General features: G+C 69.6%; 35 protein-coding genes and 1 pseudogene. 19 read left to right on the plus strand and 17 right to left on the minus strand.

Annotated elements, in window-relative coordinates; translation table 11 throughout:
• The 10 genes from A5712_RS09355 to A5712_RS09400 form a co-directional block, all read left to right on the plus strand.
• Window positions 1-1533: carbamoyltransferase C-terminal domain-containing protein (locus A5712_RS09355; protein ID WP_068103808.1), on the plus strand; the 1533-nt coding region annotated here is incomplete at its 5' end.
• Window positions 1530-3068 (plus strand): HAD-IIIA family hydrolase, encoded by a 1539-nt coding sequence (locus A5712_RS09360; RefSeq protein ID WP_082973367.1) that lies wholly within the window; start codon window positions 1530-1532, stop codon window positions 3066-3068. The genes A5712_RS09355 and A5712_RS09360, both read left to right, overlap by 4 nt.
• Window positions 3065-4096, plus strand: a complete 1032-nt coding sequence (locus A5712_RS31310; RefSeq protein WP_231982078.1) for a glycosyltransferase family 9 protein — start codon at window positions 3065-3067, stop codon at window positions 4094-4096. The genes A5712_RS09360 and A5712_RS31310 overlap by 4 nt, the downstream gene beginning before the upstream one ends.
• Window positions 4093-4662, plus strand: coding sequence for an SIS domain-containing protein (locus A5712_RS31315; protein ID WP_068103810.1), 570 nt, complete (start codon window positions 4093-4095; stop codon window positions 4660-4662). Before A5712_RS31310 ends, A5712_RS31315 begins: the two co-directional genes overlap by 4 nt.
• Window positions 4659-6071 carry a PfkB family carbohydrate kinase gene (locus tag A5712_RS31320; RefSeq protein ID WP_068103812.1) on the plus strand — a complete coding sequence of 471 codons (1413 nt, stop codon included), beginning with the start codon at window positions 4659-4661 and terminating at the stop codon, window positions 6069-6071. Before A5712_RS31315 ends, A5712_RS31320 begins: the two co-directional genes overlap by 4 nt.
• Before the next feature lie 11 nt (window positions 6072-6082).
• Window positions 6083-6787, plus strand: a complete 705-nt coding sequence (locus A5712_RS09380; RefSeq protein WP_068103814.1) for an SDR family oxidoreductase — start codon at window positions 6083-6085, stop codon at window positions 6785-6787.
• Window positions 6757-7755, plus strand: a complete 999-nt coding sequence (locus A5712_RS09385; RefSeq protein WP_369830379.1) for a glycosyltransferase family 9 protein — start codon at window positions 6757-6759, stop codon at window positions 7753-7755. The genes A5712_RS09380 and A5712_RS09385 overlap by 31 nt, the downstream gene beginning before the upstream one ends.
• Window positions 7752-9056, plus strand: a complete 1305-nt coding sequence (locus tag A5712_RS09390) for a UDP-glucose/GDP-mannose dehydrogenase family protein (RefSeq protein WP_068103816.1) — start codon at window positions 7752-7754, stop codon at window positions 9054-9056. Before A5712_RS09385 ends, A5712_RS09390 begins: the two co-directional genes overlap by 4 nt.
• A 232-nt stretch (window positions 9057-9288) precedes the next feature.
• A complete protein-coding gene (locus tag A5712_RS09395) occupies window positions 9289-11082 on the plus strand; it encodes a thiamine pyrophosphate-requiring protein (protein ID WP_068103818.1) in 1794 nt (597 codons plus the stop codon).
• 15 nt (window positions 11083-11097) lie between these two features.
• Window positions 11098-13989 carry an FAD-binding and (Fe-S)-binding domain-containing protein gene (locus A5712_RS09400; protein ID WP_068103820.1) on the plus strand — a complete coding sequence of 964 codons (2892 nt, stop codon included), beginning with the start codon at window positions 11098-11100 and terminating at the stop codon, window positions 13987-13989.
• An 18-nt stretch (window positions 13990-14007) separates the two neighbouring features.
• On the opposite strand, the gene A5712_RS09405 is transcribed toward A5712_RS09400, so the two are convergent.
• Together A5712_RS09405 and A5712_RS09410 are read right to left on the minus strand one after the other, a co-directional pair.
• A complete protein-coding gene (locus A5712_RS09405; protein ID WP_068103822.1) occupies window positions 14008-14661 on the minus strand; it encodes a UdgX family uracil-DNA binding protein in 654 nt (217 codons plus the stop codon).
• Window positions 14662-14675: 14 nt separating this feature from the next.
• Window positions 14676-15236: a hemerythrin domain-containing protein gene (locus A5712_RS09410; protein WP_068103823.1), complete on the minus strand. Its 561-nt coding sequence runs from the start codon at window positions 15234-15236 to the stop codon at window positions 14676-14678.
• Between the two features lie 145 nt (window positions 15237-15381).
• On the opposite strand from A5712_RS09410, the gene A5712_RS09415 reads away from it, so the two are divergent.
• Together A5712_RS09415 and A5712_RS09420 are read left to right on the plus strand one after the other, a co-directional pair.
• Window positions 15382-16437: a hypothetical protein gene (locus A5712_RS09415; RefSeq protein ID WP_068103825.1), complete on the plus strand. Its 1056-nt coding sequence runs from the start codon at window positions 15382-15384 to the stop codon at window positions 16435-16437.
• Between the two features lie 16 nt (window positions 16438-16453).
• Window positions 16454-16825, plus strand: a complete 372-nt coding sequence (locus A5712_RS09420) for a hypothetical protein (protein WP_068103827.1) — start codon at window positions 16454-16456, stop codon at window positions 16823-16825.
• On the opposite strand, the gene A5712_RS09425 is transcribed toward A5712_RS09420, so the two are convergent.
• The 3 genes from A5712_RS09425 to A5712_RS09435 are packed head-to-tail and all read right to left on the minus strand — an operon-like array spanning window position 16770 to window position 19092.
• A complete protein-coding gene (locus A5712_RS09425) occupies window positions 16770-17084 on the minus strand; it encodes a hypothetical protein (RefSeq protein WP_068103829.1) in 315 nt (104 codons plus the stop codon). The genes A5712_RS09420 and A5712_RS09425 overlap by 56 nt on opposite strands.
• 2 nt (window positions 17085-17086) lie before the next feature.
• Window positions 17087-18577, minus strand: coding sequence for a molybdopterin-dependent oxidoreductase (locus tag A5712_RS09430; protein ID WP_068103830.1), 1491 nt, complete (start codon window positions 18575-18577; stop codon window positions 17087-17089).
• 8 nt (window positions 18578-18585) lie between these two features.
• On the minus strand, window positions 18586-19092 hold the full coding sequence (locus A5712_RS09435) for an oxidoreductase (protein ID WP_231982080.1): 507 nt from the start codon (window positions 19090-19092) through the stop codon (window positions 18586-18588).
• A 177-nt stretch (window positions 19093-19269) separates the two neighbouring features.
• Here A5712_RS09435 and A5712_RS09440 point away from each other — a divergent pair, with 177 nt between their 5' ends.
• Both A5712_RS09440 and A5712_RS09445 read left to right on the plus strand, forming a co-directional pair.
• Window positions 19270-20208 (plus strand): sensor domain-containing protein, encoded by a 939-nt coding sequence (locus A5712_RS09440; RefSeq protein ID WP_068103865.1) that lies wholly within the window; start codon window positions 19270-19272, stop codon window positions 20206-20208.
• Window positions 20209-20229: 21 nt separating this feature from the next.
• Window positions 20230-21198 (plus strand): aldo/keto reductase, encoded by a 969-nt coding sequence (locus A5712_RS09445; protein WP_068103832.1) that lies wholly within the window; start codon window positions 20230-20232, stop codon window positions 21196-21198.
• Here A5712_RS09445 and A5712_RS09450 read toward each other — a convergent pair.
• The 5 genes from A5712_RS09450 to A5712_RS09470 all read right to left on the minus strand — a co-directional run bounded on the left by A5712_RS09450 (window position 21195) and on the right by A5712_RS09470 (window position 26786).
• Window positions 21195-21962: an SDR family oxidoreductase gene (locus A5712_RS09450; protein ID WP_082973369.1), complete on the minus strand. Its 768-nt coding sequence runs from the start codon at window positions 21960-21962 to the stop codon at window positions 21195-21197. The genes A5712_RS09445 and A5712_RS09450 overlap by 4 nt on opposite strands.
• A 104-nt stretch (window positions 21963-22066) precedes the next feature.
• Window positions 22067-24217: a glycogen debranching protein GlgX gene (gene glgX / locus A5712_RS09455; protein ID WP_068103836.1), complete on the minus strand. Its 2151-nt coding sequence runs from the start codon at window positions 24215-24217 to the stop codon at window positions 22067-22069.
• A 69-nt stretch (window positions 24218-24286) separates the two neighbouring features.
• Window positions 24287-25468 (minus strand): zinc-dependent alcohol dehydrogenase, encoded by a 1182-nt coding sequence (locus A5712_RS09460; protein WP_068103867.1) that lies wholly within the window; start codon window positions 25466-25468, stop codon window positions 24287-24289.
• Window positions 25469-25516: 48 nt separating this feature from the next.
• On the minus strand, window positions 25517-26236 hold the full coding sequence (locus A5712_RS09465; protein WP_068103838.1) for a GAF and ANTAR domain-containing protein: 720 nt from the start codon (window positions 26234-26236) through the stop codon (window positions 25517-25519).
• A 172-nt stretch (window positions 26237-26408) separates the two neighbouring features.
• Window positions 26409-26786: a helix-turn-helix transcriptional regulator gene (locus A5712_RS09470; RefSeq protein WP_068103840.1), complete on the minus strand. Its 378-nt coding sequence runs from the start codon at window positions 26784-26786 to the stop codon at window positions 26409-26411.
• 155 nt (window positions 26787-26941) lie between these two features.
• On the opposite strand from A5712_RS09470, the gene A5712_RS09475 reads away from it, so the two are divergent.
• Both A5712_RS09475 and A5712_RS09480 read left to right on the plus strand, forming a co-directional pair.
• Window positions 26942-27391, plus strand: a complete 450-nt coding sequence (locus tag A5712_RS09475) for an Hsp20/alpha crystallin family protein (RefSeq protein WP_068103869.1) — start codon at window positions 26942-26944, stop codon at window positions 27389-27391.
• A 75-nt stretch (window positions 27392-27466) separates the two neighbouring features.
• On the plus strand, window positions 27467-28150 hold the full coding sequence (locus tag A5712_RS09480; RefSeq protein WP_068103842.1) for a PAS and ANTAR domain-containing protein: 684 nt from the start codon (window positions 27467-27469) through the stop codon (window positions 28148-28150).
• On the opposite strand, the gene A5712_RS09485 is transcribed toward A5712_RS09480, so the two are convergent.
• Window positions 28140-29519 (minus strand): wax ester/triacylglycerol synthase family O-acyltransferase, encoded by a 1380-nt coding sequence (locus A5712_RS09485; RefSeq protein WP_068103844.1) that lies wholly within the window; start codon window positions 29517-29519, stop codon window positions 28140-28142. The two genes, A5712_RS09480 and A5712_RS09485, sit on opposite strands and share 11 nt — an antisense overlap.
• A 108-nt stretch (window positions 29520-29627) precedes the next feature.
• Here A5712_RS09485 and ppsA point away from each other — a divergent pair, with 108 nt between their 5' ends.
• Window positions 29628-32024: a phosphoenolpyruvate synthase gene (gene ppsA / locus A5712_RS09490; RefSeq protein ID WP_068103846.1), complete on the plus strand. Its 2397-nt coding sequence runs from the start codon at window positions 29628-29630 to the stop codon at window positions 32022-32024.
• Window positions 32025-32218: 194 nt separating this feature from the next.
• Here the strand turns inward: ppsA and A5712_RS09495 are convergent, their stop codons facing one another.
• The 5 genes from A5712_RS09495 to A5712_RS09515 all read right to left on the minus strand — a co-directional run bounded on the left by A5712_RS09495 (window position 32219) and on the right by A5712_RS09515 (window position 37715).
• The gene (locus A5712_RS09495) at window positions 32219-33109 is read right to left on the minus strand and encodes a 3-oxoacyl-[acyl-carrier-protein] synthase III C-terminal domain-containing protein (RefSeq protein WP_068103848.1); all 891 of its coding nucleotides are present in this window, start codon (window positions 33107-33109) and stop codon (window positions 32219-32221) included.
• Window positions 33093-34196 (minus strand): 3-oxoacyl-ACP synthase III family protein, encoded by a 1104-nt coding sequence (locus A5712_RS09500; RefSeq protein WP_068103871.1) that lies wholly within the window; start codon window positions 34194-34196, stop codon window positions 33093-33095. Before A5712_RS09500 ends, A5712_RS09495 begins: the two co-directional genes overlap by 17 nt.
• A gap of 15 nt (window positions 34197-34211) precedes the next feature.
• The gene (locus A5712_RS09505; RefSeq protein ID WP_068103850.1) at window positions 34212-35216 is read right to left on the minus strand and encodes an NAD(P)H nitroreductase; all 1005 of its coding nucleotides are present in this window, start codon (window positions 35214-35216) and stop codon (window positions 34212-34214) included.
• A gap of 109 nt (window positions 35217-35325) precedes the next feature.
• A complete protein-coding gene (locus A5712_RS09510) occupies window positions 35326-36789 on the minus strand; it encodes a bifunctional aminoglycoside phosphotransferase/ATP-binding protein (protein WP_231982082.1) in 1464 nt (487 codons plus the stop codon).
• 38 nt (window positions 36790-36827) lie between these two features.
• Window positions 36828-37715: a universal stress protein gene (locus A5712_RS09515; protein ID WP_068103873.1), complete on the minus strand. Its 888-nt coding sequence runs from the start codon at window positions 37713-37715 to the stop codon at window positions 36828-36830.
• A 132-nt stretch (window positions 37716-37847) separates the two neighbouring features.
• Here A5712_RS09515 and otsB point away from each other — a divergent pair, with 132 nt between their 5' ends.
• Window positions 37848-41519, plus strand: coding sequence for a trehalose-phosphatase (otsB, locus tag A5712_RS09520; RefSeq protein ID WP_068103853.1), 3672 nt, complete (start codon window positions 37848-37850; stop codon window positions 41517-41519).
• A gap of 105 nt (window positions 41520-41624) precedes the next feature.
• Window positions 41625-42431: a universal stress protein gene (locus tag A5712_RS09525; protein ID WP_068103856.1), complete on the plus strand. Its 807-nt coding sequence runs from the start codon at window positions 41625-41627 to the stop codon at window positions 42429-42431.
• Window positions 42432-42449: 18 nt separating this feature from the next.
• Here the strand turns inward: A5712_RS09525 and A5712_RS09530 are convergent.
• Window positions 42450-42796: pseudogene (locus A5712_RS09530) on the minus strand (hypothetical protein); the annotation flags it as partial.

Consider the following 42796-nt stretch of genomic DNA (forward strand, 5'->3'; position numbering starts at 1 on the left):
CACGGCAAGCAGGCCGTCCCGTTCGCCACCTGGGAGCTGCCGACCTCGGCCATCCGCTGGTGCCTCGAGGCCGGCGGCCTGGCGCCGGAGGAGATCGACGCCATCGGATACTCCTACGACCCGGCCCTGATGCACGAGCAGCCGATCGATCCCGCCGGGCTCGACCGGGACTGGGAGCACCTGCGCACCATGTATGCCGAACGGGCGCCGCGCTTCCTGGCGACCGCGGTGCCCGGGCTCAACCCCGCCGCGGTCTGCCACATCCGCCATCACGTCGCCCACGCGGCCTCGACCGCGCTGGCCTCGCCCCACCCGGACACGGCGGTGCTGGTGGTCGACGGGCGCGGCGAACGCACCTCGATGCTCGCCGGGGTCTACCGCGACCACAAGCTCGACGTCCTGGCCTCCCAGGCGCTGCCGCACTCGCTGGGGTTGCTTTACGAAAGCCTCACGGAACACCTGGGTTTCGCGCGTTCCAGCGACGAATACAAGGTGATGGCGATGGCCTCCTACGGCAGCCCGCGGTTCGCCGACGCCCTGCGCGAGCGGGTGTACGCCTGCGCCGACGGCGGGTTTCGCACCGAGCCGATCGACTGGGAACGGCTTGCGCCCGCACGCCGGCCCCATGAACCCGCACTCGATCCCGTGCACGCCGACCTGGCCTGCAGCGTGCAGCGCGTCGTCGAGGACGTGCTGCTCGGCCTGGTGGCCTGGCTGCGCGACCGCACCGACGGCGACGCGCTGTGCCTGGCCGGCGGGGTGGCGCTGAATTGCGTTGCCAACACCCGCATCCACGCGGAGTCGGGCTTCGAGCGCGTCTGGGTTCAGCCGGCCGCCGGCGATTCCGGCACGGCGCTGGGAGCGGCGCTCAGCCTGGCCGCCGCGTTCGGCGAGCCAATCGCCCCGATGCCCACGGCGCAGCTGGGCCGCGGGTGGTCCGACGAGCAGATCCGGGCGACGCTCGACGACGCGGCCGTCGCCTACCGGCGCCCCACCGATCTGGCCGCGGCGATCGGCGACGCGCTGGCCGACAACCGGTTGGTGGGATGGTTCCAGGGGCGCGCCGAATTCGGGCCGCGGGCGCTCGGCGGCCGCTCGCTGCTGGCCGATCCGCGGCACGCCGCCAACCTGGAGCGCCTCAACGCAGTCAAGGGCCGCGAGCAATTCCGGCCGGTCGCCCCGATGGTGCTCGCCGAGCGCGCCGGCGAAATCTTCTCTCGCGGGCCACTTCCCAGCCCCTACATGCTGTTCGTGCACGACGTCGCCGCCGACTGGCGAGAGCGCATCCCCGCGGTCACCCACGTCGACGGCACCGCGCGCATTCAAACCGTCGATGCGGAGGCGAACCCGCGCCTGCACGCGACGATCAGCCGCTTCGCCGAGCGCACCGGGGTCCCGGTGGTGGTCAACACCAGCTTCAACACCGCCGGGCGCCCGATGGTCGACACCCCGCGCGACGCGCTCGAGGTCTTCGGCAGTTCGCCCATCGACGTGCTGGCCGTCGGCCCCTACCTGGTCTGGCGGCAGCGATGACGGCCGCCCAGCCGGACTCCGCCATCGACTACGCCATCGACTCCGCCGTCGACTATGCCATCGTGGTGCCGACGGTGGGTCGGGAATCCTTGCGCCGCTTGCTGGTTGCGCTGCAGCGCGGCACCGGTCCGGCACCCGCCGAGGTGGTGCTGGTCGACGACCGGCCCGGCGCGGCCACCGACCCTCCCGTCCCCGCCGGCCTGCCGGTGCGGGTGTTGCGCAGCGGCGGGCGCGGCCCGGCGGCCGCCCGCAACACCGGGTGGCGCGCCACCGGCGCGCGCTGGGTGTGCTTCCTCGACGACGACGTGCTCCCGGATTCGCGGTGGACCTCGGCGCTGGCCGCCGACCTGCGAGCCGCCGAGGCGGCCGGCGCGGCCGGCTCGCAGGCGGTGATCGAGGTGCCGGCACCGGCCTCGCGGCCGCCCACCGACGACGAGCGCCGAACCCTCCGGCTGGCCCAGGCGCGGTGGATCACCGCCGACATGGCGTTCCGCCGCGACATGCTGGTCGCGGTCGGCGGGTTCGACGAGCGGTTCCCGCGCGCCTACCGCGAGGACTCGGACCTGGCGCTGCGGATCACCGAGGCCGGCGGACGGATCGTGCGCGGCGAGCGTCGCTGCACCCATCCGGTCGCCCGGAGCACCTGGCGGTCGAGCGTGCGCGCGCAGGTCGGCAACCGAGACAACGCCCTGATGCGCCGCAAGCACGGAAGGTCCTGGCGGGCCAAGATCGGCGAGGGACCGGGCCGGATGCCGGCGCACCTCGCCACCACCGCGGCCGGTGGCGTCGCGGTCGCCGCCGCCCTCACGCGCCGCGGCAGACTTGCCGGTGCGGCGGCAGCGTTGTGGCTGGCGCTCACTGCCGAATTCGCGGCGCGGCGGTGGCGCGACGGACCGCGGTCTGCCGCTGAGGCGCTTCGGCTTTCGGCCACCAGCGCCGCGATACCGCCGGCCGCGGTCGCGCACCGGCTGGCCGGCGAATGGGAGTTTCGCCGGGCCCGGCGCGACCCGCCGCTGGCGGTGCTGCTCGACCGCGACGACACCCTGATCGTCGACGAGCCCTACCTCAACGACCCGGCGGGCGTGCGGCCCACCCATGGCGCCGGCCGCGCCCTGGCTCGCCTGCGCCGGCGGGGCCTGCTGCTGGCGGTCGTGACGAACCAGTCCGGCGTGGCGCGCGGCCTGATCAGCCCGGAGCAGCTCACCGCCGTCAACACTCGGGTCGACGAGGTCCTCGGCCCGTTCGACGCCTGGCAGGTGTGCGTGCACGGGGAGGCCGACGGGTGCCGGTGCCGCAAACCCGAACCGGGGATGGTCCTGGCGGCGGCCGAGGCGCTGGGGGTGCCGCCCGAGCGGTGCGTGCTGATCGGCGACACCGGGGGCGATGTCCAGGCCGCGCTGGCCGCCGACGCGGCGGCCGTGCTGGTGCCCACCGCGCGCACGCTGCCCGCCGAAATCCAGCACGCCCGCGCCCACGCCCGGGTCGCCGAAACCCTTTGCCAAGCGGCTTCTTTGGTCTTGCGGGAGTGCCGGTGAACACCGCGTCGAACACCGCCTCCAACACCGCAGTGGTGGCCCGCCTGGACAGTGCCGGCGACGTGCTGATCACCGGCCCGGCGGTCCGCGCCGTGGCCAACTCCCACGACCGAGTGGTGATGCTGGCCGGACCGCGCGGCCGCGACGCCGCCGAACTGCTCGTCGGAGTCGACGAGATCGTCGAATGGCAGGCGCCCTGGGTGGATTTCGACTCCCCCGAATTGACCGCCGACCACGTCGGCGCGCTGATCAAGCAGCTGCGCGACATCGCCCCCGGCCGGGTCTACATCTTCACGTCGTTTCACCAGTCGCCGCTGCCGCTGGCGCTGTTGTGCCGAATGGCGTCGGTGCCGTGGGTGGGCGCGATCTGCACCGACTACCCCGGCACCCTGCTGGATCTGCGGCACCACGTGCCCGACGGAATCCCCGAGCCGCGACGGGCGCTGTCCCTCGCTGAGGCGGCCGGCTGCCGGTTGCCCGCCGGCGACGACGGCGCACTGCGGATCCGCGCTTGCGGCCCGCCGCCGGGCCGGATCCCGCCTGGCCCGTTCGTGGTGTTCCACCCGGGCGCCGCGGTGCCGGCGCGGCGGCCGAGCCAGGCGCGCAGCGCGGCCATGGTGGCCGCGCTGGCCGGCGCCGGTTACCGCGTCGTGGTCACCGGCGGCGCGGACGAGGCCGAGCTGACCGCCGTCGTCGCCGGCCATGTCGCGATCGACCTCGGCGGCCGGACCACCCTCGCCGAACTCGCGGCGGTGTTCGCCGCGGCGGATGTCGTCGTCGTCCCCAACACCGGGCCCGCGCACCTGGCCGCGGCGGTCGGGGCGCCGGTGGTGTCGCTGTTCGCGCCCGTGGTGCCGGTCGCGCAATGGCGCCCCTTCGGGCGCCGGGTCCGGGTGCTGGGCGATCAGTTCGCGCCGTGTCGGGCCACCCGCGCCCGGGTCTGTCCGGTGCCGGGCCACCCGTGCCTGGACCACATCAGCGACGCCGAACTGCTCGACGCGGTATTGCAAGAGGGAGGTAGGCGATGATCGAGGTGCACTTCGATGCGCTGCGCGAGGCGGTGGGCCGCACCAGCTCCGAGGCGGACCGGCTGCGCAGGTGGGGCCGGCAGCTGGCGTGGGTGCTGACGAATGGGGGCCGACTGCTCGCCTGCGGCAACGGCGGCAGCGCGGCGGAGGCGCAGCACCTCACCGCCGAAATCGTCGGCCGCTTTCGCGAGGAGCGAATGCCGCTGTCCGCCATCGCATTACACGCCGACACGTCGGCGATGACCGCGATTGTCAACGACTACGGCACCGAAGAGATGTTCGCGCGCGGCGTGCGGGCGCACGGCCGGCCCGGCGACGTGCTGGTGTCCCTGTCCACCAGTGGGACCAGCCGAAACGTGCTGTCCGCGACGAAGACGGCGCAGGGCATCGGGATGGTGACGTGGGCGCTGACCGGGCCGGAGCCCAACGTGCTGGCCGCGATGTGCGACGAGGCGATCTGCGTCGACGCCCCGACCACGGCCACCGTGCAGGAGATCCACTTGATGCTGATTCACGGATTGTGCATGGCCCTCGACGACGTGCTGCTGGGGGAGGCGGCTTCATGACGGCCAAACCGCTTGTCGTCATTGGTGACTCGATACTCGACATCGACGTGCTGGGCTCGGCGACCCGGCTCAGCCCCGAGGCCCCGGTGCCGGTGGTCGACGCCGAACGGCTCGTACGACGGCCGGGGGGTGCCGGGCTGGCGGCCCTGCTCGCGGCCAGGACCGAGACCGGCGTGGCGTTGATCACCGGCATCGCCCCCGACGACGCCGGCCGGCAGCTGCGCGGGCTGCTCGCGGCCGCCGGCGTCAAAGTGCTTGCGCTGCCGATGACCGGAACGACCGTGACCAAGACGAGGATTCGGGCGCGGGGTCAGTCGATGCTTCGGCTGGATCGGGGCGACGCCGCCCCCCTGAACCGGCCGCTGCCCGTCGAGGTGAGGGAGGCCCTCGCGGGAGCCCGAGCGATCTGCGTCGCCGACTACGGCGCGGGCGTGACCGCGCTGCCCGCCGTGCGCGAGGCGCTGTCCGGTGTGGCGTCCCGCGTGCCCGTGGTCTGGGATCCGCATCCGCGGGGCGCGCCGCCGGTGCCGGGATGCGCGCTGGTGACCCCGAACGACGAAGAGGCGCACCAGTTTTGCGGCGACAGCGGGGGCGATGCGGGAGAAGTGCTGCTGGACAAGTGGGACGCCGCCGCGGTGTGCATCACCCGCGGCGCCCAGGGCGCGCGCGTGCACGGTCGCCAGCGGCGGGCCCAGCACGCCGGCGTGCCCGAGCGAGCCTCCCAGGCGGCCAGGGGCGCGGCCGACGTCTGCGGGGCCGGGGACCGGTTCGCCGTCGCGGCCGCCGTTGCCCTGGGTGCGGGGGCCGACCCGGTCGCCGCCGTGCAAGCCGCGGTCGCCGACGCCGCCCGCTTCGTCGCCGCCGGCGGCGCGGCCGCGGTCTCAACCCCGGTTTCCCGCAAGGGCGCCGACATCTTCAGCGCCGCAGCGCAACTCGAGGACACCGCCGCGGTTGACGCGATCGCCCTGGCCGAACGGCTGCGCCGCGACGGGCGGACCGTGGTGGCCACCGGCGGGTGCTTCGACCTGTTGCACACCGGGCACGTCCGGCTGCTTCGGCAGGCCCGTGAGCTCGGCGACGCGCTGATCGTGCTGGTCAATTCAGACGCGTCGGTGCGCGCGCTCAAGGGTGCCGGGCGGCCGGTGATGCGCGACGTCGACCGGGCGCGCGTCCTGGCCGCGCTGGCGTGCGTCGACGCCGTCGCGATCTTCGACGGGCCGACCCCCGAGCGACTGCTGGACACCCTGCGTCCCGGCATCTGGGTGAAGGGCGGCGACTATGTTGCCGCCGAGCTTCCCGAAGCCGAAACGGTGCAACGCCACGGCGGCACCGTGACCATCCTGCCCACCGTGGCCGGCTACTCCTCCTCCCGTTTGATCGCCGCGGCGACGCTCACCAATAGGCACTGAAAGGCACTGACATGACGGCACAATCGCTCGAAGGCGTACTGATCTCCGGCGGATCCTCCGGCCTCGGCGCCGCCACCGTGGCGGCGGTGGCCCGGCGCGGCGGCGTGCCGCTGGTACTGGACAAGAACCCGCCGGCCGCAGGAATCTCGGATGTGCTCTACGCGGCCTGTGATCTGGCGGACACCAGTGCCGTCGCTGCCGCCGTGGAGTCGCTGGCCGAACGGGTGGGCGGCCGGATCACCGGTGTCTTCACTGCGGCGGGCATCGACTCCTGCGGCACGCTCGAACAGGTGCCGGCCAAGGAATGGGAGCAGGTCGTCGCCGTCAACCTGATCGGCACCGCCGCCGTCATCCGCGCCGCACTGCCGTATCTGAAGGCCAACGGCGGGCGCATTGTCACCTGCGCCTCCACGCTGGGCATCAAGGCGGTCGGTGACGCCACCGCCTACTGCGCGTCCAAGTTCGGGGTCGTCGGCTTCACCCGCGCTCTCGCGGCCGAACTCGCCGGCGAGGTCGGTGTGACGCTGCTCGTCCCCGGCGGCATGCACACCCCGTTCTTCGACGGGCGGCCCGACCAGTACAAGCCGCCGGCTGACGCCAAGCTCAACCGGCCCGAAGACGTCGCGGAGACGGTGCTTTTCGCCCTCTCCCAGCCCGCCGGATGCGAGGTGCGCGAGATGGTGGTCTGCGCCTCCACGGAGTCGTCGTGGCCCTAGGCCGCGACTCGGGCGCGCAAACCCAGACCGCCGTCGATTGCGACACCATCGTGGTGCTGCGCGCCCTCGGCCTCGGCGATCTACTGACGGCCGTGCCCGCGCTGCGGGGGCTGCGCCGGCACTACCCCGACGCCAGGGTGATGCTCGCCGCGCCCACCCGCTACCGCGAGCTCGCGCTGCTCACCGGCGCGGTCGACGACCTGTTGCCCACCGCCTGTCTGGGCGACCTGCACCCGCTGGCGCGGCCGCCCGAGCTGGCGATCAACCTGCACGGCTGCGGCCCGCAAAGCATCGATCACCTGCTCACCTGGCGGCCGCGGAACGTGCTCACGCACGGCCATCTGCGCCACCCCGCCCTGGGCGGCCCGCCGTGGCGCGCCGACGTCCACGAGGTGCATCGCTGGTGCGCGCTGCTGGAGTGGGCCGGAATCCGTTGCGAGTCCGGCGATGTGACCCTGCCGCGGCCCCCGATCGATCCCGACCGGATCGGCGCGGTGGTGATCCATCCGGGGGCCTCCGCACGGGCGCGGCAGTGGCCGCCGGAGCGGTTCGCCGCGGTCGCGGCCGCGCTGCGCGACGAGGGATGCGAAATCGTGGTCACCGGATCGGCGAGCGAATTCGCTCTCGCCCATGAGGTCGCCCGGGCGGCCCGGCTGCCGCGGACCTCGGTGGTGGCCGGGCTGCTGGACCTGACCGCGCTGACCGCGTTGATATGCGACAGCCGCATGGTGATCTGCGGCGACACCGGCGTCGCGCATCTGGCCGCCGCGACCGGCACCGCGTCGGTGGTGCTGTTCGGTCCCACCGCCCCCGGCCGGTGGGGGCCACGCGGTCCGGCCCCCCATCTCGCGCTGTGGGCGGGCGGGGTCGGCGATCCGCACGCCGACGCACCGCACGAAGGGCTGCTCATGATCACGGTGGACAGGGTGCTGGCGGCGGCCCGCCAAATCTTAAGGGAGAGGGCATGACCGGCGGGCCACGCGTCGGCGTGGTGGGCGTCGGCTACGTCGGTTTGACCACCGCCGTCTGCGTCGCCCGGCAGGGCCTGAACACCGTCGCGGTGGACATCGACCCCGACCGGGTGCGACGACTGGCGGCCGGCATCCCGGTGATCGACGAGCCGGAGCTGCCAGACCTGCTGCGCGACGGGCTCGCCCGCGGGCTGCTGACCTTCAGCGCCGACTTCGGCGCGCTTGCCGACCGCGACGTCGTGTTCGTCTGCGTCCCCACCCCGAGCGCCGACGACGGGCGGGCCGAGCTGACGGCGGTGCGGTCGGTGGTCGACCGCCTCGGCGCCGTCCTGCGGCCGGGCGCCATCGTCGCGCTGAAGTCGACGGTTCCGGTCGGTACCACTTCGGCCATGTCAAACTGCCTGCGCAACAACGGGATTCGCGTCGTATCCACGCCGGAGTTCCTCCGAGAGGGCCGGGCCGTGCACGACTTCTGTCACCCCGACCGGCTGGTCATCGGCACCGAGGACGAATCGGCGGCCCAGGTGGTGCAACGCTCGTATGGGCTCGGATCGGAGCCGGTACTGCGCATGAGCCCGGAGAGCGCCGAACTTGCCAAGTACGCCAGCAACGCGTTCCTGGCCGTCAAACTCTCGTACGCGAACTCGCTGGCCGCCCTCTGCGCGCGGGTGGGCGCCGACATCGACGACGTCACCGGTTGTATGGGTGCCGACCGGCGGATCGGACCGGAGTTCTTGCGGCCCGGGCCGGGCTGGGGCGGTTCCTGCCTGCCCAAGGACACCGCGGCGCTGCTGCACACGGCGCGCGGGCACGGCGTTTCCTTCGCCGAGGTCGAGGCGGCGCGGCGCACCAACACCGCTCAGTCGGGTCGGATCGCCACCGCCCTGCGGCGCAGGATGGGCCGGCCGTTGGCAGGCTGCCGGATCACCGCGCTGGGGTTGACGTTCAAGGCCGCCACCAGCGACACCCGCGATTCCCCCGCACTCGCCGCCTGCCTGAAATTCGCGGAGGACGGCGCCCAGGTGATGGGCTACGACCCACAGCTTTCCGCCATCGATCCCGCCGCCCTCCGACAGGCCAAGGTGACCGCCGTCGACGAGCCGTATCGTGCCGCCAAGGCGGCGGAGGCGATCGTCGTGCTGACCGAGTGGCCAGAGTTCCGCGGCCTCGATTGGCACGCGATCGCGCGGGACGCCCCGCTGGCGGTCGTCCTGGACGCCCGCAACGCGCTCGACCCGGCCGCGGTGCGGGACGCAGGTCTGCCCTACCTGGGAAACGGGACGCCGTCCGGGTTTTGACGCCCGGCCCGCCGAACCCAACAAACTCCCAGCGAGCGCCCAGGAATAAGGACCGCGAATTCGGGTATGCGCTGATTTGTGCGCCGGAGCACGCCTGAAGGCGCTGCCCGGAAAGCCGCCCGGAAAGTCGAACCCATGGCGATCCGGTCCCGTTCGGCGCGGCGAGCAAGCCGACGCGGGCAAAGAATCGCGCGCCCAACGACACCCCAACGTCTGTCGAGGAGGGCATTGAATGTCTAAGCAAGAGGTTTCGGACTATCTGCTGGAGCGGTTGCGCGCGTGGGGAGTCGAGCACGTGTTCGCGTTCCCCGGCGACGGCATCAACGGGATCCTCGCCGCGTTCGGGCGCGCCGACAACAAGCCCATGTTCATCCAGTCGCGGCACGAGGAGATGAGCGCCTTCGAGGCGGTGGGCTACGCGAAGTTCACCGACCGGGTCGGGATATGCATGGCCACCTCGGGTCCCGGCGCCATCCATCTGCTCAACGGCCTCTACGACGCCAAGCTCGACCACGTTCCGGTGGTGGCCATCGTCGGTCAGACCAACCGCAGCGCCATGGGCGGGTCCTATCAGCAGGAGGTCGACCTGCTGAGCCTGTTCAAGGACGTCGCCAGCGACTACGTCCAAATGGTCACCGTCCCAGAGCAATTGCCCAACGTGCTGGACCGCGCGATCCGGGTGGCCATGGCGCAGCGGGCGCCGACGGCGCTGATCATCCCGTCCGACGTGCAGGAGCTGGAGTACTCGCCGCCCACGCACGCGTTCAAGATGGTGCCGTCGAGCCTGGGCATCGAATGGCCGGCGGTCTCCCCCGACGACGCGGCGATCCGCCGTGCGGCCGACGTGCTCAACGCCGGGAAACGGGTTGCCATGCTCGTGGGCAACGGCGCCAGTGGGGCTCGCGAGGAGCTGGCCGAGGTTGCCGATCTACTCGGGGCCGGCGCGGCCAAGGCGCTGTTGGGCAAGGACGTGTTGAGCGACGAATTGCCCTGGGTCACCGGCTCGATCGGGCTGCTGGGCACCCGGCCGAGCTACGAGCTGATGCGCGACTGCGACACCCTGCTCACGGTCGGGTCCAGCTTTCCCTACACCCAGTTCCTACCGGGCTTCGATCAGTGCCGCGCCGTGCAGATCGACATCGACGGCCGCTTCATCGGCATGCGCTACCCCTACGAGGTGAACCTGGTTGCCGACGCGAAGGCCGCGCTGCGGGCCCTCATCCCGCACCTGCGCCACAAGGAGGACCGCGCCTGGCGCGACACCATCGAGGCCAACGTGGCGCGCTGGTGGGAAACCATGGACATGGAGGCGAAGGTCAGCGCCGACCCGATCAACCCGATGCGGCCGTTCTCCGAGCTGTCCCCCATGCTGCCCGACGACGCCATCGTCACCGCCGATTCGGGATCGGCGGCCAACTGGTATGCGCGCCAACTGAAGTTCCGCGGCAACATCCGCGGGTCACTGTCGGGCACCCTGGCGACCATGGGGCCCGGCGTCCCCTACGCGATCGGCGCCAAGTTCGCCCACCCGCACCGGCCGGTCATCGCGTTCGTCGGCGACGGCGCGATGCAGATGAACGGCATGGCCGAGCTGATCACGATCAAGCACTACTGGCGCGAGTGGGGTGACCCGCGGCTGATCGTGGCGATCCTGCACAACAACGACCTGAACCAGGTCACCTGGGAGATGCGCGCGATGGCCGGCTCGCCGAAATTCGCGGAGTCGCAGACCCTTCCCGACGTCGACTTCGCCGCGTTCGCGGCCAGCCTCGGCCTCAACGCGATGGCCCTCAAGGACCCGGACGAACTCGGCGACGCGTGGCGCAACGCGCTGTCGGCGGACCGCCCCACCGTGCTCGACATCTACACCGACCCGAACATGCCGCCGATTCCCCCGCACGCCACCTGGGACCAGTTCAAGGCGGCCACCGCGGCGGTGCTGTCCGGCGACGAGGACCGGGTGGGCTTCGTCAAGGTTGGCCTGAAGACGAAGGCACAGGAGTTCTTGCCGCACAAGAAGAATTGACGGGCGGGCCGAGCGATGGCTGGGACCCGAACGCCCACGTTGTTCGAATCGCTGGCGGCCGATCTGCGCGCCGAGGTCGACGGCGAAATCCGGTTCGACCCCGGGTCGCGCGCGACCTACTCGACCGACGCCTCCAACTACCGGCAGGTGCCCATCGGGGTGGTGGTCCCGCGCACCCCGTCGGCCGGCGCGGACGCGATCGGCGTGTGCCGCCGCCACGAGGTGCCGGTCTTGTCGCGCGGCGGCGGCACCAGCCTGGCCGGGCAGTCCTGTAATGCCGCGGTGGTCATCGACTGGAGCAAGTACTGCACGCGGATCGGGTCGGTCGACACCGACGCCGGAATCGCCGTGGTGGAGCCGGGCATCAAGCTCGACGTCCTCAACGACCGCCTGAAGTCGGCGAACTGGATGGTGGGCCCGAAACCCTCCACCCACGTCAGCTGCGCCATCGGCGGGATGATCGGCAACAACTCCTGCGGCTCCAGCGCCCAGGCGTACGGCAAGATGGTCGATTCGGTGCGCCGCCTCGAGGTGGTGACCTACGACGGCCTGCGGATGTGGGTCGGGCCGACCGGCGACGACGAGTTCCGCCGCATCCTCGACGAAGGCGGCCGCAGGGCCGAGATCTATCGCGGCCTCAAGACAATCGCCGAGCGGCACGCCGACGAGATCCGGGCGCGCTATCCGGACATCCCGCGGCGCGTCTCGGGGTACAACCTCGATTCGTTGTTGCCGGAGAACGGCTTTCACGTCGCGAAGGCGCTGGTGGGCTCGGAGAGCACGCTCGTCACGGTGCTGCGCGCGGAGCTGCAGCTGGTCCGGCCGCCGGCCGCGACCGCGCTGGTGGTGCTCGGCTTCGACGACATCGGGGCCGCCGCCGATGCCGTGCCGGCCGTGCTCGAGCACAACCCCGCGGCGCTGGAGGGCCTGGATGACCGCCTGGTCGAGCTCGAGCATTCGCGGCGGCTGGCCGAGAAGGCGCTGCGCCAGCTGCCCGACGGCAACGCTTGGCTGATGGTCCAGATCGACGGCGACGACCAGGACGACGCCGACCGCAAGGCCAAGTCGATGATCCACGCCTTGCAAAAGCACGTGCACACCGAAGCCACCGTGCTGGACGACCCCCAGCGCAAGGAGGAGGTCTGGGCCGCTCGCGAGGCCGGCCTGGGCGCCACCGCTTACCCGCTCAACGAGCCCGAAACCCACGAGGGGTGGGAGGACGCGGCCGTGCCGCCCGATCGGCTGGGCGACTACCTGAGGGATTTCCGCAAGCTGCTCGAGCGCTACGACTACGCCAGCGCGTCGTTGTACGGCCACTTCGGCCAGGGCTGCGTGCACACCCGCATCCCGTTCGTGCTGCGGACCGCCGAGGGCATCGCCAAATACCGCGCCTTCGTGGAGGATTCGGCGCGGCTGGTGGTGGATTACGGCGGCTCGCTGTCCGGCGAGCACGGCGACGGCCAATCCCGCGGCGAGCTGCTGTCGATCATGTTCGGCGAGAGCGTGGTCAAAGCCTTCGAGCAGACCAAGGCGCTGTTCGATCCGGACAACCGGATGAATCCCGGCAAGGTCGTGCACCCCTACCGGCTCGACGAGAACCTGCGCTTCGGCGTGGATTACCGCCCGGCCGAACCCAAGGTCATGTTCGCCTATCCCGACGACGACCACCGGTTCTCGCGGGCGGCCGCGCGCTGCGTCGGGGTCGGCAAGTGCCGCGGACACGAATCCGGCGTGATGTGCCCCAGCTACCGAGCCACCGGCGAGGAGGAGCACTCCACCCGCGGGCGGGCGCGCCTGCTGTTCGAGATGCTGCAGGGCGACGTCATCACCGACGGCTGGCGCTCCACCGAGGTGCACGACGCACTGGATCTGTGCCTGGCGTGCAAGGGCTGCCGCAGCGACTGCCCCGTCGACGTCGACATGGCGACCTACAAGGCCGAGTTCCTGTTCCACCACTATCGGGGCCGCTTCCGGCCGATGGCGCACTACTCGATGGGCTGGATCCCGTTGTGGGCGCGCCTGGCCGCGGTGGCGCCGCGCGCGCTCAACACCGTCGCGCACGCGCCCGGGTCGTCGACACTGCTCAAGAAGGTCGGCGGCATCGACCTCCAGCGCGAGTTGCCCCGCTTCGCCGACGAACGGTTCACCGCGTGGTTCCGTCAGCACACCCCGGCCGCCGCGCCGGCAAGGGGGCGGGTGGTGCTGTGGCCGGACAGCTTCGTCAACAACTTCGAACCCGACGTCGGCAAGGCCGCCGTGGCCGTGCTGGAGGCGGCCGGGTTCGAGGTCGAGGTGCCGCAACGCACCGTGTGCTGCGGGCTGACCTGGATCTCCACCGGGCAGCTCAAGGTCGCCAAACGCGTTCTGCGGCGCACGCTTACGACGCTGCGTCCGGCGCTGCGGACGAGCACACCGGTGGTGGTCCTGGAGCCCAGCTGCGCCGCGGTCTTCCGGTCGGATCTGCCCGAGCTGCTGTTCGGCGACGAGGACGCGCACCGGCTGGCCAAGCAAACCCGCACGCTCGGCGAGTTGCTGGCCGAAAAGGCGCCCGACTGGGAGCCGCCCCAGATCGGCGCACACGCGGTGGTTCAACAGCATTGCCACCAGCACGCGATCCTGGGCTACACCAAGGACCGCAAGATGCTCGCCGATGCCGGCGTAGACGTGGACGTCCTCGACGCCGGATGTTGCGGCCTGGCGGGCAATTTCGGCTTCGAGAAGGGTCACTACGACGTCTCGGTGGCGTGCGCCGAGGACAAGCTGATACCGGCCCTGCGCGACGCCGACGCCGACGCGCTGGTGCTGGCAGACGGATTCAGTTGCCGCACCCAGATTCGCGCGCTCGCCACCGACCGGCGCCCGATGCATGTCGCACAGGTCCTGGCGGGCGCTCTAACCGAGCCTTAACCGAGCCCTAACCGAGCCCTAACCGAGCGCCGAACGCGCGCTGCGCAAATCGTCGACGAATAGCTGGTAGGCCTCGTCGTGGGAGTCGCTGCGGTCGCGCAGCACCGACGACGGGTGCACGGTCGCGACCAGGATCGGCTCGGGCGTCACGTCGACATCGACCGCGGCAGGCAGCTGGATGACCTCGCCGCGCTGGGCGGAAACCCGAAAGCTCGCTCCCAGAAGCGATTGCGCGGCCGTCGCACCGAGGCAGACGATCACCCGCGGGCCCACCGCCTCGATCTCGGCGATGAGCCAGGGGCGGCACGCGACGACCTCGGTGCGGCTCGGCTTCTGGTGGATGCGGCGCTTGCCGCCCTTGCGGGTGAACTTGAAGTGCTTGACGGCGTTGGTCTGATACGCCAGCGTCGGATCAATCCCGGCGTCGTCGAGCGCGCGGGCGAGCAGCCGCCCCGCGGGCCCCACGAACGGCAGGCCGGCGCGGTCCTCCTGGTCCCCCGGCTGCTCTCCGACCAGCATGATGGGCGCGCCACGGTGCCCGTGGCCGAACACCGTCTGGGTGGCGTCGGCGAACAACGGGCAGCCGTGGCAGCGCTCGGCCGCGGTTTTCAGCGAATCCAGCCCGCGGTCCTGCGGCAGGTAGCGCGCGGCGCTGGTCTTGGGAGCGGCCATGATTCAGGCCATGATCAGCCCTTGCCCATGATGGCGTCACGGGCCCGGTCCATCATCGCCGCGAAGGGGCCCGCGGTCAGGTTGGCCGCCTGGGACTCGACGCCGGCGTGCGGCCGGGTGGGCGCGATCGCCTCGGCGAGCTTGGCCGCGCGGCCCATCCTGGCCAACTCGTCCTCGCTCAATTCCTCGCTCAGCTTGGCGAACTCGTCTTTCTCCTCGTGCTCGGCGTGATCGATCACGGCGTCACGGAGTTCCGTCAGGTGACGGGTGAATTCCTCGCTGTCGACGTCGAGCTTCTCGAGCTTCTGCAAGACCGTCTTGGCCTCGTGCTCCTCCTCCAGGCGCTTCTCCACCACCGCGGCGCCATCGGCGATCTTCCGCTTGGCGCGCGGGTGAACGATCTCCTCCTCCGCCGTTTCGTGCACCGCGAGCAGTCGCCGCAGCCCGACGAAGGCCTTCTCCCGCTCTTTACCCGAGGCCGACAACGTTTCGGCGAACATCGACTTGATCTGCTCGTGCTGACCGACCAGAAAGTCGACCACATCGGAGCGTGACTTGATGGCGTTCTCTGCCATGGTGTCCCTCCCATCTGCTTTATTCATCAGCGCGCGGGCTGTTGCGCGCTCCCTAGCGGCTACCCGAGGCACGCGGGCACCAAACGGCGCGCGTCGCCGCCACAAAAAGGCGTGTGAGGTGCGCGGTTTGGGGTAATTCTCCGAAATGAGCCGCTGGTCTCGACGGATGCGACGCCTGGGCGCGGCCTTGGCCTTGGGCGCGGTCACGGCGGCGCCGGGTTGCGCGGCGCCCGGCACGTCGTTGGAGAGCGCCCCCGAGGTGGCGCTGTGGCACGTGGGCGCGACGCTGCGGCAACCGGTCTGGTCATATCGCACGCACGCCCTGGTCGCGATCACCGACGACAACCGGCTGGCCGCGGTGACCGCCGGCGCCCGTCCCGGCGACGCGAACACGCGGCTGTCCGCGCCGATGCCGGTGGGCCGCAACCTGCAGATCAGCCAGAAGGACGACCGAATCGTGTTCGTCCCGCAACCGCAGCGCGGCAAGGTGGCCGCCGTCGACCTGGAAAGCCTGCGCCAGACCGCGGATTTCGACGCCGGCCCCGCCCCGGCATACCTGGCCGAGGACGCCGGGATGCGGATCTTGCTCGCCCTCTCGGCGGACGGGACGGCGGTGACGCCGGTGGACCAGTACGGCTTGCGGAAGCTGCCCACCGCACCGATCGGCGAGGCGCCCGCGGACAGCATCGACGGCGCCAATCGCGGGCGAAAGATCGACTATCACGTCTACGCGCCGTCGGGAATCCGCTATTACGAAGGCTTCTCGTCGCCACCGCAACAACGTGGCTCGCTGGGCATGGACGTCGCGGTCTCGGCCGGCGACGGCGCGGCGGACACCCGCAACTATGTGGCCGGCCACGACAGCAGCACGCTCTACGCCGTCGACTCGCGCCGCGGCGGCAGGGGAATGCTGATACTGGCCAGCGCACGGCTGCCGTCGCCGATCCGCGAAGTCGGCACCGACGACACCCGCATCTACGCGGCCACAGACCACGAAATCGTCACGCTGGAGGCCAACAGCTTCACCGGCTTTCCGGACCAGACCATTCCGGTGATCCGCGTGACCAACTACCGGTCGGCCCTGCCCGGCGGCGCCGCACAATCCGCGCGCCCCTCGGGCATGGCCATCGGGCCCCACCGCATATACCTGACTTTGGCCGACACGCCCTACGTGGTCAGCGTCGCCAAGCCGCACCTGTAACGCAAGGGAGAAAACGATGAGCGCGACACGAAATCCCGCCCGGGCGGCTGCAGCGGTCGACATCGACGGCGACGTCGAGCTGATCGCCGGCCAGATCAGGGCGCTCAAGGACCTAGCCAAGCAGGACGACGAGGCGCCGATCAGCGAAGGGCAACGCTACGACTTCAGCATCCGGTGGGGCACGGTGCTGGCCGGCCGGCTGCGACGCCTGGTGCACTACAGCTCGCTGGGCCGGCTCACGGACGCCGACGAGCGCACCTTTGCCGCGTTGCGCCACGAGCTGCGCTCGCTGTCGCACCTGATCGAGCGGTTCCGGCTGGCCGAACCGAACTTCACCGAGGGCTCGCCCCCGAGGGCGAAGCGTTTTCGTCCGCGGAGCCGTCACTGAGAAAGTCCCTGGCGCTCAAGACGATTCCGGTCCGCGGCTTGGCGCAGTCCGGGTTGCGACAGGTCAGCGCGATCATGTACGCGTCGCGCTCCTCGTCGAGGAAGAGGAAGCCGAGAAACAGGGCGTCGCCGACGTCGAAACCCGTTGCGCCGCAGCATTCGCAGTAGCCGCCCTTGGCCGCGATCTGTTCGCTGACCCGTTCGCGGGCGGTCGCGTCGAGGGCGATCAGCTCCGGGCGCACCATCGCGTCGGCGGTCATGTCTAGATCTCCACATCCTTGTCGTAATGCACGTTGTCCTCTCGCCAGCCGCCCAGACCGTAGCCGATGCCGCGGTGGTCGTCGACGAACTCGATCGCGCTGATCCACTTGGCCATCTTGAAGCCGACCTGGGTCTCCACCCGCAGGCGCAGCGGCGCGCCGTGCTTGATGGGCAACGGCTTTCCGTTCATCTCGTACGCCAGGATCGTCTGCGGCTTGTAGGCCAGTTCGAGATCCATCACCTCGTAGAACTGCCCCTCGCCCTCCGCGCTCGGTTCGTCGCGGCCGGTGTCCTGCATCGTCAGCAGACACAGGTAGCGCGCCTGCGGGAGCGGACGCACCCGGTCGGCCAGGGCGGCAAGCGACAGGCCCGTCCACTCGCCGATGCTCGTCCAGCCCTGCACGCAGTTGTGCAAAACCCGTTGCCGCTGCGGCTCGGCCAGCGCCCGCAACGCGGCCAGGTCGAACGTCATCGGCTCCTCGACGAGCCCACCGACCCGCAACCGCCAGTCGACGAAATTGTGCACCGCCATCACCTTGTACTCGGTCGAGCACGGCGGTTTGCCGTTGACCCGGTGTTCTTCGGACAGCATCCGTTCCGGATAGTCCTGCCGGGAGTCCAACGGGCGCAGCAGGATCAGCCGCGCCCGGGTGATGACGGCGCCGAGGATGCGGCGAACCTGGACCGGCTTGCGCAGGCTCCACACGGTGGCCGCGACGTGGATGGCGACGATCGCGCCGATGATCACGAACGACAACACGATTGCGAGCGTGACGTTGCGGACGGAGCCGAAGATCATCGACGCGTTGAGTTGCCCCCAGCCCCAGAAGAAGACCATCGACACGTGGATCACGATGAACACCAAAAACGCCACCAGCCCGAGGAAGTGCAGGCTGCGCGCGGATTGCCGGCCGCCCCAGAGCCGCACGAACCAGGGAAACCGCGCCTCGATCGCGGGGGATTGCGCCGCGCCGGTGAGGATTTGGAACGGGGCGAGCAGAAAAACGACGCCCGCATAGGTCAGCTTCTGGATGGCGTCCAGCGGTTCGTTGGGCAGCAGCGGGGGCAGGTTGAACGTCGCATAGGTCAGGATGTCGTTGCCGGCCTCGACGAAGGTCGCCCACGACTGGGGCCAGTAGCGATGCCACTGGCCGGTGGCGAACAGCAGCACGTAGTAGGACAGCCCGACCAGCACCCAGCCGATCACCGAGATGAAATGCCAGTGCCGGCCCATGCCGAGCTTCTTGTGGCCGGGCAGGGCGACCAGCGGGCTGTAGTCCTCCTCCTCGTCGAGAGTGTCGTAGAGCCGGTCGGTCGGCATCGTCTTCGTGGTGAACCGTGCCCACTCGGTGCCGGGCTTGCTGTCCTCGCGCCAGTACAGCTTGGGATGCGTGGACAGAATCTCGATGCCGCTGCGCAGCAACAGGGTTAGGAACAGCACGTTGAGCCAGTGGTCGATGCGCAGCCACGCCGGGTAGTCGAGGGTTGTCACGCGCCTGCTCAGTCCTCCCAGAGCTGGCGCTGCGGATAGGCGACATTGATGCCCAGCAGCACCGTGGTGTGCAGTGCGAGGAATGCGCCCGCGAACGCGAACGCGAACGACGCCGGCGCGAAATCCCACCGCCCGGTCATTCCCGTGAGCGCGGGCAGATAGACGACCCGGGTGAGAAGGTCGACGCCGATCACGACGACCGAAAGCAGGCTCCCGAAGTACCAACCCACCTGTGCGACATGGGGATTGCGGCCGACCCATAAGGCGAGGCCGACCAGCAGGCAACCGGCGATCACCGCGGCGGCGTACACCGCGAGATACCAGGGCAGTGCCCCTTGAGCGGGCTGGGTGGCCAACACGTAGACGTGCGTTGCGGCGACGCCGACGAGCAGGATCGCGCCCAACCCGGTCACCACCCGAGGCAGGTCGAAGGCGACGTACCCGCCGAGGCTCAGAACTCGAAACATCCGGCTGCGGTGCCAGCTTTCTGGCCACGACTCGACGAGAAAACCCACGCTGCGCACGTACCCGGGCACCGGTTTCTCAAACGTGGACTTAGAGAAATTGCCGCTTCGACGGCGCCGGGCCGGTCGGCTACATTCGGGGCAAGAGGCCGGGCTAAGGAGGCCACTGGCGTGAATCCTCAAGATCCCTACGGATACGGCCCGCTCAGCTACGACCCGCTCGGTCGCATGCCCCCCGCCGGCCCGCCGGTACAACCGCCGGTCTTGCCGCCGCCGCCCCCAGAGCCGTACCGCCCGCCGGTCAACGCGATGGCCACGCAGTCGCTGGTGTTCGCCTTCGCGTCCCCACCCGTCGGCGCCGTGCTGGGACACCTGGCACTCGGGCAGATCCGCCGAACGGGCGAACTCGGCCGAAACCGCGCGCTGGCCGCGCTGGCGCTGTCCTACGCGATCATCGGCCTCGCCGTCCTCGCCCTGGTCGCCTGGGCCACCCTGGCCGCGCTGCCGTCCACCCCGACTCGTTCGGCGACACCGGCCACCACTCCCGCGGCGCCCGCGGGGCCGACCGTCGCGCCGGACGCCATCGCCACGGTCCTGCCCAGCCTCGGGGAGCTGAAGACCATCACCGACGACCAGAACCTCGAGACGGGCCAGACGTGGGACCATCCCAGCAGGTCCGACCGGGAGGGAACCATCGACCGTCCGGAGTGCTGGGGAAGCATCGCCCCCGGGACCCCGGACGCGTACAACGTCGACGCCATCTTCGGCTACCGCGCGGCGGAATTCTCCGACACCCGCACCCTGCTCAAGTCGGTCCAGGTCATCGAGGCCGTGGCGGCGTTTCGCGATGCGCCGGCCGCGCAATCGCAGCTGGCGAAGCTTTTGGACGGGTGGCGCCGGTGCGGCGGCACGACGGTGAGCGTGACGATCCCCGAGGCGGGGGCCATTCCCTTCGCGCTGGGCGAGCCCACCGACGCCGGCAGCGGCGTCACCGCGTTGGACCTGACGCCCAAGGGCCTGCAGGTGCGCTCCGCCCGCGCCGTCGCGGCCAAGGCCAACGTCGTGGTCGACCTGTACGTGTCGTACAGCGGCACCACCGACGGCGCCAAGCCACGGCAATCGGCCGTGAGCATCGCCACCGCCGCGCTGAACAAGATCCCCGGGTAGGGATCTCCTAGGGTGGGACGCATGAAATATCTCGACGTCGACGGAGTCGGACGGGTCAGCCGAATCGGCCTGGGCACATGGCAGTTCGGATCGCGCGAGTGGGGCTACGGCGAGGGCTACGCCTCCGGCGCCGCGCGCGACATCGTGCAGCGCGCCCGCGCCCTGGGCGTGACGCTGTTCGACACCGCCGAGGTGTACGGGCTGGGTAAGAGCGAGCGGATCCTGGGCGAGGCGCTCGGCGACGAGCGCGCAGAGGTCGCGGTGGCCAGCAAGATCATGCCCGTGGCCCCCTTCCCCGTCGTCATCAAGCAGCGCGAGCAGGCCAGCGCGCGGCGGCTGGGACTCGACCGCATCCCGCTCTACCAGATCCACCAGCCCAATCCGGTGGTCCCCGACTCGGTGATCATGCCCGGCATGCGCGACCTGCTCGACGAGGGCAAGATCGGCGCGGCCGGCGTCTCCAACTACTCGCTGGAGCGGTGGCGAAAGGCCGACGCCGCGCTCGGGCGGCCGGTGATCAGCAACCAGGTGCACTTCTCGCTCGCCCACTCCGGCGCGCTGGAGGATCTGGTGCCCTTCGCCGAGCGCGAGGGCCGCATCGTGATCGCCTGGAGCCCGCTCGAGCAGGGCCTGCTGGGCGGCAAGTACGGCGTGGACAACCGTCCCGGCGGCATTCGAGCGGTGAACCGCTACTTCGGCACCGAGAACCTGCGCCGCATCGAGCCGCTGCTTCAGACGTTGCGTGACGTCGCGGCGCAGGTCGGCGCCAAGCCGGCGCAGGTGGCGCTGGCCTGGCTGATCAGCCTGCCGGGCGTGGTGGCCATCCCCGGCGCTTCCAGCCTCGAGCAGCTCGAGTTCAACGTCGCCGCCGCCGACATCGAGCTGACGCCGGAATCCCGCGACGCCCTCACCGACGCCGCGCGCGCGTTCCGCCCGGTGTCGAACGGGCGCTTCCTGCTCGACAAGGCCCGCGAGAAGTTGGGCGTCTAGGACTGGGCGGTCTCCGCGAACGCCGGGGGGCTGGCCGGGGCGCCGCGCGCCACCACCAGCGGCATCGACGTCGTCGCGTTGGTGCGCAGGATCGTGTGCACCACGTCGATGAGGTCCTCGACCGGCATCAGCTTGCCGGGCATGCAGCCGCGGGAGGCCCACAGCGGGGCGGCCTTCATGGCGAGGTCCATGTCCCAGCCGGTGGTCATGCCCGTCGCCGCGTCGCCCTCGCCGCCTCCGCACTCCCCCACGATCAGGTTGGTGAAGCCGATGTCGGGGTGTTCGGCGCGCCACGCCTCGACGAGCCGCTCGAGGGCCGCCTTGCTGACGCCGTACGCCCCCAGACCCGGCCAGGGCGGGCCGTACGTGCCCGCGTCGGAGGCCAGGTACACCACCTTGCCCGCCGACTCGGTCAGGTGTGGCACCGCCGCGGCCGTGACCAGCGCCGCGCCGATCACGTTGGTGTCGAAGACGCGCCGCCACGTCTCGGCATCGGTGTCGACCATGCGGACCAGCGGGCCGATGGCGGGGGTGTACACGAGGTTGTCGATCCCAACGAACGCGTCCGCGGCGGCGCCGATCGCCGACCGGCAGGACGCCTCGTCGGTGACGTCGCATTCGATGGCGATCGCGCCGGGCCCGGCCTCGTTCGCCGCGGCCTCGATGCGCTCGCGGCGCCGGGCGAGCAGCGCCACCTGATCGCCGCGCTGCGCCAGGCCGACGCCGATGCAGCGCCCGAGTCCGCTCGAGGCGCCAACCACCACTGTCCTTGACATATTCGCCCTCTCCTGTAACGAGCACGCTGCAGGCAACAGCGTATCGATCGGGGAGCGGCTAGGTGACGTTCGGGCGGTTTATGTCAACCCGGTCATGCCCCGTCGGGGGCCTGCAGCACGACGGCGGTATGGGCGTCCACCGTGAGGGTGCCTCCCCCGGGCACCTCCTCGGCGGGCGTCTCCTCCTCGGGCCCGGTGAACACCACGAGCTGCCACGCCGCGCCGAATTCCTTTGGCGGAAGCGTGAATTCGATCGGCTCGTAATGAGCGTTGAAGCACAACAGGAACGAGTCGTCGAACACCCGCTGCCCCCGCGCGTCGCTGTCGGGGATGCCGTGGCCGTTGAGGAACACCGCGACGGACTTGGCGAATCCCGCGCCCCAGTCCTCGTCGGTCATCTCGGTGCCCTCGGGCGTGAACCAGGCGATGTCGGGCAGGCCGTCCTGGCCGCGGCGGCCCAGCGGCTTGCCGGAGAAGAACCGGCGCCGGCGGAACACCGGGTGGTTGGCGCGCAGGGCCGACACGACGCGGGTGAACTCCAGCAGGCCGTTATCGGCTTTTGCCCAGTTGATCCAGGTGAGCTCGTTGTCCTGGCAGTAGCCGTTGTTGTTGCCGTTCTGGGTGCGGCCGAGTTCGTCGCCGTGGCAGATCATCGGCACACCCTGGGAGAGCAGCAGCGTGGTGAGGAAGTTGCGCTGCTGGCGGGCCCGCAGCGCGTTGACCTCCGGGTCGTCGGTCGGCCCCTCTACCCCGCAGTTCCACGACCGGTTGTGGCTCTCCCCGTCGTTGTTGTCCTCGCCGTTGGCCTCGTTGTGTTTCTCGTTGTAGGACACCAGGTCGCGCAGCGTGAACCCGTCGTGCGCGATGACGAAGTTGATCGACGCCACCGGCCGGCGCGCGGTGTGCTCGTAGAGGTCGGCCGACCCGGACAGGCGGTAGGCGAACTCGTCGAGGGTCGAGGGCTCGCCGCGCCAGAAGTCCCGGACGGTGTCGCGGTACTTGCCGTTCCATTCGGTCCACTGCGGCGGGAAGTTGCCCACCTGGTAGCCGCCCGGGCCGACGTCCCACGGTTCGGCGATGAGCTTGACCTGGCTGATCGTCGGATCCTGTTGCACCAGTTCGAAAAACGTCGCCAGCCGGTCGACATCGTAGAATTCCCGGGCCAGCGTGGCGGCCAGGTCGAAGCGGAAGCCGTCGACGTGCATCTCGAGCACCCAGTAGCGCAGCGAGTCCATGATCAGCTGCAGCGCGTGCGGATGCCCGACGTTGAGGCTGTTGCCCGTGCCTGTGTAGTCCATGTAGTAACGCTTGTCGTCGTCGACCAGCCGGTAGTAGGCGGCGTTGTCGATGCCCCGCATCGACAACGTGGGGCCCAGGTGGTTGCCCTCGGCCGTGTGGTTGTAGACGACGTCGAGGATGACCTCGATGCCGGCCTCGTGCAGGGCCCGCACCATCGCCTTGAACTCCTGGACCTGTCCACCCGGGGAAGCCGCGCTCGAGTATTTGAAGTCGGGGGCGAAGAACCCGATCGTGTTGTAGCCCCAGTAATTCGACAGGCCCTTGTCCACCAGCGTCGAGTCGTTGGCGAAGTGGTGCACCGGCATCAGCTCGATGGCGGTGACGCCGAGGTTCTTCAGGTGCTCGATGATAACCGGGTGCGCCACGGCCGAGTAGGTGCCGCGCAGCTGTTCGGGGATGTCGGGATGGGTCTGCGTCAGGCCCTTGACGTGCGCCTCGTAGATGACGGTGTCGGCGTACTGGTGGTCCGGCGGCCGGTCGTTGCCCCAGTCGAAGTAGGGGCTGATCACCACCGACTTGGGCATGCTGGGCGCGGAGTCCTCGTCGTTGCGGCTGTCGGGGTCGCCGAAGTTGTAGCTGAACAGCGACTGGTTCCACTCGAAGGTGCCGTCGATGGCCTTCGAGTACGGGTCCACCAGCAGCTTGTTCGCGTTGCACCGCAGGCCGTTCTCCGGCTCGTACGGGCCGTGCACCCGGTAGCCGTAACGCTGGCCGGGTTCGATGCCGGGGATGTAGGCGTGCCAGACGAACCCGTCGACCTCGGGCAGCGCGACCCGGCTCTCCGTCCCGTCGGCGTCGAACAGGCACAGTTCCACCCGCTCGGCCACCTCGCTGAACACCGCGAAGTTGGTGCCCGCACCGTCGTACGTCGCGCCCAGCGGATAGGCCCGACCCGGCCACACCTCACCGGTGGGAGTGGGCGCGAGGTTTTCTGCGGATGTCATGCCGCTTTCAATACCCTACCCGGGGCTACTCCAAACGATGGTCCGGAAAGGCTTGCAGCAGAGCGGTTTTCAAGGTTTTAACATTACCTTTACCGCCCCGTCCCGCTTCTTCTGGAAGATCTCATACCCGTGCGGCGCCTGGTCGAGGGGCAGCACGTGGGTGGCGAATGTGTCAACGCCCAGGGGATCGTCGTCGGTCAGCAGGGGCATGATGTCGTCGACCCACCTCTTCACGTTGGCCTGCCCCATCCGCAAGGTCACCTGCTTGTCGAAGAGGGTGAGCATCGGCAGCGGGTCCGCCATTCCCCCGTAGACGCCGATCAGCGAGATGGTTCCCCCGCGCCGCACGATGTCGATGGCGGAGTACAGGGCGGTGAGCCGGTCCACGCCGGCGGTCTGCATGAGCCGTTTGCCGATGAAGTCCGGCAACATGCCGGTGGCCTGCTGGGCGAACTTGGCCGCCGGGGACCCGTGCGACTCCATGCCCACGGCGTCGATGACGGAGTCGGTGCCGCGGCCGTCGGTCAGGTCGCGGATCGCGTCGCCGAGGGGCGCGTCGAGCCGACTCAGATCGATGGTGTGGATGCCGCGCCCGGCGGCGCGGGCCAGGCGTTCGGGCACCAGGTCGACGGCGATGACCCGGTACCCGAGATGGTCGGCGATGCGCGCGGCCATGTCGCCGATGGGTCCCAGCCCGAGCACGGCCACCGAGCCCCCGTCCGGGATGTCGGCGTAGGCCACCGCCTGCCAGGCGGTCGGCAACACGTCGGACAGGTACACGAAACGCGAATCCGGCGGTCCCTCAGGGACTTTGATGTGGGTGAACTGGGCTTGCGGCACGCGCAGCAGTTCGGCCTGCCCGCCGGGGACTTCGCCGTAGAGTTCCGAGTAGCCGAACAGCGCCGCGCCCATCCCCTTGTCCCGCACCTGGGTGGTCTCGCACTGGGTGTAGAGCTGCTTGTCGCACATGTGACAACGGCCGCAAGAGATCTGGAACGGGACGACGACCCGGTCGCCGACCCGCAGATCGCCCGTCTGGCCGCCGACCTCGCGGACGATGCCCATCGGCTCGTGCCCGAGGATGTCGCCGGGGTTCATGAAGGCCCCGAGAATTTCGTAGAGATGCAGGTCCGAACCGCAGATGTTGGTGGAGGTGACTTCGACGATGGCGTCGGTCGGCTGCTCGATCTTGGGATCGGGCACCGACTCCACGCGGACGTCGCGCTTGCCCTGCCAGGTGACGGCTTTCATGTGCATGGCACATACCCGCGTCGGGCGGCCCGAAACGCCAGCGCGCGGCTATTGGTGGGGACCGCGGTGCCGCGGCTTCAGCGGATGTTCGCTGTCGATCAAGGCCTTGGCGATGTCGATCAGCTTGGTATTGGACCGCTGGGACAGCCGGGTGAGCAGTTCGAACGCCTCGACGGCGTCGAGGTTGAAGCGCTCCATGATGACGCCCTTGGCCTGACCGATGGTGTCCCGCGACGCCAGCGCGCTGCGGAACTGGTCCTGCTGGCGCATCATCGACCAGGCCAGGGCCACGTTGGTGGCGAAAATGCCGCCGATTTCCAAGGATTCGTCGCCGAAAGCGCGGGGATGATCGGCATAGAAGTTGAGCGCGGCCAAGCTTTTCTCGTCGTCGAACAGCTCGTACGACACGATCGAGCGGATCGGGGTTTCCTCGAGCGCGTCGCGCTGATAGTGCGGCCAGCGCTGCTCGACGTTCAGGTCGTCGACGTAGACCATGTGGTAGCCCCAGGCGGCGCCCAGGCACGGCCCCTCCCCGCACCGGTCCTGGATGGTGTCGAGGAGCATCGGGTAGCGGTGGGTCGCAACCACGGTGGTGACGGCCTTGCCACGCTCGGCCAGGGTGATCCCCGCGTATTGACAGCCCGGCATGTGCCGGACGCCGCTTTCGATCAGTTCGCGCAGGCCAGCCGTCGTTTCGGTGCCCTCGCGCTGCAGGCTGGTCATCAGTTCCGACAACTGGGTGACGACCGTGCTCTTGTCATCCGGCATTTCATCACCCCCTCGAGGGTTTTCGGGCCGCGCGCCGGCGGTCGCATACCCCATGCGTCGACGCATAAAACGAAGCCTACGGGCCAAACAACGAAGTGCAAACAGCTCAAAAGGACGGCCCGGACGGCACCCGCGTGCCCGACCATCGGGCCGCCCGTTAAGGGGTTGGTGGTCAACGACTTTCGCGCCGGGTCCCGTTTTTCCTCGGACCCGCGCCCTTGGCCGCGTTCCGCAAGGTGCGATTGGTGGAGCGCAGATCGGTGTTGACCGCCGAGAGCTCGGCGTTGTGGTCTTCCAGGCTGAGGATGCGGGCGATGCCGGCGAGGTTGACCCCGGCGTCGAGCAGGGCGCTGATGCGCTGCAGCCGGGCCAGGTCGTTCGCGCTGTACCGCCGCGTTCCCCCGTCGCTGCGAGCGGGACTCAACAGCCCGTGCCGTTCGTAGAGGCGCAGCGACTGCACCGGGATGCCGGAAAGTTCGGCGGCCACGGAGATCCCGTACACGCCGCGGTCCGACGCCGGCGCGCCCGCCTCCCCAATGCTCTCGGTCATCGGCCGTCCCCTCGATGAACTTACTCAGAAAACCTCTTTATCACACTTGCGGTCTTCTGTCGATAGTGATATATGAAATCTATGTCTTCTGACACAGAAAGACACACGGGAATTGACCACTTCAGAGCCGCAGATTGGAGTGAAAGGTGACCGCCATGCTGATGCGTACCGACCCCTTCCGTGACCTCGACCGATTCGCCCAACAAGTGCTCGGCACGGCCGCCCGGCCGGCGGTGATGCCGATGGACGCGTGGCGCGAGGGAGAACAGTTCGTCGTCGAGTTCGACCTGCCGGGCATCGACGCCGACACGCTCGACATCGACATCGAGCGCAATGTCGTGACCGTGCGCGCCGAGCGCCCGGGCGTCGACCCCAACCGCGAGATGCTGGCCACCGAACGGCCGCGCGGGGTGTTCAGCCGCCAGCTCGTGCTCGGCGAGAACCTGGACACCGAGCGGATCGACGCGTCCTACTCCGAGGGCGTCCTGCGCCTGCGCATCCCCGTGGCCGAGAAGGCCAAGCCGCGCAAGATTTCTGTCAGTCACGGCAACGGCCACAAGGCCATCAACGAGGAAGCCAACAAGCGCGAGGTGATCGACGCATAACGACCGGCGGGTGGGGCGGCTTATGGCCGCCCCACCCTTTGCTCAGGGAGGCGCCCAGGGAGGCGAGGTCCCACCATGGAATGGCATCTGAACGGCGAAACGCCCGACGTCGAAGAGGCGCTTGCGGGGGGCGTTCCGCAGGCCGTGGGCTGGTTCCGGTTCTACTTCGCCGACCAGCGCTGGGAGTGGTCGGACCAGGTGCAGCGGATGCACGGCTACGAACCCGGCAGCGTCACCCCGACCACCGACCTGGTGCTCGCGCACAAGCACCCCGACGACCGCGGGCAGGTCGCGGCCACCATCGATCAGATCCTGAACACCCACGAGGCCTTCAGCACCCGCCACCGCATCATCGACACCGCCGGCAACGTGCGCCACATCATCGTCGTCGGTGATCGGCTCGTCGACGACCAAGGCGAGGTGATCGGGACGCACGGGTTCTATGTCGACGCTTCCCCCGAAAGCGCCCAGGAGGATCTCGTCACCGCGCGGCTGGCGGAGATCAAGGAGAATCGCGCCGGCATCGAACAGGCCAAGGGCATGCTGATGCTGGTCTACCGAATCAGCGACGACGCCGCGTTCAACCTGCTCAAATGGCTGTCCCAGGAGGCGAACGTCAAGCTGCGGCTGCTGGCCGAGCAGATCATCGAAGACTTCCTTGCCGCCGGCCTGCCGCTCAACACGCAGGAATTCGACCATCTCCTGCTGACCGCGCACCAGCGCATCCGCCGCGAAAACGGCCGACCCGTCAAGCGTTGACCGAGTCGCGGGCGGCCTGCACCAGCTGCGCGACGCCCTTCTCGATCCCGGCGGCGAGCGCCTCGATGTCGGGCGCGGTGTCGTAGTCGGCGGTGATGCCGAAGATGAACGCGTCGGCGTAGCTGAGCATCGCGATGCCGGTGCGCACTTGCAGCGCGATCGGCGGGATCGGGAAGATCTCCAGCACCCGCCGGCCCATCAGCTTCTGCTGTTTGCGTGGACCCGGAACGTTCGTCGCCAGTGCGACCACCGCCCGCTGGGGAAGCCGCGCCAACAGGCGAATCGCCCACGCGGAGAAGACAAACGGGACGTTCTTGGCGGCCGCCACCACCGCGCTGCCGCCCTCGCGCTGGCCGCTGGCTTTGGCCCGGGTGAGCCGGCCGTGCACCAGCCGTAGCTGCTCGACCGGGTCGCCCTCGTCGACGGGCAGCAACGGCAGCATCGCCGAGACCTGGTTGTCGGCCACGTCGAAGTGGTTCGTCGGGCGGACGGAGACCGGGACGAGCGTGCGCAACGAGTTGCGCGCCGGCTGTTCGCCGCGGTCGATCAGCATCGTGCGATAGCTGTCGGTGATGGCCGCCAGCGCCACGTCGTTGAGGGTCACGCCGAACGCCGCGGCCACCTCCTGTAGATCGGCCAGGCGGACCCGGGCCACGCTGAACCGGCGCATGCTCGTGACGGGCCCGTTCAGCGACGATGCCGGCGCGGGGCTGAACAGGCTGGCCGTCAGTTCGGCCGCGCCCACCGCGACCTGTTCGGCGGTCGCCGCCGCGGCGAGCGCGCTTCGCCCGAGGCCGTTCACCCAGCTCAGCGGGTTGAGGCTGAACTTGGGCAGGCTCGGCCCCGGCCGCTCCGGTTCCCTGGCGGCGCGGATGTCGGTGGCGAAGGATTCGCGTTCGTCCCGGTCGTCGCTGAACCTCGCCAGCATCTGCGTCGTCGCGATGCCGTCGGCGATGCAGTGGTGGATCTTGGTCAGCACGGCCCAGCGGTCGTCGGCCAGCCCCTCGATCAGGTAGCACTCCCACAATGGGCGCTCGCGATCGAGCCGGCGCTCCATCACAGCCGCGATGGTCTCGAAGAGTTCGGTGTCGCCGCCGGGGTGCGGGAGCGCGAGCCGGTGCAGGTGGCGCGCGATGTCGAAGTGCGGGTCGTCCATCCATTCGGGTGCGCCGAGATCCAGCGGGTGCGTCCGCAGCACCTGCGTGCATCGCGGAATGTCCGGAACGCGTTTGGCGAAGGCGGCGACGAACTCGTCGAAGTCGGGAACGGGACCCTCGATGATCGACACGCCCCCGACCGCCAGGCTCACGTGCGGATCGGAGTCTTCGACTTCGAGGAAGGTGGCATCGAGCGCGGTCAATTGCTCCATTTGGCTACTTTCCGCCCTGCGCGCCGGCGGAGTCAGAGTCAGAAGTCCCCAACTTTCGGGGCCTAATGCCGGCTGTGCCGCGCCAAATGCGGCCATATCGTGAGGCCCATGAGCAGGTTCAACTACGTTCGCTTCTTCGAAGAGATCGGCATCGACGACGTGCCGCTGGTCGGCGGCAAGAACGCCTCGCTCGGCGAGATGTTCCAGAAGCTCTCCGGGCAGGGCGTGCGCGTCCCGCACGGGTTCGCCACCACCTCGGCCGGCTACCGACACATGCTGGATCGCGCCGGCGCCTGGGACGCGCTGCACGCCGAGCTCGACGACCTCGACCCCGATGACGTCGCCGAGTTGGCGCGCCGGGGCAAGCGCGCCCGTGAGATCGTCTACGGCGCAGGGCTTCCCGACGACCTGGCCGCCGAGATCGTGGCCGCCTACCGGATGCTTCAGCAGGAGTACGGCGAGGACGTCAGCCTGGCGGTGCGAAGCTCGGCGACCGCGGAGGACCTGCCGACGGCCAGCTTCGCCGGCCAGCAGGAGACCTTCCTCAACATCACCGGCGCCGAGAGCCTGCTCGACGCGTGCCGCCGCTGCTTCGCCAGCCTGTTCACCGACCGGGCCATCCACTACCGCATCGACCAGGGCTTCGACCATTTCAAGGTCTCGCTGTCGATCGGCATCATGAAGATGGTGCGCTCGGACCTCGCCTCGTCGGGCGTGATGTTCACCATCGACACCGAATCCGGCTTCAACGACGTCGTTTTCGTCACCGGCGCGTACGGGCTGGGCGAGAACGTGGTCCAGGGCGCTGTCGACCCCGACGAGTTCTACGTCCACAAGCCGACCTATCAGGCGGGCCACCGCGCCGTGCTGCGCCGGCTGATCGGCGACAAGGCGGTGAAGATGGTCTTCGTCGAGGGCGGGACCAAGCAGACCACCCGCAACATCCCGACGCCGAAGGCCGACCGCGGCCGGTTCTGCGTCACCGACGACGACGTGCTCGAGCTGGCCGGGTATGCCTGCACCATCGAGCGGCACTACGGGCGGCCGATGGACATCGAGTGGGCCAAGGACGGTCTCGACGGGCAGCTCTACATCGTCCAGGCCCGCCCGGAAACGGCTGCCTCGCAGCGCAGTTCGACGACGGTGGAGACGTATGTGCTCGAGGGAAGGGGCGAGATACTCACCGAGGGCCGCTCCGTCGGCGAGAAGGTCGCGTCGGGTAGGGCGAAACTGATCGACAACCTCGAGCACCTCGCCGACTTCCAGCCCGGCCAGGTGCTCGTCGCCGACACCACCACGCCGGACTGGGAGCCGGTGATGAAGATCGCCGCCGCGATCGTCACCAACCGCGGCGGGCGCACCTGCCACGCCGCGATCATCGCGCGCGAACTGGGCATCCCTGCCGTGGTCGGCGCGGGCGACGCCACCACGAGCGTCCCGAACGGCGAGGTCGTCACGGTGTCCTGCGTCGAGGGCGATACCGGGCGGGTGTACCGCGGCGAGGTGGGTTTCCACGTCGATCGCACCGAAGTGGCCGGGCTGGCGCGGCCGCGGACCCAGGTCATGGTCAACCTCGGCAACCCCGACCTCGCGTTCAAGACGTCGTTCTTGCCGAATGACGGTGTGGGACTCGCCCGGATGGAGTTCATCGTCAGCGAATACATCAAGGTGCACCCGCTGGCGCTGCTGCACCCCGAAAAGGTCTGCGACGCAGAGGATTTGCGCACCATTGAACGGCTCACCCGCGGCTACCCCGACGGCGGCGCATTCTTCGTGGAGCGCCTCTCCGAGGGAATCGGCACCATCGCGGCCGCCTTCTGGCCGAAGCCCGTCGTGGTCCGGATGTCGGACTTCAAGACGAACGAATACGCCAGCCTCATCGGCGGCAGCGCGTTCGAGCCGGTCGAGAGCAACCCGATGATCGGGTTCCGCGGGGCCTCACGCTACGCCCACCCCGCCTACGCCGAGGGCTTCGCGCTGGAATGCCGCGCGATGAAACGCGTCCGCGAGGACATGGGCCTGACCAACGTCATCATCATGCTCCCGTTCGTGCGCCGGGTGACCGAGGCGGACCTGGTGCTGCAGACCATGGCCGACCTCGGCCTGCAGCGCGGCCAGAACGGGCTCCAGGTGTACGCGATGTGTGAGATCCCGAACAACGTGATCCTGCTCGATCAGTTCGCGAAACGCTTCGACGGCTTCTCCATCGGCTCGAACGACCTGACCCAGCTCACCCTCGGCGTCGACCGCGACAGCGAGATCGTGGCCTTCGACTACGACGAGCGCGACGAGGGCGTCAAGGAGATGATCCGCCTGGCCGTGGAAGGCTGCCGCCGCAACGGGATTCATTCGGGGCTGTGCGGGCAGGCGCCGTCGGACTACCCGGACATGGCGGAGTTCCTGGTCCGCGCCGGCATCGACTCGATCAGCCTGAACCCCGACGTGGTGGTCAAGACCACCCGCCAGATCCTCGAGCTGGAGCGCCAAGCGGTGCCGCTGCAGTGACGGGGCCTGAGTGTGGCCGTAAGCCGTCGCGCGACCGACCATTAGGCGAGTCCTATTTGTGATAGCGCCGGTGAAATCACAAATGGAAATCGCCTCCTGGCCCCCATACGGTACTCATGTGGCTGATGTGATCGCCGGCGTGACACTTGCGCCGAGTCTGCGTCCAGAGCGGAAATTTTGACGGCTTCACGCTCTCACCGCAGGATCGGCGCCACCGGTGGCTGGCGGTACAGCGCGGCACCGGCGGTGACGCCCGCGCCGGCGGCGACGAACAGTACCCGGGCACCCGCCGGGAAGTTTTCGGCGGCCGGTTCGAACGCGGCGGCCAGGGCGGCGGTGTGCATGCGGTGATCGGCTGCGACGCAGACCTTTTCGCGCGGCACCCCGAGCAGACCGCTCAGCGCCGCGCGGTACTCGGGCCGGGCCGGGGCGGCGACGATCAGGTCGACGTCGTCCAATCCAATGGCTTGCGCGTCCAGGCACGCCCGTACCGCCGCGGCGGCCGCCGCGGCGAACCTCTCATCCATGTCTGCCGAGTGATTGAACCGCAGCACGTTTCGCGCGTCGGCGAACCCGACTGTCGCCGAGAACGCCTCGGTGTCCTCGGTATTGACCCAGGACACGCGGCTCAGCCCGTAGTCGTCGTCGGTCCAGTGGCACAGCAGGGCCGCACCGGCGGCCGAGAACGGAAAGTGCTCGCTCATCCCGTGACCCGGGTCGGCATCACTGGCCACGACGAGCGCGCGGTTGATGCTGCGTGACCGCAAGAACCCGTCGACGATCTGCAGTCCGGTCAGGACCCCGCAGGCCCCGTTGGCGATGTCGAACGAGAAGGTGCCGTGCGCCCCGGCGTGCGGATCCTCCGGATTGGCCCCGATGTCGTCCTGAATCAGCGCGGCCAGCGCCGGCTCCCCCAGGTTGCGATCCCGGTAGATCCCAGCGTTGACAACCAGATCCAGCTCGTCGGGATCGCATCCGGCCTGGTGCAGGCAGTCCTTGGCGGCGATCACCGCGAGGTGCAGGGCGCTGTGGCGGCCACGCAGGTGCGGGTGTGCCACGTCTACTCGATCAATGACCGTGCCCATAGCGATTCACCAAATCCTCATCCAGGGTGAGCAGGACGACGCCGATCTCCAATCCGGAGGCCAGCGCGAGCAACGCGACCCGCTCGCCGGGCCGGATGTTGCCGGCCTCGAGTTCCTCGACGAGCGCCACGGTGTGGGTCGTCGACGCCGTGTTGCCGTACCGGTCGACGGTGATCACCGCGTCGTGGCGCGGGCTGTCGCCGAACGCCTCCGACATGCGCTTCATTCCCTTGCGGATGGCCCGCGCCGAGGTCTGGTGGGTGATCACGTGGTCGATGTCGTGAATCGAAAGGCCCACCGCGTCAAGCACTTCGCTCAACAGCAGCGGGGTGTTGGAGATCGCGGCCTTCTGGATGGCGCGGGAGTTGGTGAACATCCGCGCGCCCGGGTCGTGTCCCTCCGGATAGGCCAGGCACAGCCGGCTGTAGTCGGCGACGGTGGTGAACCCGGCGAGGCCGATGCCCGCGGAGCCCGCCGGGGCCCGCTCCAGTAGGAGCGCCGCACCGGCGTCGCCCAGGGTCAGGCAGGCGAGTTCCTTGCTCATGATGTTGCGGATGTGGCGGGCGGCGTTGTGGCTCAGCTGCGAGATGTATTCACCGCTGACGACCAGCCCGCGCTCGACGATGCCCTGCCGGATCCAGTTGTTCAAAATGGTTACCCCGGTGAGCATCCCGGCGCACGCGTTGGACACGTCGAAGGTCATCGCCTGGGGCGCACCGATCGCGCGGGCCACCGCGCTGCTCATCGTCGGCTCGAGCCACTGGGTCAGGCCGCCGCGGAATTTTGTGATGCTGCAGCTGATCACCACGTCGAGCGCCGCGGGGTCCTGTTGCGCGGCGGCCAGCGCGTTCAGCGCCGCCGACGTGGCCAGGCTGTAGGAATCCTCGTCGCCCACCGATACGCGGCGCTCGCGGATCCCGGTGAGTCGTTCCAGGTCGATGTGGGTGTGGTGGCGGGTGGTCGCCATCAATTCGTCGGTGGTGAGCCGGGTTTCGGGCAGCTGCCGCCCGGCGCCGGCCAGCCGGGCAACGAACGGCGCCGCAACGCCCTCCCCGGCGGTCTCCATCACCAGCCAGTGCCGAGCCATCGGCGCCACCTCCTTTCAGTCCCCTCGCGGGTCACTGCGAAACTTGAGGACCTCGGTCACCAACCGCCGCGCGGTGGGCTCGACGTGGTAGCCGTTCGGCGCGGCCTTGCCGACCCGGATCAGCAGCTGCGGCTGGCCGGCGGTCCCGGTGATCTGCGTGATGATGTTTCGGCTCATCGACATCTCGGTCATGTGGGTCAGCGTGCAGGTGGCCAGGCCGGCCATGGTGCACTCGAGCAACACCGCCGACAGGGCCTCGCCGCAGCGCAGGACGTCCAGCCGGGCGTCCCCGTGGTGGGTGGACAGCACCACGATCTTCGAGTGGTCGTGATCGACGGCGTCGCCCCGGTGGCCCCCGCCCGCCGGCGGGAAGGTCCGCGCCACGTCGACCTGGGCGGCCTCCGTGCTGGACACCAGGGAGCTTTCCGGCACGTGGGTGGCGTCCGACTCGAACGGCGAGGTCCACCAGCGTAATTCGGACAGGTAGGCGGCGTCGTGGCGGCGCAGTTGCTCGGTGAGCGCGGACGCCTCCGCCAGGGTCGGCCGCGCATCCTCGGGCACCACGTCGAGCAGGACGTCGTGCGGATGGACCGCGAGGCGCAGCTGCGCCTCCACCACCGCCCAACCGGCGGGCGCGGCGAACGGCAGCCGGTCGGTGCGGCGGCTACGGATGGCGTCGGCACGCAGCCGTTGTGCCTCCGTCACGCTGTCGGCGGGCCGGAACTCGACGGTGGCCAGGTGATTCGGCTCGGAGGGATCCGGGAGGCGCTCGGTGGCGCTGTCCCAGCCGGCGGCCGCCATCGCGACCCGCAGATGATCGAGGACCGCGCCGCAGCTCAACGTCAGTTCCCGGCCGGTCCGGTCGGTTGCGGACATCAGCCGGCGGGGGTCGGCCCACAGCTGCAGCCGCGCACCCTCGACCACCCACCGCCAGGGCTGGCTGTTGTGCAGCGAAGGCGCCCGGCTCGCCAGCATCACGGCGTCGCGGATGACTTCGGATTCCGGCGCTTTCAACAGCATCTCAACCACTCCACTCAAGTCCCTCGAACTGACCATAAGGACGTGGCTCGCATCGCTGACAGGGCCGTTGGTCCCCTTACGACCGGGGCGTTCGACTCCTGGGAGGGGCCTAAACCGTTCGGCGCCAGGCGTCGACGGCCTCGCGCGCTGACTCCTCGAGGGCCCCGGAGGTGTCGATGCGGTGCGCGGTGTCCCAGCCCGCGCGCTCGGCGGCCATCGCCGCGGCGATCTGCGGGGTCACCTCGGAATTGCCCGGCCGCCGGGTGGTGATCCGGCCGGCCGCCGTGTCGACCGTCGACGAGCACATGAGTTCGACCGTCGCCGAGTGTGTTTCGGACGCCAGGCGGTGGGCCCGCGCGCGCAGCTCCGGGTCCCGCCAGGTGCCGTCCAGGATCACCGATTGCCCGTCGCCCAGCAACGATCGCGCCCGCCGCAGCGCGGTCTCGTACACCACCGCGACGTTGTCCGGGCTGTAGAGTCCCTGATCGAGGACGCCGGCTTGCCCCACGATGGTGCCGGAGTCCCGCAGTTCCCGGCGCACGTCATCGGTCGAGATGACCTGGGCCCCAACCTGTTCGGCGAGCGCGCGGGCGACGGTGGACTTGCCGGTGCCGGGGTTGCCGCCGACCAGGGCCAGGCGCACCGCGCCGCTGCGGAGATGCTCGTCGGCGATCGCGAGGTGCCGGGCGGCGTCATCGGCGGCCTCGGGCTTGCCCTGGGACAGTCGCACGCAGTCGGTCTTCGCCCGCACGACCGCGCGATAGGCGACATAGAAGTGCGCGAGCGCCGGCGGCGCCTTCCGCGCCGCGTGCGCGGCATAGCGTTGCAGGAAATGCTCGCCCAGGTCCTCGCGGCCGAGGAACTCGAGGTCCATGGCGAGGAAGGCGGCGTCGTCGATGCAGTCGACATAGCGAAGTTTATCGTCGAACTCCAGGCAATCGAGCAGCGCCGGCTCGTCCTGGCCGCAGAAGATGTCGTCGGCGAGCAGGTCGCCGTGGCCGTCGACGATCAGCCCGTCCTCGACGCGGCGCCGGAACAGGGGTTCGCGGCCCGCGATGAATTCGGTTGCTAGCCGCCGGATTCGTGACAGCACCTCGGCGGCCAGCGCGTCCGGGTAGCGGTCCAGTTCCACCAGGTTGTCGCGCCAGCGCTTCTCGATCGCGGCCGCCTCGCCCTGCGCGTCGATCGCCGGGCCGCGCTCGGCGCGCTCGTGAAATCGGGCCAGCACGGCGGCGATGGTGTCCAGCAGCCCTCGCACCGAGCCGTCGGTGTCGCGGCGCGCGATGGACGCCAGCCGGTCCTCGTCGCGGTAGCGGCGCATGACGACGATCGGTTCGGCCGGGCCGCCGCCCGGGTCGGACAGCTGGGCGACCCCGAGGTAGCTGTCCGGCGACAGCCGGCGGTTCAGCTCGACCTCGCGGTGGCACGCGAACTCGCGCCGCTCCGGCGTGCGAAAGTCGAGAAAGTCGGTCAGCACCGGCTTCTTGGCCTTGAATGCCCGATCGCCCGCGAGCACGACCACGCCCGTGTGGGTTTCGTGCACATCGATATAGGGCGCTCGGGTCTCGGTCACCGCCTAAGCCTCGCCGCCGCGGACGCCCGTGCCAAGCCTTAAGTGGGCCGCGCGACGATGACCGGCATCCGGACCGAGTGCACGACGGCGTTGCTGACCGAACCCAGCAGCGTCCGGGCGATGCCGCCCCGGCCGTGACTGCCGACGACGACCAGTTGGGCGGACTCCGATTTCTCGATCAACTGGCGCGCCGGCTGATCACACACGAGGAGTCGCCGCACGGTGACGTCCGGATAGCGTTCCTGCCAGCCGGCCAGCCCTTCGGCGAGGCTGCGTTCTGCTTCCGCCTTCACTACCGCCCAATCGAATCCGGGAAGTTCGAGCACCTGAACGTCGCTCCACGCGTGCAGCGCATGCAGGTCCACCCCGCGGCGGGAGGCCTCGTCGAACGCGATGGCCGTCGCGAGCTCGGAGGCGGGCGAGCCGTCGATGCCGAGCAGCACGGGAGCCTGCTGCGGGTGCGGCATCAACGGGTCTTCGTCCCGCACGACGGCGACCGGGCACTTCGCATGCCGCACGACGCCGGAACTGACCGATCCCAGCAGCGCCCGGCCCAATGCTCCACGCCCGTTGCTGCCAACGACGATCATGTCGGCCTCTTCGGACAGGTCGATCAGCGTCGGAACCGGCGGCGAGCACTTCAGTTCGGTGCTTATCGCGACCTGCTGGTCGCCCTTGACGGCGTCTTCGGCGATCTTGACCGCCTGCTCGAGGACCTGCCGTCCGTCCTCCTCCTGCCATACCGCGACCCCGGCCGGAAGTGGGATCTGCGGGAACGTCGGCACGTACGTGCTGTACATGTGCACCAAGGTCAATGGGACGTTCCGCATCGCCGCGTCCCGGGCCGCCCAGCAGACGGCGGCGTTCGATGCGGGCGACCCGTCGACTCCGGCGACGATGCCGTGGCGGTTCGTGGGTGTGGCCATGGACATCCTGTTCCTCCTACGTCTGCTCAAAACGCTATTGGCCGAACGCTCGTCGAACATGAGGCTTTAGTCCCCAAACACATGGACATCAGGCCCCGTTGACCAGAGCCGCCAAGTGGCATCGTCACAGAAGTGACCGAATGGGCCGCCACCGTTGATCGGCGCTACCACGATGCGGTAATCCTCGGGCTGGACAGCCTGATCACCGAGGCGGCACCGGGTGCCGTCGAGGCACGCGATTCGGCCGTCCCCCTGCTGCGGCGGCTGCGGGACGCCGGCGTCGCGGCGGCCGTCTACTCGCCCGGCCGCGACTGCGCGGAAGCCCTGCGCGCCGCGGGGATCGACGACCTCGTCGGCCTCGCGGTCGACGGGCCGTCGCCAACCGAAACCGCCCGCCGGCTCGGGGTGCGCACCGTGCGATGCGCGGTGATCGACCGCGACGACGCCGGGGTCAAGGCCGCCGGGGACGGGGGCTTCGGCCTCGTCATCGGCGTCCAGCGCAACGGGCACGCCGCCGGGCTGCTGTCCTGTGGCGCCGACGCCGTGGTTGCCGACCTGGCCGAGATCTCGGTGCGCCGCGGCGGCGCGGCCATGTCGCGGATCGCCGATGCGCTGCTGGCCTACGGCCAGGTCAAAGAGCTGGTGGCGAACCGGCGACCCGTGGTCTTCCTCGACTTCGACGGCACGCTGTCCGACATCGTCGATCACCCGGAATCGGCGAAACTCGTCGACGGTGCCGACAGAGCGCTGCGCGCGCTGGCCGCGCGGTGTCCCGTCGTGGTGATCAGCGGCCGTGACGTCGCCGACGTCCGCGAACGGGTCAAGGTCGACGGCGTGTGGTACGCGGGCGGACACGGCTACGAGGTGATCGCGCCCGACGGCTCCGCGCTGGAGAACGCCGCCGCCGACGTCGCCGACAGCGTGGCGCGCGCCGCCGACCGCTTGACGGAGACGCTGAGAAACGCCCCGGGAATCGCGGTGGAGCGCAAGCGCTTTGCGGTCGCCATTCATTACCGCAATGCCGAACCGCAGGACGTCGACCGGGCGATCGTGGCCGTGCGCGAGCTCGCCCGCACCGAGGGCCTGCGGATCACCCCCGGCCGCAGGGTCATCCAACTTCGCCCGAACATGGACGGAGACAAGGGCACGACGCTCGGCTGGTTGCTGCAACGCATCGTGGACGGTGACGGCGCGGAACCCGGCGCAGTGTTGCCGATCTACATCGGTGACGACATCACCGACGAGGACGCCTTCGACGCCGTCCAATTCGACGGCGTGGGCATCGTGGTGCGCCACGACGAGGACGGCGACCGGCCGTCCGCCGCGCCGTTCAGCCTCGAAAATCCCAACGGCGTGGCCGAATTCGTCCACCGGCTGGCCTTGGACTTAGAACAGGCGGCGGCGACGCCGGGCGACGCGTGGGAACTCGTCTACGAGGGCTACGACCCGAAGTACGAGCGGCTGCGCGAGGCCCTGTGCACCGTGGGGAACGGTTACCTGGCCACCCGGGGTTGCGCATCCGAGGCGGCGGCAACTGAGGCCCATTACCCGGGCACCTATGCCACCGGGGTGTACAACACGCTGACCGACCGGGTCGCCGGCCGGACGATCGAGAACGAGAGCCTGGTCAACCTGCCCAACTGGTTGCCGCTGACGTTCCGGATCGACGGCGGGGCGTGGTTTTGCGTCGACGACACCGAATTGTTGTTCTTCCGGCAGACATTCGACCTGCGCAACGCGACGCTGAGCCGCAGTCTGCGATTTCGCGACGGCTCGGGCCGGATCACGACGCTGACCCAGCAGCGTTTCGCCTCCATGCACCAGCCGCACCTGCTCGCCATGAAGACCACCGTCGGCGCCGAGAACTGGTCGGGCACGGTCGAGTTCAGGTCGCTGCTGGATGCGAGCGTGCAAAATACGATGGTCGAGCGCTACCGGTCGTTGTCCGGCGCGCACCTCACCGCGACGGCGATCGAGGAAACCGGTTCCGACTCAACGGTATTGCGGACCGAGACCTCGCAGTCGCGGATCGCGATCGCCGTCGCAGGGCGCACCACCGTGTGGCGCGACGACGTCCCCGATGTGCGCGCCGACGCGCGCTACGCCGTCGTCACCGACGGCGACCGGGGCGGTCACGACATCGCGGTCACGCTGTCGGAGGGGCAGTCCGTGACGTGCGAGAAGGTGGCAACCGTCTTCACCGGCCGGGACACCGCCATATCCGAACCGGTCAGTGCCGCACAGCAATACCTCGACGCCGCCGGCCGCTACGCCGACCTTCACCAGCAGCACACCCGGGCCTGGGCGCGCCTGTGGGAGCAGTGCGACGTGGGCCTCACCGACAGCACGCCGGCGCTGCGGGTGCTCCGGCTGCATCTGGTGCACCTGCTGCAGACCCTTTCGCCGCACACCGCCGAACTGGACGCCGGGGTTCCCGCGCGCGGGCTGCACGGCGAGGCCTACCGCGGCCATGTGTTCTGGGACTCGCTGTTCGTCTCGCCGGTGCTGAGCCTGCGCCTGCCGAACGTGTCCCGGTCGCTGCTGCTGTATCGCTACCGGCGGCTTCCCGAGGCGCGCCGCGCCGCGCGCCGGGCCGGCTATCTCGGCGCGATGTACCCGTGGCAATCGGGCAGCGACGGCCGCGAGGTGAGCCAGGAGGTGCACCTGAATCCGCAATCGGGCCACTGGAATCCGGACGCCAGTGCCCGCGCGCACCACGTCGGCCTCGCCGTCGCCTACAACGCCTGGCAGCACTACCAGGTGACCGGTGACCGCCAATTCCTGATCGACTACGGCACCGAGATGCTGGTCGAGATCGCGCGCTTCTGGGTGGGCTTGGCGAGCTTCGACGACACCCGCGGCCGCTACACGATCCGGGGAATCATCGGTCCCGACGAGTTCCATTCCGGTTATCCGGGCAAGGAATACGACGGCGTCGACAACAACGCGTACACCAACGTGATGGCGGTCTGGGTGATCCTTCGGGCAATGGACGCGCTGGAGCTGCTGCCGCTGCGCGACAGGCTCGATCTGGTCGGGAAGGTCGGCCTGACGACCGAGGAGCTGGACCGCTGGGATGACGTGACACGGCGAATGTTCGTCCCCTTCCACGACGACGTGATCAGCCAGTTCGAAGGCTATTCAGAACTGGCCGAACTGGATTGGGAGCACTACCGGCAGCGATACGGCAACATCCAGCGGCTCGATCGGATCCTGGAGGCCGAGGACGACAGCGTCAACAATTACAAGGCGTCCAAGCAGGCCGACGCGCTGATGCTGTTCTACCTGCTGTCGTCGGAGGAGTTGCTGGGCCTGTTCGGCCGGCTCGGCTACCGTTTCGAGCCCGAGCAGATCCCGAAGACCATCGAGTACTACCTGTCGCGCACCTCGGACGGCTCCACGCTCAGCGCGATCGTGCACGCCTGGGTTCTCACCCGCGCCAACCGCCACCACGCCATGCGGTACTTCGTCCAGGTGCTGGGTTCCGACGTCGCCGACATCCAGGGCGGCACCACCGCGGAAGGGATACACCTGGCCGCGATGGCCGGCAGTTTCGATCTGGTGCAGCGGTGTTTCACCGGGCTGGAAACGCGCGACGATCGCTTGGTGCTCGGTCCCCACTGGCCCGCCGCGCTTGGCGCCATCGAATTCCCCTTCGTGTACCGCGGCCACCGGCTGCACCTCCGGATCAGCGGACGGACAGGGGATCTGACCTCCGAGGCCGGCAACGCCGGACCGATCGTGGTCGAATGCCGTGGCCGCGTACAGCATCTCTTGCCCGGGCAGAGCATCGAGGTGGCGTGAAGCCCTAATGCCCAGGGATTCGGGTCGAATGGCCCTGCCGACACGCCGGCGTCCCCCAATAACGTCTGCGAATGGCGGCCCCGCCCGCCGGATCGGGAGGACGTGATGAACAATCCGCCGTCATCGGAGAGGATCGTCGTGGGCATCGACGGGTCGGACGCGGCGATCAACGCGGCGAAGTGGGCGGTCACCGAGGCGGTCAGCCGCAACGTGCCGCTGCGGCTGGTCCAAGCGGTCCCTGGCGATGTCGGGAACGATGCAAGCCTCGAGGTCGAGTACGCCCAGGAATCCCTGCGCGCCGCCGACGCGGCGCTTGCGGCGTTGGGCGAGCCGGTCAAAGTCGAATGCGACGTCGTACACGGATCGCCGGAGGGCGTTCTGATCGACGAATCCCGTAGTGCTGCAATGGTTTGTGTGGGGTCCGCTGGGATCGGGTGGGTCGCACGTAAGATACTCGGTTCGACCGCCGACACCGTCGCCCGGAAAGCGCACTGCCCGGTGGCGATTGTCCGCAACAACGGCGATGCCGCGGCGAAGGATCGCGGGTACGTCGCCGTCGTCGTCGACGATTCACCGGGCAACGACGCTGTCCTCGAACACGGCTTCCGGGCGGCGCGGCAGCGCGGCGCGTCGATTTTGGCGCTCGGAACCTGGCGGCGGGGGTTGGGCGAGATCCCCTACCAGCAACTCGATCATCGGCTCGGCCCCTGGGTATCGCAGTATCGCGAGGTGCACGTCATGCCGGCCGCCGCTAGGCGCGGGGCCGCCGAATTCCTTACCCACACACAGGAATCCGTGGATCTCGCAGTGGTGGGCAGCGAGGACGCCGACAAGGTCGCCCAGATCATCGGCCCGTCGGACCAATCCCCGCTCGGCCGCACCGGATGCTCGGTGCTGGTGGTGCGCAACTAAAGCGTCGAGCGATCGCTGTCAAACGGGTTCGTCGTCGTCGGTGTCGCGGAGGAATCGTTCGGGGTGGTGGAAGTTGTTGGTGCGGGGTTGGCCGTGGTCGAGGTGGGGTGGGGGGATCCATTCGGTTTCGCCTCGGGTGTTGGTGCGGGTGGTCCAGCCGTGTTCGGCGAGGCGGTTGTCGGGTCCGCAGGCCAGGGTGAGGTCGTCGATGTCGGTGCGGTGGGTGGTTGTCCAGCCGCGGACGTGGTGGACCTGGCTGTGGTAGGCCGGGGCGTCGCAGCCCGGTTTGGTGCAGCCGCGATCGCGGGCGTAGAGCATGATCCGTTGTGCCGGTGAGGCCAGCCGCTTCGTGTGATACAGCGCCA

The sequence above is a fragment of the Mycobacterium sp. E2327 genome (genome assembly GCF_001672675.1).
In the GTDB taxonomy this organism is placed as follows: domain Bacteria; phylum Actinomycetota; class Actinomycetes; order Mycobacteriales; family Mycobacteriaceae; genus Mycobacterium.

Coding starts and splice junctions, on each gene's coding strand:
- A5712_RS09525 (WP_068103856.1), top strand. CDS start 41,625: ATGAACAATCCGCCGTCATCGGAGAGGATCGTCGTGGGCATCGACGGG.
- A5712_RS09445 (WP_068103832.1), top strand. CDS start 20,230: ATGAAATATCTCGACGTCGACGGAGTCGGACGGGTCAGCCGAATCGGC.
- A5712_RS09390 (WP_068103816.1), top strand. CDS start 7,752: ATGACCGGCGGGCCACGCGTCGGCGTGGTGGGCGTCGGCTACGTCGGT.
- A5712_RS09470 (WP_068103840.1), bottom strand. CDS start 26,786: ATGACCGAGAGCATTGGGGAGGCGGGCGCGCCGGCGTCGGACCGCGGC.
- A5712_RS09395 (WP_068103818.1), top strand. CDS start 9,289: ATGTCTAAGCAAGAGGTTTCGGACTATCTGCTGGAGCGGTTGCGCGCG.
- A5712_RS09465 (WP_068103838.1), bottom strand. CDS start 26,236: ATGCCGGATGACAAGAGCACGGTCGTCACCCAGTTGTCGGAACTGATG.
- A5712_RS09425 (WP_068103829.1), bottom strand. CDS start 17,084: ATGACCGCCGACGCGATGGTGCGCCCGGAGCTGATCGCCCTCGACGCG.
- glgX (WP_068103836.1), bottom strand. CDS start 24,217: ATGACATCCGCAGAAAACCTCGCGCCCACTCCCACCGGTGAGGTGTGG.
- A5712_RS09405 (WP_068103822.1), bottom strand. CDS start 14,661: ATGGCCGCTCCCAAGACCAGCGCCGCGCGCTACCTGCCGCAGGACCGC.
- A5712_RS09380 (WP_068103814.1), top strand. CDS start 6,083: ATGACGGCACAATCGCTCGAAGGCGTACTGATCTCCGGCGGATCCTCC.
- A5712_RS09515 (WP_068103873.1), bottom strand. CDS start 37,715: ATGGCCACACCCACGAACCGCCACGGCATCGTCGCCGGAGTCGACGGG.
- A5712_RS09400 (WP_068103820.1), top strand. CDS start 11,098: ATGGCTGGGACCCGAACGCCCACGTTGTTCGAATCGCTGGCGGCCGAT.
- A5712_RS31315 (WP_068103810.1), top strand. CDS start 4,093: ATGATCGAGGTGCACTTCGATGCGCTGCGCGAGGCGGTGGGCCGCACC.
- A5712_RS09360 (WP_082973367.1), top strand. CDS start 1,530: ATGACGGCCGCCCAGCCGGACTCCGCCATCGACTACGCCATCGACTCC.
- A5712_RS31320 (WP_068103812.1), top strand. CDS start 4,659: ATGACGGCCAAACCGCTTGTCGTCATTGGTGACTCGATACTCGACATC.
- A5712_RS09460 (WP_068103867.1), bottom strand. CDS start 25,468: ATGAAAGCCGTCACCTGGCAGGGCAAGCGCGACGTCCGCGTGGAGTCG.
- A5712_RS09495 (WP_068103848.1), bottom strand. CDS start 33,109: ATGGGCACGGTCATTGATCGAGTAGACGTGGCACACCCGCACCTGCGT.
- ppsA (WP_068103846.1), top strand. CDS start 29,628: ATGAGCAGGTTCAACTACGTTCGCTTCTTCGAAGAGATCGGCATCGAC.
- A5712_RS09420 (WP_068103827.1), top strand. CDS start 16,454: ATGAGCGCGACACGAAATCCCGCCCGGGCGGCTGCAGCGGTCGACATC.
- A5712_RS09475 (WP_068103869.1), top strand. CDS start 26,942: ATGCTGATGCGTACCGACCCCTTCCGTGACCTCGACCGATTCGCCCAA.
- A5712_RS09480 (WP_068103842.1), top strand. CDS start 27,467: ATGGAATGGCATCTGAACGGCGAAACGCCCGACGTCGAAGAGGCGCTT.
- A5712_RS09500 (WP_068103871.1), bottom strand. CDS start 34,196: ATGGCTCGGCACTGGCTGGTGATGGAGACCGCCGGGGAGGGCGTTGCG.
- A5712_RS09410 (WP_068103823.1), bottom strand. CDS start 15,236: ATGGCAGAGAACGCCATCAAGTCACGCTCCGATGTGGTCGACTTTCTG.
- A5712_RS09505 (WP_068103850.1), bottom strand. CDS start 35,216: ATGCTGTTGAAAGCGCCGGAATCCGAAGTCATCCGCGACGCCGTGATG.
- A5712_RS09415 (WP_068103825.1), top strand. CDS start 15,382: ATGAGCCGCTGGTCTCGACGGATGCGACGCCTGGGCGCGGCCTTGGCC.
- A5712_RS09485 (WP_068103844.1), bottom strand. CDS start 29,519: ATGGAGCAATTGACCGCGCTCGATGCCACCTTCCTCGAAGTCGAAGAC.
- A5712_RS09440 (WP_068103865.1), top strand. CDS start 19,270: ATGCCCCCCGCCGGCCCGCCGGTACAACCGCCGGTCTTGCCGCCGCCG.